We start from the raw sequence: 57,671 nt of genomic DNA, 5'->3' as shown, positions 1-57,671 counted from the left end.
GACGTGATCCGCCAGGAATCGAACGACATGTCGGCGCAGCACGGCGGCGGCCTGTCCGGCGACGAGCAGCGCGTGCTGAACCAGGAACTCGACACGGCCGCGCGCGCGATCGGCGAGTAAGGCCGGCGCTCGCCGGCGACGAAAAAAGCGGCGGCGCCCTGCCGCCGCTTGTCGCGAAGCGACATTCTTTTGCCCAAATTGACAAGGCCGGGCCGCTCGCGTACAGTCGCCCGCACGCGTCGGGAGAGCGTGTGACCGCGTTGTTGAACGCCGGTCGCGCCGCCGAAGGGGCACACCCGCAAACTCTCAGGCAAAAGGACCGACCGCGTCGGGGAACGCCGTCCGCGCATTGCGCGGGCCGCACTCCCCGCACTCTGGAGAGCGGCAGTAGCCCGCTGCGCCGATGCGGCGCGGGCAGGCTGCCCACCGAAGGGGCGCGCGTTCGCCGGGCTTTGCCCGCAGCGCAATCTCTCAGGTATCGAGGACAGAGGGGCATGTACAGGATCGCTCGCCGGCTCGCGGCCGCGGCGGTCGGCACATGGCCGTTCTGATCCGCGCGCAAGCGCCTTGCCTGAGGCCTCGATGACTGCACTGAAACATACCCCGCTCAACGCCGCGCACCGCGCGCTCAATGCCCGCATGGTCGACTTCGGCGGCTGGGACATGCCCGTCAACTACGGCTCGCAGATCGAAGAACACGAAGCCGTGCGCACCGACGCCGGCATGTTCGACGTGTCGCACATGTGCGTCGTCGATTTCACCGGCAGCCGCGTGCGCGCCTTCTTCGAGCACGCGATCGCGAACAACGTCGGCAAGCTCAAGACGCCCGGCAAGGCGCTCTACTCGTGCCTGCTCAATCCGCAGGGCGGCGTCATCGACGACCTGATCGTCTATTACTTCACCGAAGACTTCTTCCGCGTCGTCGTCAATGCCGGCACCGCCGACAAGGACATCGCGTGGTTCAACCAGCTCAACGAACAGGGCGGCTACGGCGTGACGATCGCGCCGCGCCGCGATTTCGCGATCGTCGCCGTGCAGGGCCCGAACGCCCGTGAAAAGACCTGGACGACGATTCCGGCCGCGCGCGCCGCGACGAGCGAGCTGAAGCCGTTCAACGCCGCGCAGGTCGCCGGCACGCCGTTCGGCGACCTCACCGTCGCGCGCACCGGCTACACGGGCGAGGACGGCTTCGAGATCATCGTCCCGGCCGTACACGTCGAGGCGCTGTGGAACGCGCTGCAGCAAAACGGCGTGCGCCCGTGCGGGCTCGGCGCGCGCGACACGCTGCGCCTCGAGGCCGGCATGAACCTGTACGGCCAGGACATGGACGACACCGTCTCGCCGCTCGACGCGGGCCTCGCGTGGACGGTCGACCTGTCGGCGCCGCGCGACTTCGTCGGCCGCGCCGCGCTCGAGCGCGACGGCTCGCGCGCCGCGTTCGTCGGCCTGATCCTGCAGAAGGAAAACGGCAAGGCGGGCGGCGTGCTGCGCGCGCACCAGAAGGTCGTCACGCCGCACGGCGAAGGCGAGATCACGAGCGGCACGTTCTCGCCGTCGATGCAGGAATCGATCGCGTTTGCGCGCGTGCCGGCGGCCGTCCAGGTCGGCGACACGGTCCATGTGCAGATTCGTGACAAGCAACTTCCCGCGCGCGTGGTAAAACTGCCGTTCGTGCGCAACGGCAAGGTCCTCGCTGCGTAACGACCGGGAGGCCGCCTCCCGGCAAGCCGGGAGATGGCGCCCGGCGAACCTTACATCCGGCGCGTCCGCGCGGCGCGCCAGCAGAACGAATCACACACTTTTATCCAGGAGCATCCGATGAGCAACGTCCCGGCCGATCTGAAGTACACCGACGAACACGAGTGGATCCGCACCGAAGCAGACGGCACGCTGACGGTCGGCATCACCGATCACGCGCAGAGCACGCTCGGCGACATCGTCTTCCTCGAACTGCCGGAAGTCGGCAAGCAGGTGACGGCGGGCGACGCGGTCGGCGTCGTCGAGTCGGTGAAGGCGGCATCCGACATCTACTCGCCGGTGTCCGGCGAAGTCGTCGCGATCAACGAAGCCATCGTCGACACGCCCGACGCAGTCAACAGCGACGCCTACGCGAGCTGGCTGTTCAAGATCAAGCTCGCGGACGGCGCATCGACCGACAAGCTGATCGACGCCGCAGCCTACGGCAAGCTGATCGACTGACTTTATTCCCCGAACTGCGCGGAGCCGGCCGTCCGGTCCCGCGCGCGACCGGCGCTGGCGCCAGCGCCGGTCGACCGCACAGCATGGGGCCCGAACGCGCCGACGCGCGCCCTCGGGTCGACATAGGAACGCCATGAAGCTCGAACACCCGGACCGCCTGATGAACCGCACGCCCCTCTCGCTCGCCGCGCTCGAAACGCACGACGCGTTCGCCGAACGCCACATCGGCCCCGACGCCGCCAGCCAGCAGGCCATGCTCGACACGCTCGGCTTCGCGTCGCGCGCCGCGCTGATCGACGCCGTGATCCCGGCCTCGATCCGCCGCGCCGAAACGCTGCCGCTCGGCCCGTTCGCGCAGCCGAAGAGCGAGGCCGAAGCGCTCGCCGCACTGCGCGCGCTCGCGGACAAGAACCAGGTGTTCCGCTCCTATATCGGCCAGGGCTATTACGACACGCATACGCCGGCCGTGATCCTGCGCAACGTGCTCGAAAACCCGGCGTGGTACACGGCCTATACGCCGTACCAGCCCGAAATTTCCCAGGGTCGCCTCGAGGCGCTCCTGAACTTCCAGCAAATGGTGACCGACCTCACGGGCCTCGCGATCTCGAACGCGTCGCTGCTCGACGAGGCGACCGCCGCGGCCGAGGCGATGACGCTGCTGCAGCGCGCCGGCAAGCCGAAGTCGAACGTGTTCTACGTCGCCGACGACGTGCTGCCGCAAACGCTCGAAGTGATCCGCACGCGCGCGCTGCCGGTCGGCATCGAGGTCAAGACCGGCCCGGCCGCCGATGCCGCGCAGTCGAACGCGTTCGGCGTGCTGCTGCAATACCCGGGCGTGAACGGCGACGTGCGCGACTACCGCGCACTGACCGAAGCGATCCACGCGGCCGGCGGCCATGTCGTCGTCGCGGCCGACCTGCTCGCGCTGACCCTGCTGACGCCGCCCGGCGAATGGGGCGCGGACGTCGCGGTCGGCAACACGCAGCGCTTCGGCGTGCCGATGGGCTTCGGCGGCCCGCACGCCGCCTACATGGCCGTGCGCGACGAGTTCAAGCGCCAGATGCCGGGCCGCCTCGTCGGCGTGACCGTCGACGCGCAGGGCAAGCCCGCGCTGCGCCTCGCGCTGCAGACGCGCGAGCAGCACATCCGCCGCGAGAAGGCGACGTCGAACGTCTGCACCGCGCAGGCGCTGCTCGCGATCATGGCAAGCATGTACGCGGTCTACCACGGCCCGCACGGCCTGAAGACGATCGCGCTGCGCGTGAACCGCGTCGCGGCGCTGGTCGCCGCCGGCGTGAAGCAGCTCGGCTTCCCGATCGTCAACGACACCTTCTTCGACACGCTGACGATCGACACCGGCGCGCGCACCGCGCAGGTCCATCAGTTCGCCGCCGCGCAGCGCATCAACCTGCGCCGCGTCAGCGACACGCAGGTCGGCGTGTCGGTCGACGAAACGACGACGCGCGACGATCTCGCCGCGCTGCTCGCGGTCTTCGCGCAGGCGGCCGGCGGCACCGCGCCGTCCGTCGACGCGCTGGACGCGGGCCTCGGCGGCGACGCCGCGCTGCCGGCGGGCCTCGTGCGCACGAGCGCGTACCTGACGCACCACGTGTTCAACCGCCACCACTCCGAAACGGAAATGCTGCGCTACCTGCGCAGCCTGTCGGACAAGGATCTCGCGCTCGACCGCTCGATGATCCCGCTCGGCTCGTGCACGATGAAGCTGAATGCGACGTCGGAAATGCTGCCGGTCACGTGGCCCGAGTTCGGCCGCATTCACCCGTTCGCGCCGGCCGACCAGACCGTCGGCTACCGCGAGATGATCGACCAGCTCGAGCAGATGCTCGTCGCGGCCACCGGCTACGCGGCCGTGTCGCTGCAGCCGAACGCGGGCTCGCAGGGCGAGTACGCGGGCCTGCTGATCATCCATGCGTACCATGCGTCGCGCGGCGAAGGCCACCGCGACGTGTGCCTGATCCCGGCGTCCGCGCACGGCACCAACCCGGCGTCCGCGCACATGGCCGGCATGAAGGTCGTGGTCGTCGCGTGCGACGCGCAGGGCAACGTCGACATCGCCGACCTGAAGGCGAAGGCCGAGCAGCATTCGGCGAACCTCGCGGCGATCATGATCACCTATCCGTCGACGCACGGCGTGTTCGAGCAGAACGTGCGCGAGATCTGCGAGATCGTGCACGCGCACGGCGGCCAGGTGTACGTCGACGGCGCGAACATGAACGCGATGGTCGGCCTGACCGCGCCGGGCCAGTTCGGCGGCGACGTGTCGCACCTGAACCTGCACAAGACCTTCTGCATCCCGCACGGCGGCGGCGGCCCGGGCGTCGGCCCGGTCGCGGTCGGCGCGCATCTCGCGAAGTTCCTGCCGAACCAGCGTTCGACGGGCTACACGCGCGAGGAGCACGGCATCGGCGCAGTCTCGGCCGCGCCGTACGGCTCGGCGTCGATCCTGCCGATCTCGTGGATGTACATCGCGATGATGGGCGCGAAGAACCTGACCGCCGCGACCGAAACCGCGATCCTCAACGCGAACTACATCGCGAAGCGGCTCGCGCCGCACTATCCGGTGCTGTATTCGGGCCCGGGCGGGCTGGTTGCGCACGAATGCATTCTCGACCTGCGGCCGATCAAGGAGTCGAGCGGCATCAGCGTCGACGACGTCGCGAAGCGCCTGATGGACTACGGCTTCCACGCGCCGACGATGAGCTTCCCGGTGCCGGGCACGCTGATGGTCGAGCCGACCGAATCGGAATCGCAGGAAGAACTCGACCGCTTCATCGCCGCGATGATCGCGATCCGCGACGAAATCCGTGCGGTCGAGGAAGGCCGCGCCGATCGCGAGGACAATCCGCTGCGTCACGCGCCGCATACGGCCGCCGTCGTCACCGCGAACGAGTGGCCGCACGCGTACACGCGCGAGCAGGCCGCGTACCCGGTCGCGTCGCTCGGCACGAACAAGTACTGGCCGCCGGTCGGCCGCGCGGACAACGCCTATGGCGACCGCAACCTGTTCTGCGCCTGCGTGCCGATGTCGGACTACGCGTAACGCGCGCGGCGCCGTCCGATGGCGCACGACACCGCACGCAACCCCGCGTTGCGTGCGGTTTTTGCATTTGACGCCGATCCCGTTCACGCTCGTCCCCCAATCCGGCTAACATCACACGCGATCCAGCCAATGAAGGAGTTCCGCATGGTGCGTCCGATGTTTCCGGGCCATGTCGACAGGCCAGCGCGGCGGCGCGTGCCCGCACGCCGTTTCGTGCCGACGTTCGTCGCGTCGCTGTCGTTCGCCGCTGCCGGCTTCGGCGCGGCCGGCAGCGCGCACGCGGCGATGAATTTCTGTGCGGCGCCCGCGCTGCAGGCCAGCGAGACGACGCAGGCCGAACCCGGCGTGCAGGCGCTGATCCGCAGCGTCGACGCGCGCCTCGGCGAGCAGCCGAAGGCGATGGCGCGCGTGCATACCGAAGGCACGCTGCCGCACCAGGGCATCTACGACCAGAGCGCCGACGCGCTGAAGGACATGGAGCTGATGCGCGACGCCGCGCTCGCGTGGCGCGTGACCAACGCGCCGCGCTACCTGCAGCTCGTCGACCGCTTCCTGTCGGCGTGGGTCGCGACCTACCAGCCGAGCTTCAATCCGATCGACGAGACGCGCTTCGAAAGCCTGATCCTCGCGTACGACATGACGGCGAGCGCGCTGCCGGTGAAGACGCGCAACGCGGCGTCCGCATTCATCGCGAAACTCGGCGCCGGCTATGTCGCGCAGATCGACGCGCAGAAGCGCCCGCTCACCGGCACCTGGCGCAACAACTGGCAGAGCCACCGGATCAAGCTGATCGCGCTGTCGGCGTTCACGCTCGGCGACCGCAAGATGATGAACGCCGCGCAGCGGCTGTTCGTCGAGCATCTGGCCGACAACATCGGCCCGGACGGCACGACCTGGGACTTCGAGGAACGCGACGCGCTGCACTATGCCGTCTACGATCTGCAGCCGCTCGTGACGGCCGCGCTCGCCGCGCGCCGCTTCAACCGCAACTGGCTGCGCGAGCGCGGTGCGAACGGCGCGACGCTCGCGGCCGCGCTCGACTGGCTGGTGCCGTACGCGCGCGGCGAGAAGACGCACGAGGAATTCGTGCACTCGCCGGTGCCGTTCGACGCCCAGCGCCGCGAGGCCGGGCTGCCGGGCTACACGGGACAGTGGGACCCGAAAAACGCCACCGAACTCTTTCATCTGGCCGCGCGGCTCGACGGGCGCTACGCCCGCGTCGCGCAGCAGCTTTCCCCAACGCCGCCCGCATGGCTCGCCGCGTGCCTGCCATTGCAGGCGCGCTAGCACTACTCTTACAGCAAGGCAGGAATCCAAATGGCAGTCAGCGTGTTTGACCTCTTCAAGATCGGCATCGGCCCGTCCAGCTCGCATACGGTCGGACCGATGCGCGCGGCGCTGATGTTCGTCCAGGGCCTCGAGCGCGACGGGCTGCTCGACGCGACCGCGCAGGTGAAGGTCGAGCTGTACGGCTCGCTCGGCGCGACCGGCAAGGGTCACGGCACCGACCGCGGCGTGATGCTCGGCCTGCTCGGCGACGCGCCCGACACCGTCGATCCGGACACCATCGATGCGCGACTCGAAGCCGTGCGTACCTCGAAGCAGCTCGCGCTGCTCGGCACGCACCCGGTGCCGTTCGTGCTGAAGGACAACATCGCGTTCTACCGGCAGGCGCTGCCCGAGCATCCGAACGGCATGAAGCTGCGCGCGAGCGACGCGAACGGCGCGGTGCTGGTCGAACGCACGTACCTGTCGGTCGGCGGCGGCTTCGTCGTGACGGCCGGCGCGCCGAACACGAAGGTGCTGAGCGCGGCCGAGCAGATGACGCACCCGTTCCGCACCGGTGCGGAGCTGCTTGCGCTGACCGAGTCGACCGGCAAGTCGATCGCGCAGCTGATGTGGGAGAACGAGCGCGCGTGGCACACCGAGCAGGAGACGCGCGACGGGCTGCTGAAGATCTGGGCGGTGATGCAGTCGTGCGTGTCGCGCGGCTGCGGGATCGGCAACCCGGACGCCGACGGCAACCTGCCCGGCCCGTTCCAGGTCAAGCGCCGCGCGCCGCAGCTGTATCGCGCGCTGACCGGCAATCCGGAGCGCGCGCTGCAGGATCCGCTGTCGATGGTCGACTGGATCAACCTGTATGCGATCGCGGTCAACGAGGAGAACGCGGCCGGCGGGCGCGTGGTCACCGCGCCGACCAACGGCGCGGCCGGCATCATCCCGGCCGTGCTGCACTACTACACGCGCTTCACGCCCGGCGCGAACGAACAGGGCGTGATCGACTTCCTGCTGACGGCCGCGGCGATCGGCATCCTGTACAAGCTCAACGCGTCCATTTCGGGCGCGGAAGTCGGCTGCCAGGGCGAAGTGGGCGTCGCCTGCTCGATGGCGGCCGGCGCGCTCGCGGCGGTGCTCGGCGGCACGCCGCGCCAGGTCGAGAACGCGGCCGAGATCGGCATGGAGCACAACCTCGGCCTCACCTGCGACCCGGTCGGCGGGATGGTGCAGATCCCGTGCATCGAGCGCAACGCGATGGCGTCGGTGAAGGCCGTCAACGCGGCGCGCATGGCGCTGCGCGGCGACGGCTCGCACTACGTGTCGCTCGATTCGGTGATCAAGACGATGCGCGAGACGGGCGCCGACATGAAGACGAAGTACAAGGAAACGTCGCGCGGCGGGCTGGCGGTGAATATCGTCGAGTGCTGAGCGTCGGCGGTCACCGCCGCTCGACCCGGCCGCGCGATACGCGCCCGCTTTCCATCGGCGGGCCGTCCGCCCTCGCGGCCCTTCGAACCGGCTGGCCGCGGTGTTCGCGTGCTAGCCGATCAGCCAGTTCTCGAGCCTCAAGCCCGGATAACTCGCGAAATCACGCTCGTTGTTGGTCACCAGCACGACGTCGAGCGATACCGCGTGCGCGCCGATCAGCTTGTCGAGATGATCCTTCTTGCGTTCCCGCGTCGCCTCGCGAATGGGGCCATATGCCTGCGCAGCCGCTCCGTCGAACGGCGCAACCGGGATATCCTCGATCAGCGCGGCGAGATTGCGGCGTTCGCGGGCCGGATTGGCACATACCGTCACGCCGTACTCGAGTTCCGCATAGGTGATCGCCGACATGACGACGTCCCCCGTGTAGCACTGCGCGAAACGCCGCGCGACCTGCTCCGGCTGGTTCTTCATCAGATAGACGCACATGTTGGTGTCGAGCATGTAGCGCGGCATCACCAGCCCTCGCGCTCGGCCTGTTCCTGATCGCCGCGCCCCTCGGCCATGAAATCCGGCCCGAATTTCGCGAACTTGCCGAGCACGCCGGTCAGCGGCCGCCGCGCAGGACGGATGCGAATTTCGTCACCGACACGCTCGATTTCGAGTTCGATATCGCTGCGCTCATAAGCCAGATCCGCAGGAATCCGCACCGCCTGCGAGTTGCCATTCCGGAAGACCCGGGTGGTATGCATGTCATGTCTCCCCTTACGGATGTACGATGGATGTACATTAGGTCATTTTTCGCCCAATGTAAATCCATGTGTGTACACAACCCGGCTCGCGCCCTCCCCGCGTTCCGACACTTTTCATCGGCCGGCGTACCGGAGGCCGGCCAACGGGCGTAAGCTGTACGTCCCGCTACCCAGGGAGACGGCAGCCCATGTCGCATTCCAAGGATCTCGAGCAGCCCGCCACCACCGGCGCGCGACTGCTCGTCGATGCGTTGCTCGCCAATCACGTCGAACGCGTGTTCTGCGTGCCGGGCGAGAGCTTTCTCGCCGTACTCGACGCGCTGGCGGACGACACCGCGCGCATCCAGACGGTCGTCTGCCGCCACGAGGCGGCCGCCGCGAACATGGCAGAGGCGGTCGGCAAGCTGACCGGCCGCCCCGGCATCGCGTTCGTCACGCGCGGGCCCGGCGCGACGCACGCGTCGATCGGCGTGCACACCGCGTTCCAGGACTCGACGCCGATGATCCTGTTCGTCGGCCAGTGCGCGCGCGAGCACCTCGACCGCGAAGCGTTCCAGGAAATCGACTACCGCCGGATGTTCGGCCAGATGGCGAAATGGGTCGCGCAGATCGACGATCCGCGCCGCATCCCCGAATACCTGAGCCATGCGTTCCACGTCGCGACCGCCGGCCGCCCGGGGCCCGTCGTGCTCGCGCTGCCCGAGGACGTGCTGTCCGAAGCGTGCGCGCCGCAGCCCGTCGCGCCCGCCGCCAAGCGGATCGCCGCGGCGCCGTCGGCCGCGCAGATCGACGAGCTGCGCGAGCGGCTCGTGCGCGCGGAACGGCCGTTCGCGATCGTCGGCGGCAGCGGCTGGACGCCCGACGCCTGCGCGAACCTGCGCACCTTCGTCGAGCGCTGGCAACTGCCGGTCGCGTGCGCGTTCCGCTACCAGGACACGATCGACAACGCGCATCCGAACTACGCGGGCGACGTCGGGCTCGGCATCAATCCCGCGCTCGCGAAGCGCATCCGCGACGCCGACCTGCTGCTCGTGATCGGGCCGCGCCTCGGCGAGGCGACCACCGGCGGCTATACGCTGCTCGACATCCCGAAGACGCGCCAGACGCTGATCCACGTGCATCAGGGTGCGGACGAGCTCGGCCGCGTGTATGCGGCCGACCTGCCGATCGTGTCGGGGATGCCCGAGATCGCGGCGCCGCTCGCCGCGCTCGAACCGCCGGCGCGCCCCGCGGGGGCCGGCACGGCCGCCGACGCGCATCGCGCATACCGCGAATGGCACGCGCCGCTGCCGATGCCCGGCGACGTCCAGCTCGGCGAGGTGATGGTGCAACTGCGCGAGCGGCTGCCGCACGACGCGATCCTGACCAACGGCGCAGGCAACTACGCGATCTGGCTGCATCGCCACTTCGCGTACCGGCATTTCCGCTCGCAGCTCGCGCCGACCAGCGGCGCGATGGGCTACGGCGTGCCGGCCGCGCTCGCCGCGAAGTCGTTGTACCCCTCGCGGGCCGTCGTCGCGCTCGCGGGCGACGGCTGCTTCATGATGGCCGGCAACGAGCTCGCGACCGCGATGCAGTACGGGCTGAACATCGTCGTGATCGTCGTCAACAACGGTCATTTCGGCACGATCCGCATGCATCAGGAGCGCAACTATCCGGGGCGCGTGCACGGCACCGGGCTCACGAATCCCGATTTCGCCGCGTATGCGCGCGCCTTCGGCGCACATGGCGAGACCGTCGAGCGCACCGCCGACTTCGCGCCGGCGCTCGAACGCGCGCTGACCTGCGGGCTGCCCGCGCTGATCGAGATCCGCATCCCGCAGGACGCCAGCACGCCGGCCGCGACGCTCGAACAGATCCGCGAACAAGGCCGCCGCGCGCGCGGCGAATGACGGTGGCCGCGCACCCGATGCCGCCCGGCGTCGCGCTGTCGCACGACGACGCGCTCGCGCTGCCCGGCACGCTGCTCGCGCCCGACGGCACGCTCGTCGCGCCGTACGATCTCGAGCACGGCAGCGCGCGCGCCATCGGCCACGTGCCGGCCGCGCCTGCGCTCGGCCTGCTGCATGGCGCGCACCGGCCGTTCCGGCTCGACTACGGCCGTGAAACGCAGGTGCACGTGATCAACGGAATGGGCGTCACGCTCGGCGACTCGGTGATCGGACTGACGGCGCTCGCGGCGCTGCGCGACGCGCATCCGCACCTGCGCTTCACGCTGTACCGGCCGGCCCGCGCGCCGCGCTATGTCGAAGCGCTGTATGGGCTGGCCGCCGGCGTCGTCGCGCCGACCCGCACGCTGCCGTATCGTGCCGATGCGCTGCCGCCGCAGGCGCCGTGCATCGACGTCGGCAATCATCTGTACTGGCCCGCATTCGCGCGGCAGCCGATGATCGACTTCTTCCTCGACGCGCTCGGTGTGGACCCGGCCGCCGTGCCCGCATCGGCGAAGCGCAACCGCTGGCTCGCGCGGCTGGCGCTGCCTGCGCTGCCGTCCGCATGGCGCCGGCCCTACGTCCTGTTCTGCCCGCACGCGAGCACCGCGGTGCGCAGCGTGCCGCCCGCGCTGCACGCGCCGCTCGTGGCGCGGCTCGCGCAGCGCTACAGCCTGCCGGTGGTCGGCTTCGGGCCGGTCGCGCATCCCGCGTATGTCGACGTGAGCGCCGACGCGGTGGGCGACACGGCGCGGTTCATCGCGTGGATCAAGGGCGCCAGCATGCTGTTCGCGCCCGACACGGCCGCGCTGCATCTCGCCGACGGCTTCGACGTGCCGACGCTCGCATGCTTCACGACGATCGAGCCCGCGCTGCGCGTGCGCGACTATCCGCATTGCGTGCCGGTCGCGCTCGACGTGCCGGCCGGACTGCACGGTCTCCATCGCAGCGAACGGCCGGACGATCTCGCGGCCGTCGAGGCCGCGTATCGCGCGATCGACTGGGATGCGCTGGCGTGGCCGGCGGCGCGCGCAACTGCTGCGGCCGCCACGACCGAATAGGAAAGCGGCCGCCGACCGCGAAGCGGCGAGCGCCTTGCCCCGCCCTCCTTCGGCGCCGCCGCGTTCGCGCCTACCCCGCCACCGCCTCGCGCTCGCGCAGCGTATCCGACGGCCGCTTGCCGAACAGGCGCCGGTAGTCGGTCGCGAACTGGCTCAGGTGCCAGAAGCCCCACGCCTCCGCGACATCCTGCACCGAGCCCGCCGCCCGGCCGCACAGGTCGCGCCGCGCGCCGTTCAGCCGCAGCGTGCGCAGATAGGTCGCGGGCGCCATCCCGAGCACGTCCTGGAAGCAGTACTGCAGCGTGCGGCGGCTCACGTGCAGCTGCTCGCACAGTTCGGGCACGCCGACCGGGCGCGTGCGATGCGCGAGCACGTAGTCGCGCGCCTGCTCGACGATCCACCGCCGCGTCGAAGGCGCGGCGCCGCCGCCGTCGTCGCCCGGCTGCGCGCATACGTCGAACAATGCGGCCAGCACCTCGGCCTGCAGGTCGTCGCGCTGCGCGTCGGGCAGCGGGCCGTCGCCGGCCGCCGCGCCGTCGAGCCGGCGGCCGAGCAGCGCGCACAGGCGCGCGAGCCGCGCATCGCCGACCTGCATCACGCGCTGCCGCGCGAAGCGCTGCTCGTCGAGCGCGCGGCGCTCGACCTGCTCCGCATAGCGGCGCAACACGTCGCCGCGCACGACGACGCCGTAGATCGAGAACTGCGCGGGCGTCAGCAGTTCGAATTCGACGTTGCCGGGCCGGAACGCGAGCGCGCCGGGCCCGATGCGGTACGCGTCGACCCGCGCCGTGCCGTCGTTCGCGACCGGGATGCCGAACCAGTACGCATCGCCGCGCACCTCGCACGCCTGGCGCAGCATGTGGCTCGTCGATTCGCGGAACAGCTTCATCGTGTCGAGCGGCAGCTCGGTCAGCGTGCCGACGAAGCGGCCCGCCGCGAGCTGGTCGTAGGTCTGGCGCCAGCCGATCAGGTTGCGCGCCTGCTCGTCGGCGTCGTGCGCGACGCTGACGACGGCCTGCCCGGCCGGCGCGTCGTCGCCGAGCGCGCTGCGCCGCGTGTCCTCCGCCGTCGGTTCGTCGTCGCGATCCACTCGTTGATCCATCTTGCCCTCCTTCTGCTGCCCGCCACCGCGCCGGTCATGCAAGTCCCGTGCCGAACCGCGCGCGATCCGGCGACAAGCCCGTCATTCAACGCGTTGCGGCCGGCGCGCGCCATGCGGGCGTGCCCGGACGCCGCGCCGTGCGCACGCCGGCGGTGCGCCCGCCGAACCGTCATGGACCGCCGCGCGCCATCGAGCGGCACATCGCCGAAGCCGCCGCCTAGCGGTCGTTCGCGGGCCGCAGCCGCACGACCCGCGTGCCGCAGTTGCCGTATGCCTGCGCGACCGCCAGCTCGACGATCGGGCTGCCGGCCGGCCAGGGTGCCGCGTCCGCGTCGGACAGATCCGTGCGCAGCGTCGCGCGGCCGTTGATCCGGTAGCGCACGCCACGCATGAAATCGACGAACAGCAGTCCGACGCCGCTGCCGTCGCACCGCGCCGCCTCGATCCGGTCGCCGTGCGCCGGCAACGCGAAGCGCAGCGTCTTCGTGTCGATCACGCGGACCACGGGCAGCAGCTCGCCGCCCGCATCGCGCCGGCTCTGCACGATGTCGCAGGTCACGGACGCCGGCCCGCCGCCGGCCATGCCGACGAACATGAACGGCTGGGTCTCGATGAATTGCCGCACGCCGATCGACAGCCGCGTCGTCACGACCTCGCTCATCCGTTCGGCCTCGTCGGCGACGCCGAAGCGGCGATGCGCATCGAGCTCGCCTGCGTGGAATACGGGATGTCGGGAATGGGATCGGGACGGTTCGGTCATGTCGATGACGCCAGGAATGATGCGCGGCCACGAACGGGCCGCGCAGTGGAAACCGTTGCCGGCGAATGCAGCGGCAATGCGTCGACGTCGCATGCCCGGCGAACGGCCGAACCGCGCCGCGTCGAACGCCGCGCCGCTGTGCGAACCCGACACCCGCCAGGCGACGCGAACGTCACCCGGCCGGCGCCGGCCCGCAGCCGGAAATCCATCGTCGAAACGCGGCGGCCGAACCGGCCTGCACATGCCCATCCGTGCCGACCGGCCGGCGCCTCGCCCCCGCACCGGCGATCAGAAGAACCCGAGCGCCTCGGCCTGGTAGCTGACCAGCAGGCACTTCGTCTGCTGGTAGTTCGACAGCGCCATCTTGTGCGTCTCGCGTCCGATCCCCGACTGCTTGTAGCCGCCGAACGCCGCATGCGCGGGGTACAGGTGGTAGCAGTTGGTCCACACGCGGCCCGCCTCGATCTCGCGGCCCATCCGGTACGCGCGCGTGCCGTTGCGCGTCCACACGCCGGCGCCGAGGCCGTAAAACGTGTCGTTCGCGAGTTCGATCGCTTCCTGCTCGTCCTTGAACGTCATCACCGACGCGACCGGCCCGAAGATCTCTTCCTGGAACACGCGCATCTTGTTGTTGCCGAGCAGCATCGTCGGCTTCACGTAGTAGCCCGTGTTCAGCTCGGCGGCCGGCGCCGTGCGCTCGCCGCCCGTCAGGCATTGCGCGCCTTCGCCGCGGCCGATGTCGATGTACGACAGGATCTTGTCGAGCTGCTGCTGCGACGCCTGCGCGCCGATCATCGTCTGCAGGTCGAGCGGGTGGCCGGCCTTGATGCGCTCGACGCGCGCGACGGCCTTCTCGATGAAGCGGTCGTAGATCGATTCCTGGATCAGGATGCGCGACGGGCACGTGCACACCTCGCCCTGGTTCAGCGCGAACATCGCGAGGCCTTCGAGCGCCTTGTCGAGGAACGCGTCGTCCTGGTCGAGCACGTCGGCGAAGAACACGTTCGGGCTCTTGCCGCCCAGTTCGACCGTCGACGGGATCAGGTTGTCGGCCGCCGCGTGCAGGATGTGCTTGCCGACCGGCGTCGAGCCCGTGAACGCGATCTTCGCGATCCGCTTGCTGGTCGCGAGCGCTTCGCCCGCTTCCTTGCCGAAGCCGTTCACGATATTGATCACGCCCGGCGGGAACAGGTCGCCGATCAGTTCCATCAGCACGAGCACCGACGCGGGCGTCTGCTCGGCCGGCTTCATCACGACGCAGCAGCCGGCCGCGAGCGCCGGCGCGAGCTTCCACGCGGCCATCAGCAGCGGGAAGTTCCACGGAATGATCTGGCCGACGACGCCGGCCGGCTCGTGGAAGTGATACGCGACGGTGTTGTCGTCGATCTCGGAAATGCCGCCTTCCTGCGCGCGGATGCAGCCCGCGAAATAGCGGAAGTGATCGACCGCGAGCGGCAGGTCGGCCGCCATCGTCTCGCGCAGCGGCTTGCCGTTGTCGATCGTCTCGGCGACCGCCAGCAGCTTCAGGTTCTTTTCCATCCGGTCGGCGGCCGCGAGCAGCAGGTTCGCGCGCTCGGCCACCGAGGTCTTGCCCCATTTGCGGCGCGCGGCATGCGCGGCGTCCAGCGCGACGTCGATGTCGTCGGCGCTCGAGCGCGGCACGCGGCAGAACGGCTGGCCGTTGATCGGCGAGACGTTCTCGAAATACTCGCCCTTCACCGGCGGAACCCACTTGCCGCCGATGTAGTTGTCGTACTGCTGACGATACGGGTATTCGACGTCGAGGCCCAGTTGCTTCAGGTCAAACGGGTTCATACATGTCTCCTGTTCATCGTGCTTGTGAATACAGCGCCGGTTGGATCGCGCTGCCTCCTTTACGCAAACTGCGTGCCAAACGGCTGCGAGGCACGACGAGAGCGGCCGGCCCGCCGCGCGCGGGGTGACGCGCCGGCCTGCGGCGCACGACTGTGTCGATTCTGAACAGCGCGATTGCGCAGCGGCGCGGCCGGTGTTCGGATTTTTCACAGCGGCAGCGCGCAACGCGCGCGGCATGTGCGGCGCGGCGCGTGGCATGTCGCTTGCGTACGCAGAGCGCATCCCCACGCCGCGGCCTTCGCGCCGCCCGACACCATGAGTCCAGCCGGCCCCCTCACCGACGACGCGATCGCATTCATTCGCGAACAGGCGTTCCTGATCGTCGCGACCGCCGACGCGGACGGCAACGGCGACTGCTCGTACCGCGGCCGGCAGCCGCGCGCCGACGGCTCGTTCGAACCGCTCGTCGAAATCGCCGACGCCCGCACGCTGGTGCTGCCCGACTTCGCGGGCAACAACCTGTTCAACACGATCGGCAACCTGCTGGTGAACCCGGCGATCGCGCTGCTGTTCGTCGATTTCGTGCGCCAGACGACGTGGCTCGTGCAGGGTCGCGCGACGATCGACGAGGATGCCGGACGATGGGCGCATCGGTGGCCCGACGCGCGACGCCATGTCGTCGTCGCGGTCGAGCGCGCGCAGTCGCGCGCCGATGCGGCGCTGCCGCCGCTCGTGCTGGCCTGAGCGCCCTGCGCCGAAACAGGCCGACGCGCGTCAGCGCCCGCCCGCCTCGGCGCAGGCCGCGGCACGCCGGCCGCGTGCGGCAGCGGCGTCGACTTCTGCCTCGCTCGCGGTGCCCGCGGAAGCATCGGCGGCGACCTCCTCTGTGCTGCCACCGTCCTCCGGCTGCCGTCCGCCGAGGAACACGAACACGACTACCGCGCACAGCAGCGTGACGACGGCCAGCCCGATCAGCAGCCGGTCGAACGCGTGCGCATAGCTCGCGAGCAGCACCGCCTGGCCGACGCCCGGCAGCGCGGCGGCCGCACCGGCGAGATCGCCGGTCGCGAGCCGTGCAGCGGCGCGTATCGTGGCGTCGGCCGCGTCCGTCGTGCCGGCTGCGCCGAGCGCCTGCCGCAGCCCCGCGTGCGCGAGCGCCGCGAGCACCGCGCCGACGATCGCCAGCGCGATCCCCTCGCCCGCGACGCGGGTCGTGCTGAAGATCCCCGTCGCCATCCCCGCACGCGACTTCGGCACGACGCTCACCGACAATCCGTCCATCAGCCCCCACGGCAAGCCGGCGCCGACGCCGATCGCGAGCATCGGCGCGATCGCCGCCGGCCCCGCGCCGCCGCGCAGCGCGACGTCGAGCCAGACGAGCCCGGCCGCCGCGACGACCAGCCCGAGCCCCGAGATCAGCCCGGCCGACAGCCGGCGCGTCAGCGTCGCCGCCACGAACGGCACGACCAGCATCGGCGCGGAGATCGCGAGCATCAGCCAGCCCGCGTCGATCTCGCTGAAGCCGTCGATGCCGATGAAGCGCAGCGGCAGCACGACCAGCAGCACGATGTAGCAGCAGCAGGTCGACACCGGCAGCACCTGCACGCCGACGAAGCGCGCAATGCGGAACAGCGACAGGTCGAGCATCGGCCGCGCGACGCGCGTCTCGATCGCGACGAATGCGAGCGCGCCGAGCGCCGCGCCGGCGAGCAGAACGATCACGAGCGGATCCGTCCAGCCGCGCGCGGGCGCGTCGATCACGCCGAACGTGAACAGCGTCAGCGTGGCCGTGAAGGCGACCGTGCCGGGCCAGTCGAGCCCGGTCGCATGCGGGTCGCGCGATTCGCGCATGCGCGGCAGCCCGAACGCGAGCGACAGCGCGCCCGCGACCGCGCCGGTGATGAAAATCGCGCGCCAGCCGCCGTGCTCGATCAGGCAGCCGGCAATCACGGGCCCGAACGCGAGCCCGACGCCGAACGTCGTGCCGAGCAGGCTGAACGCGCGCGTGCGCGCCGCACCGTCGAACTCCTGCGCGAGCGCGGCCGTGCCGCCGGCGAGCGCCGCGGCCGCCGCGAGCCCCTGCGCGGCGCGCAGCAGGTCGAGCACGAACATCGACGGCGCGAACGCGAGCGCGACCGACATCAGCGTGAAGCCGCCGACACCGACCGCGAACACGCGCTTGCGGCCGAACTGGTCGGCCAGCGCGCCGGCCGCCATCAGGAAACTGCCGAACGCGAGCATGAACGCATTGGTGATCCAGTTCATCGCGACGGGGCCGCCATGCAGCGCGCGGCCGATCGCGGGCGTCGCGACCGCGCCGCCGGAAAAGGACAGCGGCAGCGCGACGGCAGCCAGGCAGACGGCGGCCAGCACGAACCGGCGCCGGCGCGCCGCAACGGCGGAAAACGGGTGATCCATCATCGCTCCTTGTCAGGCCGGCGCCTCGGCGCCATACGAGCGACACAAGATAAATCCGATTCAATCGCGGAAAAACCGGCTCGAAATCCGGATATAGCGGATTAAAATTCCGCAATTGAACTCGGCCTATCCCTGTCGATGGACAACCTGAACGGCATCGTCGCATTCGTCCGCACCGCCGAAGCGCTCAGCTTCGTCGCGGCCGGCCGCGCACTCGGCATCTCGGCGTCGGCGGTCGGCAAGACGATCGCGCGGCTCGAGCAGTCGCTCGGCGTGCGCCTGTTCAACCGCACGACGCGACGCGTGACGCTGACCGACGAAGGCCGGCACTTCTACGAACGCTGCCAGCGGATCCTCGAGGATTTGCGCGATGCGGAGGCGACCGTGAGCGCGTCCGCGCAGCGCCCGCGCGGCAAGCTGCGCGTGAGCCTGCCGGTGATCGGCTATCGATTCCTGCTGCCGGTGCTGCCCGAATTCAGGGCGCGCTACCCGGATGTCGAGCTCGATCTCGATTTCAACGACCGGATGGTCGACGTCGTCGAAGGCGGCTTCGACGCGGTGATCCGCAGCGGACCGCTGTCGGATTCGAGCCTGATGTCGCGGCGGCTCGGCCCGTTCGGATTCGTGCTGTGCGCGACGCCCGCGTATCTCGCGCGGGCCGGCACGCCGCGCACGCCGCGCGAGCTCGCCGCGCACGATTGCGTGCGCTACTGCTTCCCGACCACCGGCAAGCTGCAGGACTGGGCGCTCGCCGCCGACGACGGCACGCCGCTGAAGCTGCGCACCGCGATGACCTGCAACAACATGGAGGCGCTGCGCGGCGCGGTGCTCGCGGGGCTCGGCATCGGCTACATGCCGGACTTCCTCGCGCGCGACGCGCTCGAGCAGCATGCGCTCGTCACCGTGCTCGACGATTACCGGATCGCGCCCGGACAGTTCTCGATCGTATGGCCGTCGAGCCGGCAACTGTCGCCGAAGCTGCGCGTGTTCGTCGATTTTCTGTGCGAGCGGCTGTTCCGGTAGCGGCCGGGCACGGCGTAAGCGAGCGCGACAGACGGTAGGGCCGGCCGCGCCGCCCGTTCTCGCCGCCGCCGCGGCATGCCGCCGGGCTGCCGCGGTCCGGCCGACCGCCGCGGCGCACGCCCCGGGCCGCTACCCCGCCGCGATCCGCTCCGCCGGCTCGCCCGGCAGCAGCGCGTCGCTGTCGTCCTTGAGCCCGACGCCCGTGAGCCCGAGCCGGCGCGCATGCGTGAGCAGGTAGTGCAGCTTGTGCGCGGCCGCGTCGTGCGGCAGCCCTTCGGCCCGCACGTTCGAGATGCAGTTGCGCAGCGCGTCGTGGCAGCCGACCTTCGGCGCCCACGTCAGGTACACGCCGAGGCTGTCCGGCGAGCTGAGCCCCGGCCGCTCGCCGATCAGCATCGCGACGGCCTTCGCGCGCAGCAGCTCGCCGATCTCGTCGCCGAGCGCGACGCGCGCCTGCTTCGCGACCACCACCGGGCCGATCCGCCAGCCGTCCGCGTCGAGCCGCGGCCGCACCGCCTGCAGCAGCGGCAGTGCCTGCTTCGCGGCCGCGAACGCCGACAGGCCGTCGCCGACCACGAACACCAGGTCGGGCGCGTCGTCGAGCGCCGCGCCGTAGCCGGCCAGCAGCCCGCGGCTGTCGTCCGACAGCTTGCGGCCGAGATCGGGCCGGCGCAGATAGTGGTCGCGATCCGGCGCGGCGCTTTGCACGCCGAGCGTCGGCAGCAGGCCGGCCGCCTCGATCTCGCGGCGCAGCGTGTCCGCGTCGAGCGGCTGGTGCACCGCGTCGCGCGCCTGCGCGTGCGACAGGTTGAACGCGAGCAGCGGCGCGGTCGGCAGGCTGTTGCCCGCGCGGCCGAGCGCGATCCGCGCATTCGTGAACGCCTTCAGCTCGCCCCACGGGTTTCGTTCGACGGCATCGCTCATGCTGACAGCCCCATCCAGTCGTTCGCCCCCGCGAGCAGCGGCACGCGGGACGTCGCAGCGCGCAGCGCGCCGTGCGCGTCGGCGATCTCCATCGCCTCCAGCCATTCCTCGAACTCGGGCGCGCGGCGCAGCCCGAGCACCTCGCGCACATAGAGCTGATCGTGGAACGACGTGCTCTGGTAGTTCAGCATCACGTCGTCGGCGCCCGGAATCCCCATGATGAAGTTGATGCCGGCCGCGCCGAGCAGCGTCAGCAGCGTATCCATGTCGTCCTGGTCGGCTTCCGCGTGGTTCGTGTAGCAGATGTCGCAGCCCATCGGCACGCCGAGCAGCTTGCCGCAGAAGTGATCCTCGAGCCCCGCGCGAATGATCTGCTTGCCGTCGTACAGATATTCGGGCCCGATGAAGCCGACCACCGTGTTCACGAGGAACGGCTCGAACTTGCGCGCGACCGCGTATGCACGCACCTCGCAGGTCTGCTGGTCGACGCCGTGATGCGCGTTCGCGGACAGCGCGCTGCCCTGCCCGGTCTCGAAATACATCAGGTTGTCGCCGACCGTGCCGCGCCTGAGCGACAACGCGGCTTCGCGCGCCTCGCCAAGCAGCGCGAGCGAGATCCCGAAGCTCGCGTTCGCCTTTTCGGTACCGGCGATCGACTGGAACACGAGGTCGACCGGCGCGCCCTTGTCGATCGCCGCGATCGTGTTGGTCACGTGCGTGAGCACGCAGGACTGCGTCGGCACGCGATAGCGTTCGCGGAACGCGTCGATCATCGCGAGCAGCTTGACGATCGCCGCGAGGCTGTCGGTGGCCGGGTTGATGCCGATCATCGCGTCGCCGCAGCCGTACATCAGCCCGTCGAGCATCGACGCGGCGATCCCCTTCACGTCGTCGGTCGGATGGTTCGGCTGCAGCCGCACCGACATCCGGCCCGGCAGCCCGACCGTGTTGCGAAAGCGCGTGACGACGCGGCGCTTGCGCGCGGCCGCGATCAGGTCCTGGTTGCGCATCAGCTTCGATACCGCCGCGACCATCTCGGGCGTGAGGCCCGGCGCGATGCGCTCGAGCGCCGCGCCGTCGGCCGCGGGCGACAGCAGCCAGTTGCGGAAATCGCCGACGGTCAGGTGCGAGATTTCCGCGAACGCGGCCGCGTCGTGATCGTCGACGATCAGCCGCGTCACCTCGTCGTCCTCGTACGGAATCAGCGCTTCGTTCAGGAACGCGCGCAGCGGCACGGCCGCCAGCGCGATCTTCGCGGCGACGCGCTCCTCCTCGCTCGCCGCCGCGACGCCGGCGAGCTGGTCGCCGGAGCGCAGCGGGCTCGCCTTCGCGAGCAGCGTCTTCAGGTCCGCGAAACGGTACGTGCGCGGGCCGATCGTCTCCGTGTAGGACATCGTGCGTGTCTCCTTGCCAAAAACCGGCGGCGCGCCCGCTGCGACCGGGCGCGCCGATGCCGTCAGGAACGGCCGTTCAGTTTCGTCATGCTCAATCCTCCAGCAGCGCGTCGGCCGGCGCGTTCGCCGCGCGCTGCGCACGCGTGGCGAGAAAGTACGCATAGCCGAGCGCGAGGAACACGACGAACACCAGCGCGACGAGGCCGTTGAAGTACACCATCGTACCGAGGCAGACGAGCGCCGCGACGATCGCGAAGGCCGGAAAGAGCGGGTACAGCGGTGCGCGGAACGGGCGCGCCAGGTTCGGCTGCGAGCGGCGCAGCTTGAACAGCGCGGCCATGCTGACGATATACATCACGATCGCGCCGAACACCGACATCGTCACGATGTTCGCGGTCAGCGTCTGGCCGCCGAACTGGATCAGCTCGTCGCTGTAGATCGCCGCGATGCCGACCACGCCGCCCGCGAGGATCGCGCGATACGGCGTCCTGAAGCGCGGATGCACCTTCGCGAGCCATTCGGGCAGGTAGCCTTCGCGGGCCAGCGCGAAGATCTGGCGCGAATAGCCGAGGATGATCCCGTGGAACGACGCGACCAGCCCGAACAGCCCGAGCCAGACCAGCATGTGCATCCAGCCGCTGTTTGCGCCGACGATGTACTTCATCGCCTGCGGCAGCGGATCGTTGATGTTCGCGAGCTTGGTCCAGTCGCCCGCGCCGCCGGCGAACACCATCACGCCGATCGCCAGCGCGACGAGTGTCAGGATCCCCGCCACATACGCGATCGGGATCGAGCGCTTCGGATTCTTCGCTTCCTCGGCGGCCATCGCGACGCCTTCGATCGCGAGGAAGAACCAGATCGCGAACGGGATCGCCGCGAACATCCCGTGGAACGCGCCGACGCTGAAATGATCGGCGCCGGCCCAGCCGCCCTTCGTGAAATTGCTCCACGCGAAACCCGGCGACACGACGCCCATGAACACCAGCAGCTCGAAGATCGCGAGCAGCGTGACGACGAGTTCGAAGGTCGCCGCGATCTGCACGCCGACGATGTTCAGCGCCATGAACACGAGATACGCGCCCATCGCCGCGTGCTTCGGTTCGAGGCCCGGGAACTGCACGTGCAGGTATGCGCCGATCGCGAGCGCGATCGCCGGCGGCGCGAACACGAATTCGACGAGCGTCGCGGCGCCCGCGAGATAGCCGCCGGCCGGGCCGAACGCGCGGCGCGCATACGCGAACGGGCCGCCCGCGTGCGGGATCGACGTCGTCAGCTCGGTGAAACTGAAGATGAAGGTCGTATACATCGCCGCGACGAACAGCGCGGTGATCACGAACCCGAGCGTGCCGGCGCTCGCCCAGCCGTAGCTCCAGCCGAAGTATTCGCCGGAGATCACGAGGCCGACCGCGATGCCCCACAATTGCCAGGTCCCGAGCGTCTGCTGCAGCGCGGGCTGGCCTTTCGACTCTGCTTTCATCGGACTCTCCTCAAGAGCGCCAGACCTGCGGCCTGCGCGACTGAGAATCGATGCTAGAGAGTCATTATTCGACGTGTTATCGAAATTCGGCAAAGACGGCGGCTGACGTTTCGCTGACGGAAACGATCGCCGCGCCAGCGACGGCAAGCGCGGCGGCCCGAGCCGCCGCCTGCCGTGCGCGTGCGCGGCGCCTGCCGGTTACTGGCCGCCGCCGCGCTGGTTGAACCAGCGATCGAGCAGCTTGCCCGCGGCCTCGCGGCCGCCGAGGCCGAACGACAGCGCGACGGCCACCGCGATCGCGCCGAGCACGAGCCCGAACGCGAGCTGCACGATCTCGTTGGCGATGCCCATCGCGCGCAGCCCCATCGCGAACACGAGGCCGAGGATCGCGAATTGCGCGATGCGCGCGAACAGCACGCTGTGCTCGCGATCGGCCTGCTCGATCACGCGGCGCGCGAGGCCCGCGAGCCACACGCCGATCACGAGGATCACGCCGCCCATCAGAACGTGGCCGCCGAATTCGATGAACAGCGTGACGACGTCGCGTACCTGCGTGAAGCCGAGCCGGTTCGCGGCCTCGACCGTGGCGAACAGCATCGCGAAGAACACGATCAGCCGCGCGACCAGCACCGACGGCTGCAGCATCCCCGAGAACACGCGCTCGACGCCGAGCACGGCCGGCAGCCCGTCGACGCCGGCGGTTTCGAGCAGCCTCTGCGCGAGCGACGCGACGAAGCGGGCGAAGTAGAACGTGACCAGCACGATCACGATCGCCGCGACGATGTCGGGCACCGCGCCGAGGAACTGGTTCAGCATGTTGGTGGCCGGCACCGAGATCGCGTCGATCTTCAGCGCGTCGAGCGCCGAGATCAGCGTCGGCACGAACACGAACACGTAGACGATGGTGCCGACGAGGCTCGACACGCGCACCGGCGTCGGGCTGTCGAGACGCTGCGTGAGGCGGTCGGCGCCGGCCGCGACCAGCAGGTTCGTCACGAGGCCGCGCAGCACGCGCGCGACGATCCAGCCGACGACGCCGATCACCGCGGCCGCGAACAGGTTCGGCACGATCGCGAGCAGCTTGTCGACCATCCCCTGCACGGGCGACAGCAGGCCCGACAGCGCGAACGACGACAGGATCGCCGGCAGGAACATCAGGATCACGAGCCAGAACAGCACGTCGCCGAGATAGCCGCTCATCGGCCGCATGCCCGCGCCTTCCGACAACTTGTCGTCGATCCGGCTCGCCTTCAGCGCGCGGTTCGCGAGGCTGCGCAGCAGCGACGCGATCAGCCACGCGATCAGCGTCAGCGCCGCGCCGCCGATCAGGTTCGGCAGGTAGTTGACGATATGCGTGACGAGCAGCGAGAACGGATTGGACACCGCATACAGGTTGAGCACGTTGAAGATGCCCACCGCGGTGACCAGCAGGATCAGCCAGAACAGGCCGCCGGCGATGATGCGCTCGACGCATGCGCCCTGGCCGGTGCTTTCGTTGATGCGCTGGTCGACCTTCAGCGCACCGAGCAGGCGCAACGCGCCGGCCCGCACCGCAACGGCGATCAGCCAGCCGATCACCAGGATGCCGATCGCGCCGGCGATCTTGGGCAGATATCCGCCCAGCGTGGTCTGCAGCGACGTGATGAAGCTGGAAGCATCCATTTCTTCTTCTCCCGAAAACGTGGTGTTGCGATTGAACATCGACGAACTACCTGCGTACTTCGAAAAAGCCTGCTGCTCCGTCCGAGCAACTTACCCGAGAAAAATGACGCGATCACCCGATTTCACCGTCTTTTAACTTTAGTCATCAATCCCGAGGTACGAGACCCATTTTCTGGAAAATAAAAGGGGACGGTTCGAATGGACCGCTACGCATTTCAGCAAGATTTGTCCGATTGCCCCGTGCTAACGTGGCAGCCCCTCTTGCCGGGACGCGACGATGGATGCCGAAACGACGACGGGGTCGAAAGCCGAAACGCCGTGCTGGATGCGCTATGCGGCGCGCCTCGCGCGCGTGCACGACTACATCGGCACCCATCTCGACGACACGCTCGACCTGAACCGGCTCGCCGACATCGCGTGCCTGTCGCCGTATCACTGGCATCGCGTCTATCGCGCGCTGTACGGCGAGTCGATCCTGATGACGGTGCGGCGGATGCGGATCGTGCGGGCGTCCGAGGATCTGGTCTGCACCGCGCGCCCGATCGACGAGATCGCCCGGCGCGCCGGCTACGGCTCGACGCATGCGTTCGCACGCGCGTTTCGCGACGCGTACGGCGTGCCGCGCGCGCAGCATCGGCGCACGGGCGTCCACCGCCCCGTTTATCCGCTACAGAGAGGAGAGGCAGACATGTTCAAGCATGAAGTCGAGATCCGGCGCCTGCCGGAGCTGCATGGCTACGCGGTATCCCACACCGGGTCGTACATGAAGGTCAGCAACGCGTTCATGCGGATCGGCGCATGGGTCGGCCAGCACGGGCTGATCGGCCCCGGCGCGAAGATGATCGGGATCTTCCACGACGATCCGGACACGACGCCCGAAGCGCAGTTGCGCGCGCAAGCGTGCTTCGTGCCGGCCGACGGCGCGCCGGACGTCGAGCCCGAGCCGCCCGTCGAACGCGTGACGGTGGCCGGCGGCGAATACGCGGTGCTGCTGCATACGGGGCCGTACGCGGACCTGAAGACCGCCTATCAGTGGCTGTATGGCGACTGGCTGCGTCATTCGGGCCGCGAAGCCGCCGACGCGCCGCCGTTCGAGCTGTACCTGAACACGCCGATGGAGGCGGCGCCGGCCGACCTGCGCACGGAGATTCATTTGCCGCTGCGGTGAGCGAAGGGCCGGGGAGCGGGTGCGGGCGTTATTGCCGGCCCGCTCGGGTTCGGCGGCAGTTCGCGCCGATGCGGGGCCCGGTGAAGCGGCCTAACCGGCCTGCATGCCGCACGACGGGCAGAACCGTGCATCGGCGGCCAGCGCCGAATGGCAGCGGCCGCACGCCTTGCCGCGCTGCGCGGCGCCGCATTGCGCGCAGAAGCGTGCGTCGGCCGCATTGAGCGCGCCGCAGCCGGCGCACGCGAGCTGGCGCAGCGGCGCATTGGCCTCGACGTCGCCGCCCGGCACCTGCCAGCCCCAGCCTTGACGGTCGCGGCCGCGTTCGTCGTGGCCGCGCCGGCTGCCGTGGTGACCGTCATCGTGTCCGGCGCCGTGACCGCCGCTTCGATGGCCGCCGCCGTGGCCGCCCAGGATCCGCTTCAGGAAACCCATCGTCCGCTCCTTCGCGCGTCTCGGCGCTGCGCCCGCGCGTCGCCGAACGCGCGCGACGACGACAGCAGCCGCAAGCCGTTGCCGACGACGATCAGGCTCGCGCCCGCATCGGCGAACACGGCCATCCACATCGTGCCGAGCCCGGCGACGGTCAGCCCGAGGAACACGAGCTTCACGCCGAGCGCGAAACCGATGTTCTGCACCAGCACGCGATGCGTCGCGCGCGACAGCCGCACGAAGGCGGGAATCTTGCGCAGGTCGTCGTCCATCAGCGCGACGTCGGCCGTCTCGATCGCCGTGTCGGTGCCCATCGCGCCCATCGCGAAGCCGATGTCGGCGCGCGCGAGCGCCGGCGCGTCGTTGATCCCGTCGCCGACCATCCCGACCGCGCCCGCGCCGCCGGCGGCCAGTTCGTCGACGGCCGCGAGCTTGTCCTCGGGCAGCTGATTGCCGCGCGCGTCGTCGATGCCGGCCTGCTGCGCGATCGCCTGCGCGGTATGCGGGTTGTCGCCGGTCAGCATCGCGGTGCGGATGCCGAGCGCGTGCAGCTCGGCAATCGCCGCGCGGCTCGTGTCCTTGATCGTGTCGGCCACCGCGAAGATGCCGAGCACGCGCGCGTCGTCGATCAGCATCACGACGCTCTTGCCCTGCCGCTCGAGCACGTCGAGCTTCGCTTCGAGCGCCGGCGAGCAGCGCCCGAGCTCCTCGACGAGCCGGTGATTGCCGAGCCAGTAGCGCGCGCCGTCGATCGTGCCGCGCACGCCGCGCCCGAGCAACGCTTCGAAGTCCTGCACATCGGCGAAGGCTGCCGTTTGCGCGGCGCGCGCCGCGGCTGCGATCGCCTGCGAGACCGGGTGATCCGAGCGCGCGGCAAGGCTCGCCGCCAGCTGCCGCACGCGCGCGGGATCGAGCTCGGCCGCCTGCGCGTCGAAATCGGTCTGCACCGGCTTGCCGTGCGTGATCGTGCCGGTCTTGTCGAGCGCGAGCCACGCGAGCTTGCGCCCTTCTTCGAGATAGACGCCGCCCTTCACGAGAATCCCGCGCCGCGCCGCGGCCGCGAGGCCGGACACGATCGTCACGGGCGTGGAGATCACCAGCGCGCACGGGCACGCGATCACGAGCAGCACCAGTGCTCGGTAGATCCAGTCGTGCCACGCGCCGCCCGCGACGAGCGGCGGCGCCACCGCGACCAGCAGCGCGACCGCGAACACGATCGGCGTGTAGACGCGCGCGAACTGGTCGACGAAGCGCTGCGTCGGCGCCTTCGCGCCCTGCGCCTCCTCGACCGCGTGGATGATGCGCGCCAGCGTCGAGTTGGCCGCGACGGCCGTCACGCGGTACTCGAACGAGCCCGCTTCGTTGATCGTGCCGGCGTACACCGCGTCGCCGGCGGTCTTTTCGACCGGCAGGCTTTCGCCGGTGATCGGCGCCTGGTTGACCGTCGAGCGGCCGTCGACGACCTCGCCGTCCAGCCCGATCCGCTCGCCCGGCTTCACGCGCACGATCGCACCGAGCGCGACCCGCGCGGCCTCGATCGTGCGCCATGAGCCGTCGGCATCGCGCACGGTCGCGGTATCGGGCGCTAGCCGCATCAGCCCCTGGATCGCGTTGCGCGCGCGGTCGAGCGACTTCGCCTCGATCAGCTCGGCGATCGTGAACAGCACCATCACCATCGCGGCTTCCGGCCACTGGCCGATCGCCATCGCGCCCGTCACCGCGATGCTCATCAGCGCATTGATGTTCAGGTTGCCGTTGCGAATCGCGATCCAGCCCTTGCGGTAGGTGGTGAGCCCGCAGGCGAGCACCGCCGCGAGCGCGAGCGCCGCCGACAGCCATACCGGCAGCCCGGCCCAGCTCGCGGCTTCGGACGCGATCGCCATCGCACCGGCCAGCGCGAGCGGCCACCACGGCTTCGCGGGTGCGGCGGGGGCCGGCGACGCCGGCGCATCGGCCGCCGCGGCCTCCGGCGTCATCCCGAGCGAGCGGATCGCGGTTTCGATCGCGGCCTGCGCGCCGGGTACGTGCTCGACGCTCAGCATCCGCTGCATCAGGTTGAATTCGAGCGCCGACACCTCGCGCATCGCGCCGAGCTTCTTGCGGATCAGCGTTTCCTCGGTCGGGCAGTCCATCTGCATGATCCGGAACGCCGAGCGCACGCGGCCCGAGGCGGTCGCCTGCGCGGCCGGCAGCGGGGCCAGCGTCAGCGGCGCGGGCGCGCAGCAGGCGCCGGCCGCGTGGTCGTGGTCGTGGTCGTGGTCGTGGTCGTGGTCGTGGTCGTGGTCGTGGTCGTGGTCGTGACCAGGATCGTCGAGTGCGGCTTGCGAGCAGCCGTCGCCGCACGCTCGATCGTGCCCCTTGCCGTGGACGTGATCGCGCCCCGGTGCGCCCGAATGGCCGCACGCGCCGCCGTCGTGTGCATGCCCGCCTGCGGCCGGCGTCGCGTCGGCGGCAGCAGTCGCCGCCTGCGCGTCGCACGCGGCGACGCAGCACGTATCGGTGCCGTCGGCATCGCGGGGGTGCGGATCGCGGGAACGCAGCGCGTCGGTCATCACGAATCTCCTTCAATGGCTTGACGGTGTAGAGTTAACACCTTGAAGCCACTACAAGGTCAACCCTTACACGGGAGAAAGGTCATGAAGATCGGCGAACTGGCCAAGGCGGCCCGCTGCACGCCGGAAACGATCCGCTTCTACGAGAAGGAGGGTCTGATGCCCGATGCGCAGCGCACCGATGCGAACTACCGCAACTACACGGACGTGCATCTGGAACGGCTGCGCTTCATCCGCAACTGCCGCGCGCTCGACATGGCGCACGACGAGATCCGCGCGCTGCTGCGGCTGACCGATGCGCCGGCCGACCGCTGCGATTCGATCAACGCATTGCTCGACGAACACATCGGCCACGTCGACGCGCGCCTCGCGGAACTCACGCATCTGCGCGAACAGCTCACCGAGTTGCGCCGCCAGTGCGTCGGCGAGCATTCGGTCGAGGATTGCGGAATCGTGCACGGCCTCGCGACGATGGAAACCGTCGCGCCGGCCGCGAAGCGCTCGCACCTTGGCTGAAACCCTTGTAAAACAAGATAGTCTGATCGATACTAGTCATATCATAACTAGATATAGATAGACTATTCATGCCTGCAAGCCGCCCGTCTCCGCTTGCGCTCGCGGTCCTCGCGACGCTCACCGAAACGCCGATGCATCCGTACGGAATGCTGCAGCAACTGAAGGCGCGCGGGTACGACGAAGTCGTCAACGTCCGGCAGCGCACGAGCCTCTATCAGACGATCGAGCGGCTGCTGCGCGACGGCCTGATCGCCGTTCACGATACCGAGCGCGACGGCGCATTTCCGGAGCGCACGCTCTACACGCTCACCGAAGCCGGGCATACGGCCGGGCAGGCGTGGCTGCACGCGCTGCTGGCCGAACCCGCGCGCGAATTCCCGGCGTTCGGCGCCGGGCTCGCGTTCCTGCCGCTGCTCGACGCCGAAGACGCACGTCACCAGCTCGAACGCCGCATCGTCGCACTGGAGGCCGAGCGCGCGCGTCTCGAAGCGCTGCGCAACCGCGCGCAGGCCGACCAGGTGCCGCGCCTGTTCCTGCTGCAGAACGAGCATGCGCTGGTGCTGCTCAATGCGGAGCTCGACTGGGCGCGCAGCGTCGTCGAGCATCTGAAGATCGGCGCGCTGCGCTGGGTCGACGGCTGAGCGCGCGATTTCGCGCGCGCGTCGCCGCTTACTGCGCGGAGATGTCGATATTGCCGAAGTACTTCTGGCCGAGCGACTTCACGGTGCCGTCGGCCTTCAGCTTGTCGATTGCCGCGTCGAGCTTCGACTTCAGCGCGTCGTCGCCCTTGCGCAGGCCGAACGCGATGCCGCTGCCGAGGATCCTGTCGTCGCGCACGGGCTGACCGACGAACGAGAAGCCTTTGCCGTCCGGACGCGACAGGAAGCCGCGCTGGCCGGCCGGCGCGAGCACGAGCGTCGCGTCGAGGCGGCCCGACACGAGATCCGCATACGCCTGGTTCTGGTCCTGGTACGCGACGACCGACACGCCGGCCGGCTCCCAGTGCGCTTTCGCGTAGGTTTCCTGGATCGACGCCTGCAGCACGCCGACGCGCTTGCCCTTCAGCGATTCGGGCGTCGGCAGCAGGCCGCTGTCGGTGCGGGCGATCAGCTGCGTCGGCACACGGTAGATGATCGTCGTGAAGTCGATCGCCTGGCGGCGCTGCTCGGTCGCGTTCATCGCCGAGTTGATCGCATCGAACTTGCGTCCCTTCAGTGCGGGAATCAGCCCGTCGAACGACGTCTCGACCCATTTGCAGCTGAGTTTCGCGGTCCGGCACACGGCGTTGCCGACATCGATGTCGAAGCCCTGCAGATCGCCGTTCGGCGCCTTCGATTCGAACGGCGGATATTGCGCCTCGAGGCCGAAGCGCAGCGTCTGCGCGTCGGCGACAGCGGCGCCGGAGCCGATCGCGCAGGCCAGCGCAAACGCCAGTTTCAAGGTTTTCGTATGCATCGTGATCTCCATTGTCGTTTGGTACGAGTCGGCGCCTGAACGCCCCGTCGCAACCCGTTCATCTACACCGTCCGCAAGCGCCGCGCACCTTCGACCAGCGTCGCATCGTCCTTCGAGAAACTGAGCCGGATCACGCCCGCGTCGGTGCCGTCGGTATAGAACGCCGACAGCGGAATCGTCGCGACGCGCGCATCGCGGATCAGGCGCAGCACGAAATCGCTGTCGCGCTCGTCCGAGAAGTGCCGGAAGCGCGCGAGCATGAAGAACGAGCCTTCGCTCGGCAGCAGCTCGAAGCGCGAATCGGCCAGCTCGCGCGTGAGCAAATCGCGCTTGGCCTGGTAGAACGCCGACAGCCCGAGATAGCTGTCCGGCCGCGCGAGGATTTCCGCGAACGCGACCTGCATCGGCGTGTCGGCCGCAAACACCATGAACTGGTGCACCTTGCGGATCTCGTCCATCAGCTCGGCCGGCGCGACGCAGTAGCCGACCCGCCAGCCCGTCACGTGGAACGACTTGCCGAACGACGACACGATCACGCTGCGCTCCGCCAGCTCGCGATGCCGCGCCATGCTCTGGTGCCGCGCGCCGTCGAACACGACGTGCTCGTAGACCTCGTCGGACAGGACCACGATGCCGGTATCGCGCGTGAGCTGCGCGAGCCGGGCGAGATCGTCGGCCGAGAACACGGTCGCGGTCGGGTTGTGCGGCGTGTTCACGATGATCATCCGCGTGCGCGGCGTGATCGCCGCGGCGACTTCGTCCCAGTTCACGCGGAAGTGCGCTGGCGACAGCTTGATCGCGACCGGCGTCGCGCCCTGCATCCGCACGATCGGCGCATAACTGTCGAACGACGGCTCGAAATAGATCACCTCGTCGCCCGGATGCACGAGCGCGCTGATCGCCGCGTACAGCCCTTCGCTCGCGCTCGCGATCACCGTGACCTCGGTCGCCGGATCGTAGCGCGCGCCGTACAGCGCCTCGGTCTTTTCCGCGAGCCGCTCGCGCAGCGATGCGAGCCCGGCCATCGGCGCGTACTGGTTGTGCCCGTCGCGCATCGCGCGCGCGACGCCTTCGACGAGCGCCGGATCGGGCGCGAAATTCGGCGCGCCCTGCGACAGGTTCAATGCATCGTGCTGCGCGGCGAGCTGGCCGATGACCGTGAAGATCGTCGTCCCGACGTCGGGCAATTTCGAACGGGGCGCGGTGGCGCTTCGCATGAGTCTCCTCCAGATGTCCTCCAGGCCGCCCCCGCGCGATCTCGCGGGACGCTGCCTGCCGCATGATTTAGCCCCAGCCAATATCGGCCGACAAACGAAACTTCGTCATGCCAGCCATGCATTTTTCTCATGGCACTAGCGACAAAGCATCCGACGAAAAGGCCTGACTGCCGGCCAGGCATGCGAATCAGGCATTTCCGCCGGCCGGGCGCGCCGCGCACCGGCGCGCGCCGCTGCGCCGTCAGGCGCCGTCAGGCATCGGCCGCCGCCAGATACGCGCGCATCACCGCCTGCAGCTCGCCGCGCAGCGCGGCGAAGTCGAGTGCGGGCCCGAGCGTCAGCAGCGCCTGCGAGATCCCGCCGTAGCAGACCGTCTGCGCCATCCGCGCAAGCCCGTCGAGCCGGGCGGCCAGCGGCGGGTCGGCCGCATGCGCGAGCGCGTCGCGCCACAGCGCGACATAGGCGTCGTAGTGCCGGCGATACGCGGCAAGCGGCGACACCTGCCGCTCCAGCGCGAACAGCGCGCTCCACAGCGGCGCATCGGCGCCGATCACGTCGATCTGCAGGTCGACGAGCGCCGCGGCCAGTTCGGCGCGCGGCGCGCCGTGCAGCGCCTGCGCGGCCGCACGCAGCCGCTCGGCCATCGCCAGCACGTGGCGGTGGATGCACAGCGCCGCGAGGCTCTGCTTGTCGCCGAAGTATTCGTAGAAGGTGCCGACGCTCACGCCGGCGACGGCCGCGATCTCGCGGATCGTCGCCTTCGCGTAGCCGCGCTCGCGCAAAAGCTGAACGAACGCCTGCTGGAGCGCGTCGGAACTCGCCTGCGCACGCGACTGGCGCGGCCGGCGGCGCAAGGCGGGCGAGGGTTGCGCCGCCGGCTGGCCGGGCGGCGCCGGAACCTGAACATGTCGCGGCGGCATATTTGCTACTCTGGAATTCAACAGGGAACGCGTTTTACGCGGCGCCGGCGCAAGCGCCGCGACGCCTGCGGCGCGGCCGGCGGGCGGCCGCTCGCGCCGCACGAGACCGGAGACAGCTCGATGACCGAACCGACCCACGCCGTCACGAACCAGTTCGACGAACTGGTCGACTATAACCTCTTCACGACGGATCTCGCGCTGCGCGACGCGCTCGCGCGCGCCGGCGCCGACTGGGCCGCGCCGCAGCTCGACGCGTACGGCGCCCGGCTCGGCAGCGCCGAGACGGCCCGGCTCGCGGACGAAGCGAACCGGCACCCGCCGGAACCGAACATCTTCGACCGGCGCGGCCGGCGCATCGACCGCGTCGAGTTCCATCCCGCCTGGCATGCACTGCTCGGCCTGTATCGCAACCAGGGCTTCGTGTCGCTCGCGTTTCGCGACGCGCGTCCCGGCCGCTGGGCCGCGACCGCGGCCGGCTTCTATCTGCACGGCCAGATCGAGGCCGGCACGCTGTGCCCGGCGACCATGACGCAGGCCGCGATCCCCGTGCTGCAGAAGGAACCCGCGCTGTGGGCGCTGCTGCGCGACAGGCTCTACAGCGACGACTACGATCCGCGCGACGTGCCGATCGCCGACAAGCGCTCGATCTGGTTCGGCATGGGCATGACCGAGAAACAGGGCGGCTCCGACGTGCGCGCGAACACGACGCTCGCGACGCCGGTCGGCGCGGGCGGGCGCGGCGGCGAATACCGGCTGCGCGGGCACAAGTGGTTCTTCTCCGCGCCGATGTGCGATGCGCACCTCGTCGTCGCGCGCACCGAGGCCGGCAGCCCGTCGTGCTTCTACGTGCCGCGCTGGCGGCCGGACGGCACGAAGAACGCGGTCGAGATCCAGCGCCTGAAGAACAAGGTCGGCAACCGCAGCAACTCGAGCAGCGAAATCGAGCTGAACGACGCGTGGGGCATCATGCTCGGCGACGAAGGCCGCGGCATTCCGACCATCATCGAGATGGCGACCTACACGCGGCTGAACTGCGTGCTCGGCAGCGCGGCGATGCTGCGCCAGGGCGTCGTACAGGCGATCGCGTATACGCGGCAGCGCCACGCGTTCGGCCGCGCGCTTGCCGAGCAGCCGCTGATGCGCACCGTGCTCGCCGATCTCGCGCTCGAAAGCGAGGCCGCGCTCGTGCTCGCGATGCGCCTGGCCGACGCGTTCGAGCGCGACGACTCGCCGCGCGAACGCGCGTGGAAGCGGATCGTCACGCCCGCCGCGAAATTCTGGGTCTGCAAGCGCGCGGTCGAGCTGACCGGCGAAGTGATGGAAGTGTTCGGCGGCAACGGCTACGTCGACGACGGCCCGATCGCGCGGCTGTTCCGCGAGGCGCCGGTCAATTCGATCTGGGAAGGCTCGGGCAACGTGATGTGCCTCGACGTGCTGCGCGCCGTGTCGCGCGAGCCCGACGCGGCCGCCGCGCTGCTCGCGGAGCTGTCCGACCTCGGCGCCGGCGAACCGCGGATCCGCGCGGCGCTCGACGCGCTGCGCGCGATGCTGGCCGCGCCGGCCGACACGCTCGAGGCGTCGGGCCGCGTATTCGCGCAGCGGCTCGCGCTGGTCGCACAGGCGTGCCTGCTGCGCCGCGACGCGCCTGCAGCCGTCGCCGACGCGTTCATCGCGACGCGGCTCGCCGCGCCGGACTGGGGCCGCGTCGCGGGCGGCTTCGAGCCGCGCGCGCTCGACGTCGCCGCGCTGCTGCAGCGCGCGTATCCGGCCTGACGCCGCACCCCGCCCCTTCGCTCAGGAGCCCCGATGAACCTCGTCGCCGCCCTCGACCGCGCCGCCCGCGCGACGCCCGGCAAGCCGTTCCTCGTCAGCGAATCCGAGACGATCACCTATGCCGCCGCGCGCGAGCGCTCGCATCGCGCGGCCGCGGTACTCAGCGCGCTCGGCGTCGCGGCCGGCGACCGCGTCGCCGCGATGTGCTTCAACACGCCGGCCTTCGTCGACCTGATGTTCGGCGCGTGGCGGCTCGGCGCGGCGTTCGTGCCGATCAATCACAAGCTGCAGGCGCCGGAAGTCGACTACGTGCTCGAACACAGCCGCAGCAAGGTGCTGCTGTTCGACGTGGCGCTCGCGCCGGTGGTCGAACGCATCGTGCACCCGGCGCGGCAGCTCGTGACCGAGGGCGAACTCGACGGCGTGCCGGGCTTCGACGCGATGTGCGCGGCGATGGACGGGCTCGCGGGCATCGAGCCCGCCGACGGCGACGTCGCGCAGATCCTCTACACGTCCGGCACCACGGGCCGCCCGAAGGGCTGCGTGCACAGCCATCGCACGGTGACGTTCGCGGCGATGTCGGCGGCGCTCGCGATCGGCATCGGCCGCAACGAGCGCACGCTGATGGCGATGCCGATCTGGCATTCGTCGCCGCTGAACAACTGGTTCGGCGGCACGCTGGTCGCGGGCGGCACCGTCGTGCTGCTGCGCGAATACCATCCGCTGCGTTTCCTGCAGGCAGTCGAGCGCGAGCGCATCACGCTGTATTTCGGCGCGCCGGTGTCGTACACGCTGCCGCTCGACACGATCGACGGCTTCGCCGCGTTCGACCTGTCGAGCGTGCGCGCATGGCTGTACGGCGGCGGCCCGATCGGCGCGGCGCAGGCCGAACGGCTCGCGCGCGCATACCGCAGCGACGCGTTCTTCCAGGTGTACGGCATGACGGAGACGGGCCCGGCCGGCACGACGCTGTATCCGGACGAGCAGATCGCGAAGGCCGGCTCGATCGGCCGGCACGGCGGCCCGGGCGTCGACCTGCGCGTGGTGCGGCTCGACGGCGTCGACGCGCAGCCCGGCGAAAGCGGCGAGATCTGGCTGAAGACCGACAGCATGATGCTCGGCTATCTCGACGACGCGGCCGCGACGCGCGCCGCATTCGAGCCGGGCGGTTGGTACCGCACCGGCGACATCGCGCGGATCGATCAGGATGGCTATCTGTTCATCGTCGACCGGCTGAAGGACATGATCGTGACCGGCGGCGAAAACGTCTATTCGAAGGAAGTGGAAGACGTGCTCGGCGCGCACCCGGACATCGCCGAGGCGGCCGTGGTCGGCGTCCCGCATCCCGAGTGGGGCGAAACGGTCGTCGCGCATGTCGTGATGCGCGCGAACGCGGCGGCCGACGCGGACGCGCTGCGTGCGTTCTGCGGCGAACGGCTCGCCGCGTACAAGATCCCGCGCGAGTTCAGGTTCGCGCAGGCGCTGCCGCGCACGCCGACCGGCAAGCTGCAGAAGTTCCTGCTGCGCAAGCAGCCGGACTAGCATCCCGGTAAAAAAGCCACCGGACCGAACGGCCCGATGGCTTTTACCGGCATGCCGGACGACGGCACATCGCCGCCGCCCGCAACACGCGCAATGCTTATTTGCCGCCGATGCTCTTCAGCGGCTTCCACTCGCCCTTCTCGACCTTGTACATCGTGATGCCGCCGTTCTTCAGGTCGCCCTTCGCGTCGTACGCGACGTGCGTCGACGTGACGCCCGCCATGTCGGTCTTCGCGAGCACCGGCAGGTACTTCGCCGGATCGGTCGAATCGGCCTTCTTCATCGCGTTGAGCATCGCCATCGCGCCGTCGTACGCGTACGGCGAGTAGGTCTGCACGTCCTCGCCGAAGCGCTTCTTGTACTTGTCCGCGTAAGCCTTGCCGCCCGGCATTTCTTCCAGCGGCAGGCCGGCCAGCGATGCGATCGTGCCTTCGGCCGCGTTGCCCGCGATCTTCAGGAAGGTCGGCGTCTTCACCATTTCGCCGCTCATCAGCGGCGCGGTGATGCCGAGCGCCTTCATCTGCTTGACCATCGGCGCCGCCTGCGAATCCGCGCCGCCGTAGTAGACGAGGTCCGGCTTCGCGGCCTTCAGCTTGGTCAGGATCGCCTTGAAGTCGACCGCCTTGTCGTTCGTGAATTCGCGGTCGACGATCGTCGCGCCGCCGGCCTTCGCGGCCTTCTCGAACTGGTCGGCGAGACCCTGGCCGTAGGCCGTGCGGTCGTCGACGATCGCGATCTTCTTCATGCCGAGATCCTTCGACGCGAAGGTGCCCGCCACCGAGCCCTGCTGCGTGTCGGACGTCATCATGCGGAAGGTCGTCTTGTAGCCTTGCTGCGTGTACTCGGGCGCGGTCGCCATCGCGATTTCCGGGATGCCCGCGTTCGCGTAGATGCGCGAGGCCGGGATCGTCGTGCCCGAGTTGAAGTGGCCGAGCATGCCCTTGATGCCGTCGTCGACGAGCTTCTGCGCGACCGTCGTGCCGGTGCGCGGGTCGGCCTGGTCGTCCTGCGTGTCGAGCACGAACTTCACCGGCTTGCCGCCGATCTTCGGGTTGGTCGCGTTGAAATCGTCGAGCGCGAGCACGATCCCGTTCTGCATATCCTTGCCGTAGTGCGCCTGCGCGCCCGTCATCGGCCCTGCGTAACCGATCTTCACGTCATCCGCATGAGCCGTCCCCGCCAGCGACATGACCGCGACGAACGTCGCGCCTGCCAGCTTTTTCATCGTGTGTTGCATAGCATCTCCTTGGTACCAGGGTAAGTGGAGCGGCTTCGGGATCGCCTTGCCGCTTCCTTTGTTTGATCCGAGCGGCAAGGATGGTCAGCCGATCGTCATCAAATTCGCATTGCCGCCCGCCGCGGCCGTGTTCACGCTCACCGAACGCTCGGTCAGCAGCCGCTCGAGCGCGTAGTCCTCCGCGTCGCCGTTCTCGAACGCGCCCACCGACACGCCCTGCACCGACACGATCGGGCCCGGCCGCTGCGCGACGTCCTTCACCAGCGTCTGCAGCTCGTCGCTGTCGCCTTCGAACAGCACCGCGTCGAACGCCGCATCGGCCTGCTTGCGCACCGCCGCGTGCGCCTTCAGCGCGGCCGGCAGCGCGGCCGCCAGCGCCTCGCCCGCCGCGCCGGCGAACAGCGCGCGGTTGCCGGTCGCCAGCACCGCCGCGAACTGCGCGCGCGCGCCGGACGGCGTCGCCGCGACACACAGCACCGTGCCGCGCGGGCCGAGTGTATACGTGTTTCGCTCGCCCGTCGGCCCGGTCAGCACCGCGGTCGCGCCGGCCGGCACCTGCGCGAGATAGCCGTCGCAGCGCGCGGCCAGCGCCGGCTCGCGCTGCTCGATCAGCCAGTCGCGCAGCGCGGTCAGCGCCGCCGCCGGATGCTGGCGCTGGTCGCCCTCGACCGTGCCGTCCGCGATCAGCGTCTGCGCGAGCGAGCGCGGCAGGCCCGACGGACGCGTCGCGAGCAGGCGCTGCAGGTACAGCGCGCCGCCGGCCTTCGGGCCCGTGCCCGACAGCCCTTCGCCGCCGAACGGCTGCACGCCGACCACCGCGCCGATCACGTTGCGGTTCACGTAGATGTTGCCGACGTGCGCGCGCGAAATCACGTGCGCGATCGTCTCGTCGATCCGCGTGTGGATGCCGAGCGTCAGCCCGTAGCCGGTCGCGCGGATCTGTTCGAGCAGCTTGTCGAGCTGGCTGCGGCGATAGCGCACCACGTGCAGCACGGGGCCGAACACTTCGCGCTTCAGCTCGTCGATGCTGCCGATCTCGATCAGCGTCGGCGGCACGAAGGTGCCGTGCGCGCACGCCTCGGGCGCCGGCAGCTGCGTGACCGCATGGCCCTTGTCCTTCATCGCCGCGACGTGCGCGTCGATCGTGCGCTTCGCGTCGGCGTCGATCACCGGGCCGACGTCCGTCGACAGGCGATCGGGGTTGCCGAGCGTGAGCTCCTGCATCGCGCCCTTCAGCATCGTCAGCGTGCGGTCCGCGACATCGTCCTGCAGACACAGAACGCGCAGCGCCGAACATCGTTGACCGGCCGAGTCGAACGACGACTGCATCACGTCCGCGACGACCTGCTCCGCGAGCGCCGACGAATCGACGATCATCGCGTTCTGGCCGCCCGTTTCGGCGATCAGCGGAATCGGCTTGCCGTCCGGGTCGAGGCGCGCGGACAGCGTCTTGTTGATCAGGCGCGCGACCTCGGTCGAGCCCGTGAACATCACCGCACGCGTGCGCGGATCGGCGACCAGCGCCGCGCCGACGGTCTCGCCGTCGCCCGGCAGCAGCTGCACCGCGCCGGCCGGCACGCCGGCCTCGCGCAGCAGGCGCACGGCCTGCGCGGCGATCAGCGGGGTCTGCTCGGCCGGCTTCGCGAGCACCGTGTTGCCGGCCGCCAGCGCGGCGGCGACCTGGCCCATGAAGATCGCGAGCGGGAAGTTCCACGGGCTGATGCAGACCACCGGCCCGAGCGGACGATGCGTGTCGTTCGAGAATTCGCCGCGGATCTGCGCCGCGTAATAGCGCAGGAAGTCGACCGCTTCGCGGATCTCGGCGATCGCGTTCGGCAGCGACTTGCCCGCTTCGCGCACGATCAGGCCCATCAGCGTGTGCATCTGCGCTTCGAGCAGATCGGCCGCGCGCACCAGGCAGTCGGCGCGCGCATCGACCGGCGTCGCCTGCCAGATCGGCGCGGCGGCCACCGCGTGCGCGAGCGCCGCGCTGACGTGCTCGGCCGTCGCCTCGCTGACGGTGCCGACCACGTCGCGCTGGTCCGCCGGATTGCGCACGTCGCGGGCCGGCGCGTCGGCGAGCGTGTCGTCGGCCAGCATCGGCGCCGCGCGCCAGGGGTGATGCGCGCTCGCGAGCAACGCGGACGACAGCGACGCGAGACGATGCTCGTTCGACAGGTCGAGGCCCATCGAATTGGGACGCTCGTCGCCGTACAGGTTGCGCGGCAGCGGGATCTTCGCGTGCGGCGCGCCGAGCGGCACGACCTTCGACGCCTCGTCGACCGGATCGGCGATCAGTTCCTTCACCGACACCGACTTGTCGGCGATGCGGTTCACGAACGACGTGTTCGCGCCGTTTTCGAGCAGGCGGCGCACCAGATACGCGAGCAGCGTTTCGTGCGTGCCGACCGGCGCGTACACGCGGCACGGACGATTCAGCTTGTCGCGGCCCGTCACTTCCTCGTACAGCGGCTCGCCCATGCCGTGCAGGCACTGGAATTCGTACTGGCCCGGGTAGTAGTTCTGGCCGGCCAGGTGATAGATCGCGGCGAGCGTGTACGCGTTGTGCGTCGCGAACTGCGGGTAGACCGCGTCGGGCGCCGCGAGCAGCTTCTTCGCGCACGCGAGGTACGACACGTCGGTGTAGATCTTGCGCGTGTAGACCGGATAGCCTTCGAGGCCGTCGACCTGCGCCCGCTTGATCTCGGTATCCCAGTACGCGCCCTTCACGAGGCGGATCATCAGGCGATGGCGGCTGCGGCGCGCGAGATCGATCAGGTAGTCGATCACGAACGGGCAGCGCTTCTGGTAGCCCTGCACGACGAAGCCGATGCCGTTCCAGCCCGCAAGCTCGGGATCGAAGCATAGCGCTTCGAGCAGGTCGAGCGACAGCTCGAGCCGGTCGGCTTCTTCCGCGTCGATGTTCAGGCCGATGTCGTAGCGGCGCGCGAGCAGCGCCAGCGCGCGCACGCGCGGCAGCAGCTCGCTCATCGTGCGGTCCTGCTGCGAGCGCGAGTAGCGCGCGTGCAGCGCCGACAGCTTGATCGAGATGCCGGGGCCCTCATAGATGCCGCGGCCGCCGGCCGCCTTGCCGATCGCGTGGATCGCCTGCTCGTACGACGCGTAATAGCGCTGCGCGTCCTCTTCGGTCGTCGCCGCTTCGCCGAGCATGTCGTACGAATAGCGGAAGCCGCGCGCCTCGTACTTGCGGCTGTTCGCGAGCGCTTCGGAAATCGTCTCGCCCGTGACGAACTGCTCGCCCATCAGGCGCATCGCCATGTCGACGCCCTTGCGGATCAGCGGCTCGCCGCCGCGGCCAATCAGGCGCGTCAGTGCCGACGACAGGCCCGCTTCGCTGTTGGTCGTGACGAGCTTGCCGGTGATCATCAGGCCCCAGGTCGCCGCGTTCACGAACAGCGACGGCGCATGGCCGACGTGCGAGCGCCAGTCGCCCTTGCTGATCTTGTCGCGGATCAGCGCGTCGCGCGTCGCGCGATCGGGGATGCGCAGCAGCGCTTCGGCGAGGCACATCAGCGCGACGCCTTCCTGGCTCGACAGCGAGAACTCGTGGATCAGCCCTTCGACGCCGCCGCCCGAGCTTTTCTCGCGCAGCGCCTCGACCAGCCGGGTCGCGAGGGCCTGCACGTCCGCCTGCAGGTTGGCGGGCAGCCGCGCCTGGCCGAGCAGGAACGGCACGCATTCCGGTTCGGGACGGCGATACGCGGCCGTGATCGCCGCGCGCAACACCGACTGCGGCTGCACGTTCTGCGCGAATTCGAGGAACGGGTGCGGGGAGTTGTCGTCGTCGCCGTCCGCGGCCTGACCGTCGGCGAGATCCGCGACGCCGCTGTGACCGGACAGTTCGGGCGGCAGCTGGCCGTGCTCGATCCGTTCGAGATACGCGAAGATCGCCTGCTTGATCAGCCAGTGGGGCGTGCGTTCGAGACGCGTGGCCGCGTCTTTCAGGCGCGAGCGGAGAAGGTCGTCGACTTTGACGCCGAGGGTCGTGCTTGCCATGGTGGGTTCGTGTGCCGGCGCGAGTCCGGCGAAATGACGTGAGAGGATGCGCGAAATCCTACGGCACGCAATAAAAAGGTGCAACCGAATTTCAAGACGGGTTGCACCGGGAGGTTGATCAATATAATCAAAGGCTTACAGGGTTGCAACCTAGGGGTTGCCCGCGGTGCGGGGATCGGTGTTTTCCCTGATCGGACGAATCCGGCGGGGGTGTGCAACCGTCGGGACGGACGCCGGTCGATGAAAACGGTTGCACTGCGCGCGTCGGCGCGGGCTGCGAGAGAGAGGGAAAACCGGCAATAACGGATGGCAGCGGGGCAGGACGCGTGACGGCGGCGAACCCCGCCGTCGCAACACGCAGCGCGCCGCGCGCTCGCGTCGTCCGGATCGGATCAGATATCGCGGATCAGATATCGAGCGGGTCGACCTCGACGCTCCAGCGCAGCACGCCCTTCAGCGCGCGCAGCTCGGGCTGCCATGCGCGCAGCGCATGCTGCAGCGCGGCGCGCGACGCGCTTTCGAGCAGCAGCTGCGCGCGGTGCACGTTGGCGACCTTGACGATCGTCATCGGCACCGCGTCGTAGACCGTCACGCGATCGGCGCCCGGCAGCCCCGGCAGCGCAGCCGCGGCCTGCTGCAGGAACGCGAGCGCCGCGTCGAGCGTGCGCGCTTCGGCGCGCAGCAGGGCCTGGTAGACGAACGGCGGCAGGTGCGCGTCGCGGCGCTCGCCGAGCGTCGAATTCGCGAAGCCGACGTAATCGTGCCGCGCGAGCGCGTGGTACAGCGCATGACGCGGATAGCGCGTCTGCACCAGCACCTCGCCCGGCAGCCCGGCGCGCCCCGCGCGGCCGCTGACCTGCATCAGCTGCGCGAACAGCCGCTCGCTCGCGCGGAAGTCGTGCGAGAACAGCGCCGTATCGGCGTTGAGCACGCCGACCAGCGACACGCGCTGGAAGTCGTGCCCCTTCGCGATCATCTGCGTGCCGACCAGGATGTCGACCTCGCCCGCGTGCACGTCGGAGAACAGCGCCTGCGCGCTGCCCTTGCGGCGCGTGCTGTCCGCGTCGATGCGCAGCACGCGCGCGCCCGGCACCGCCTCGGCGAGCGATTCCTCGATGCGCTGCGTGCCGCGTCCGAGCGGCGCGATGTCGACGTTCCCGCATTCGGGACACGAGCGCGGGATGCGCGCCTCCCAGCCGCAGTGATGACAGCGCAGCGCGTGCTCGGGCTTGTGCAGCACCACGTACGCGCTGCAGCGCGGGCAGCCCGCGACCCAGCCGCACGCGTCGCACGCGAGCTGCGGCGCATAGCCGCGCCGGTTCAGGAACACGAGACTTTGCTCGCCGCGCTCGAGCCGCGCCTTCAGCGCCGCGACGAGCGGCCCCGACAGCCCGCCCATCGACGCGCGCCCGCGCCGCCGCTCCTCCTCGAGATCGATCAGCCGCACGGCCGGCAGCGTCGCGTCGGCCACCGCGCGGCGCGACAGCGTGAGCCGCGTGTAGCGCCCCTGCTCGGCCTGCCACCAGCTTTCAAGCGACGGCGTCGCGGAGCCGAGCACGACCGGGATGTCGAGCTGCTTGGCGCGCCACACGGCAAGATCGCGCGCCGAATAGCGCAGCCCTTCCTGCTGCTTGTACGCCGGCTCGTGCTCCTCGTCGACGACGATCAGCGCCAGCGTCGGCAGCGACGCGAGCACCGCGAGACGCGTGCCGAGCACGATCCGCGCGCGGCCCGTATGCGCGGCGAGCCAGTTGCGCGCACGCTCGCCTTCGGCGAGTCCGCTGTGCAGCGTGACGATCGCATCGTCGGCGAGCGCGCCCGCGAAACGCGCGCGGAATGCCGCCTCGAACTGCGGCGTCAGGTTGATTTCGGGGACCAGCACCAGCGCCTGCGCGTCGGGCCGCGCGTCGAGCAGCGATGCGAGCGCCTGCAGATAGACCTCGGTCTTGCCGCTGCCCGTCACGCCGTGCAGCAGGAACGGCGCGAAGCCCTGCGCCGCGCGGATCGCGTCGAACGCCTCGGCCTGCTGGTCGGTGAGGGCCGGCGGCACAGCCTGTCCACCGGTTGTCGACAGCTTGTCCACAGACTTGGGCACAGCCGCGTCGGCCCAGCCGATTTCGGCGATGTCGACCCAGCCGCGCGCCGCCCAGTCGTCGAGCGTCGCGGCCGCTTTCGGATGCAGCGCGCGCACATCGGGCAGCGTCAGCGCATCGGCGTCGGCCAGTGCCTGCGCGAGCCGGCGCAGCGCGGCTCCGCGCGCCGGCAGCGCATCGGGCAGCGCCCCGCGGCCGGCTTCGGTCAGCCGGTAGCGCACCTCGGGCGCCAGCAGCCGGCCCCAGCGGCCGGCATCGCGCAGCGCCTGCGGCAGCGCCGGCAGCGCCACTTCGCCGCGCCCGCGCTGGTAGTAGTCGGCGGCGAACGACACGAGCGCGAGCCAGTCCGCCGACAGCGGCGGCAGGTCCGCGCAGACTGCGTCGATCGCGCGCAGCCGGGACGGCGGCACATCGGTGTGAGCCGTCACTTCGCAGACGAGGCCAACCGCCTGCCGCCTGCCGAACGGCACCTGCACGAGCGTGCCCGGCACGGGCGCCGGCTGCACGTCGCAGCGATAGTCGAACAGCGTCGCGAGCGGATGGTCGAGTGCAACCCGCAGATAGGTGCCGTCCATCACCGCGCTCCGGTCGGGACGGGTGTCGCGCAGACGGCCTGCGCGCGCGTCCGCATCGCGGCGGCGAACTTAAAGTAAAACTTCAGATTCGGCGCTAAGTTTTGGATTCGCATTAGGAATCGCCGCAATACGCTGCCCAGCCTGTGGATAACTTTGTTGAGAACTCGCCGTCCGCGGCGCGCGGAGCGCGCGGGGCCGTGCTTTGCGGCGTTTTTGCCCGTCTGCGACGGGCCCCCGCGGAGCCTTATTCCATAAGGCTGCTATTCAAATTCCCGAATCATAGCGAGGCGAATTGACCGACACGAGGCTCTACCGCGCTGCAACGTGGAAAATGTGCATAAGTCAAGTCTTGACAAGCATCGAATCGGCAGCCGGTGCGGGGTTGCGCCCTGTTTAGCGCCGCCCGCGAAACGCGCTCATTTCGCAACGCAACATGAGCGCGCTTGCATTCAGCCGGCCGCCCCGCTACGGATCGCGCGGCTGTGGCGATGCACCTCGTCGACGAGTTCCGCGACGTGTTCGGGCGGCGTGAACTGCGAAATGCCGTGCCCGAGGTTGAACACGTGGCCCGGGTGGTTGCCGTAGCTGTCGAGCACCGCACGCGCCTGTTCGCGCACCACGGCCGGCGGCGCAAACAGGATCGTCGGGTCCAGGTTGCCCTGCAGCGCGACGCGCCCCGCGACGCGCTCGCGCGCGGCGCCGACATTGACCGTCCAGTCGAGCCCGACCGCATCGACGCCGGTCGATGCGATTTCCTCGAGCCACAGCCCGCCGCCCTTGGTGAACGTGATCACCGGCACGCGCTCACCGTCGTGCTCGCGCTTGAGCTGCGCGACCACGCGGCGGATGTAGTCGAGCGAATAGCGCTGGTACGCACCGTCGGCCAGCGCGCCGCCCCACGTGTCGAAGATCATCACGGCCTGCGCGCCCGCTTCGATCTGCGCGTTCAGGTACGCGGCCACCGCCTGCGCGTTCACCTCGAGGATCCGGTGCATCAGGTCGGGGCGCGCATACGCCATCGACTTGACCGTGCGGAAGTCGTCCGAGCCGCCGCCTTCGACCATGTAGCACGCGAGCGTCCACGGACTGCCGGAGAAGCCGATCAGCGGCACGCGCTGGCGGCCCTGGCCGTCGGTCAGCGCGCGGCGGATCTCGCGCACGGCGCCGGTCACGTAGCCGAGCGTCGCTTCGATGTCCGGCACCGCGAGTTTCGCGACGTCGGCCTCGGTGCGCACCGGATGCGCGAACTTCGGCCCTTCGCCGACCTGGAAGTCGAGGCCGAGGCCCATCGCGTCGGGAATCGTCAGGATGTCCGAGAACAGGATCGCGGCGTCGAGCGGGAAGCGCTCGAGCGGCTGCAGCGTCACTTCGGTCGCGTAGTCGGGGTTCTTCGCGAGGCCGAGGAAGCTGCCGGCGCGCGCGCGCGTCGCGTTGTATTCGGGCAGATAGCGGCCGGCCTGGCGCATCAGCCAGATCGGCGTGTAGTCGGTCGGCTCGCGCAGAAGCGCACGCAGGAAGGTGTCGTTGAGCAGGTTATGGGCCACGGTGAGAGCGACGATGCGAGGGCAAAGCGGCATTTTACCGGAGCGGCGCGCTCGGGCTGCGCATGCCGGTGCGATGGCGGCCATATGACGCGCGCGATGGCTCCGTTATGATCGGACGCTGTTATCGAACCGAACAACGGAGGAGACCGATGAAGACACTCGCGACGATCGCCGCGGCCGCGGCCGCACTGCTTTGCTGCGGCGCCGCGCACGCGCAGGCCGCGACGCCCAGCCCCGCCGCCGCCTCGCGGCTCGACGAAGTGCTGGCGCGCGGCACGCTGCGCGTCTGCACGACGGGCGACTACAAGCCGTATTCGTACTACCGCGCGGACGGCCGCTTCGAAGGCATCGACATCGACATGGCCGAATCGCTCGCGAAATCGCTCGGCGTGAAGGCCGACTACGTGAAGACGAGCTGGCCGAACCTGACCGCCGACTTCGTTGCGAAGTGCGACATCGCGGTCGGCGGCGTATCGACCACGCTCGAGCGGCAGAAGCGCGCGTTCTTCACGCAGCCTTACGTGGTCGACGGCAAGACGGCGATCGTGCGCTGCGCGGACGCCGACAAGTACCAGACCGTCGCGCAGATCGACCGGCCCGACACGCGCGTGATCGTGAACCCGGGCGGCACCAACCAACGTTTTGCAAAGCAGCATTTCACGCACGCGAACCTGAGCGTCTATCCCGACAACGTGACGATCTTCAAGCAGATCCTCGCGGGCAAGGCCGACGTGATGGTGACGGACGCGTCCGAGACGCTGCTGCAGCAAAAGTTGAATCCGGGGCTGTGCTCGCTGCATCCGGACAAGCCGTTCCAGTTCGGCGAGAAGGCGTACATGGTGCCGCGCGGCGACGTCGTGTTCCAGCAGTACGTCGACCAGTGGCTGCACCTTGCGCTGTCGACCGGCGAGTATCAGGCGATCTCGGACAAGTGGCTGAAGTAGCGGCGCACGCCGCACGCGCGGCGACGGCCGATAACGGGCGCGACCCCGTTCCGGTCGCCGCCGCACGCCCGTCGATATCGCGCCGGAACGAAAAAATCGGCTTCGTTTGGCCGTTTGGCCGACTACCGCGCATGTCGCGCACGTTTCAAAATCTTTCCGACGATTGAATCGACGCATGCCGATGCGCACTCCCGACGCATTTTCTCGCCTCGAAATGAACGCTTGATCGAGCCGGATACGCATGAAAAACGCATCGTAAGCATGCGATGAAAACTCTGCTGAATATATGGGTAAAAATGACCTTTTTCAGGATCCCGAAAACTGCAAAAAATCCCGGAAAGCCTTATCTGGCGGGCGTTACAACCTGAAACACTTTGTTACCGCGACAGGTCATTAATTCGCCCACAATGGCCTCAACGGTTTCAACACGGATGCGGTCTCGTGTGCCAAGTGTGAGCGGACGCGAAGCGCTGCGAGCCAGTCGGTCACGTACCGAAGCCCTTCCGAGGGGCATCCCTGTTGGAGTCGTTTCCGGCCCCACGCCGGACACGGTTTCAACTTTGGTCTCCTCGCGCTAACCCCGTAGCGTGTGGTTTTTAGCGGGCTAATAAGCCCGCTTTTTTTCGTCCATAGAAAACGCAACGGCCCTTCGTCGGGCCGCCGCGTCCTTCGTAGGCCGAACCATCAGGCCGTCTTCTGCACGTCGAGCTTGAGCTCCTCGATCATCCGCTCGCGCATCACGAATTTCTGCACCTTGCCCGTCACCGTCATCGGCAGTTCGTCGACGAAGCGGATATAGCGCGGAATCTTGTAGTGGGCAATCTGCCCCTGGCAGAACGCACGCACGTCGTCCTCGGTCATCTGCTCGTCCGCGCGCAGCACGATCCACGCGCACAGCTCCTCGCCGTATTTCGGATCGGGCACGCCGAACACCTGCGCGCTCTGGATCTTCGGATGCCGAAACAGGAATTCCTCGATCTCGCGCGGATAGACGTTCTCGCCGCCGCGAATCACCATGTCCTTCAGCCGGCCGACGATATTGCAGTAGCCGTCCGCGTCGAGCGTCGCGAGATCGCCCGTATGCATCCAGCCGTCGATCAACACTTCGCGCGTCTTCGCCTCGTCGTCCCAGTAGCCGAGCATCACCGAATAGCCCTTCGTGCACAGCTCGCCGGTCGCGCCGACCGGCACGATCTCGCCGCTCGGGTCGACGATCTTCACTTCGAGATGCGGCTGGATGCGCCCGACCGTCGTCGTGCGCTTCTCCAGCGGATCGTCCGTCGAGCTCTGGAACGACACCGGGCTCGTCTCGGTCATCCCGTACGCGATCGTGATCTCCGACAGGTGCATCTGCGACACGACGCGCTTCATCGTCTCGATCGGGCACGGCGAGCCGGCCATGATCCCGGTGCGCAGCGTCGACAGGTCGAACTTCGCGAACTGCGGATGATCGAGTTCCGCGATGAACATCGTCGGCACGCCGTGCAGCGCGGTGCAGCGTTCTTCGGCCACCGCCGCGAGCGTCGCGACCGGGTCGAACGCCTCGCCCGGGAACACCATCGCCGCGCCGGTCGACACGCACGCGAGCACCGCCAGCACCATGCCGAAGCAGTGATAGAGCGGCACCGGAATGCACAGCGCGTCCTGCTCGCTGAAACGCATCGCCATCGCGATCGAGCGCGCGTTGTTGACGACGTTGCGATGCGTGAGCGTCGCGCCCTTCGGGCTGCCGGTCGTGCCGCTCGTGAACTGGATGTTGATCGGATCGGTCGCCGCGAGCGTCGCGCCGAGCGCATCGAGCGCGGCGGCATCGACCGTGTCGCGGCCGCGCGCCATCACGTCCGCGAAGCGGAACATGCCGGCCGGCGCGACGTCGCCCATCGACACGATCGTGCGCAGGCTCGGCACGCGCGCCGCGTGCAGGTCGCCCGGCGTCGCGGTCGCGAGTTCCGGCGCAATGGTCTGCAGCATTTCGACATACGCGGACGTCTTGAAGCGCTCGGCGGCGATCATCGCCTTGCAGCCGACCTTGTTCAGCGCGTATTCGAGTTCCGCGAGCCGGTAGGCGGGATTGATGTTGACGAGGATCGCGCCGATCCGTGCGGTCGCGAACTGCGTGAGCAGCCATTCGCTGCGGTTCGGCGACCAGATGCCGACCCGGTCGCCCTTCGCGATGCCGAGCGCGGCGAGGCCCGCTGCGAGCACGTCGACCTCGTGCGCGAACTCGCGCCAGGTCCAGCGCACCTGCTGCTCGCGAAACACGACGGCCGGCCGCTCGGGAAAGCGCCCGGCCGTATCGCGCAGGAACCGGCCGATCGTCGCCTCCGACAGCGGCACGCCGGTCGCGCCGCGCACGTACGACAGTCCGTTCTCGGGCGCGATCAGCGCCCCCACGCCAAGGTCTGCTGCCATGAGTGTCTCCGTCCGTTTTTGTCTGATCAGGCCGCGCCTGCGCCGTCGCCCGGCACGACCTCATCGCGGATGATGCCGCGCTCCGCTGACGATACTTTGACAGCAAATCTCCGCGCGCGGATGAAATAGCACGACCGGACGAAACGACGCGTCGCACGGCGGCAAAACGCAGACGAAAAAAAAGCAGCCCGAAGGCTGCTTTCTTTCGCGGGATGCGCGACGCGGCTCAGTGCCGGCTGCGAATCTTCGCCAGACGCTGGATCGCCTCGAGCTGCGCCATCGCGGTCGCGAGCTCGGATTGCGCCTTCGCGAGGTCGATGTCCGACTTCGCGTTCTGCAGCGTCTCCTCGGCGCGCTTGCGCGCTTCCTCGGCCTTCGCCGAGTCGAGGTCCTTGCCGCGGATCGCGGTGTCGGCGAGCACCGTCACGGCGCCCGGCTGCACTTCGAGAATGCCGCCCGCGACGAACACGAATTCGTCGTTGCCGCCCTCGACTTCGATGCGCACCGCACCCGGACGAATCCGCGTGATCAGCGGCGTGTGACCCGGCAGAATACCCAGCTCACCCGTTTCGCCCGGCAGCGCGACGAATTTCGCCTCGCCCGAGAAGATCTGCTCTTCCGCGCTGACGACGTCTACTTTGATGGTTGCCATATCGACTCCTGTCGATCGGAGCATGCGCTTTGGCGCGGACTCCGATCCCATGCACGGCGGGTTGAGCGTGTTGCTGCGGCGCGAGCGGCCGGGGAATAAGTCACGGGTGACTTATGCGTCCGACCGGCACGCGCCGGCGTGCTACTCACTCGAACCCTTACTGGATCTTCTTGGCCTTCTCGAAGGCTTCGTCGATCGTGCCGACCATGTAGAACGCCTGTTCCGGCAGGTGGTCGCACTCGCCGTCGACGATCATCTTGAAGCCACGGATCGTTTCCTTCAGCGGCACGTACTTGCCCGGCGAGCCCGTGAACACTTCAGCGACGTGGAACGGCTGCGACAGGAAACGCTGGATCTTGCGCGCACGGGCGACCGACAGCTTGTCTTCCGGTGACAGTTCGTCCATGCCCAGAATCGCGATGATGTCGCGCAGTTCCTTGTAGCGCTGCAGCGTCTGCTGAACGCGGCGGGTGATCGAGTAGTGCTCTTCACCGATCACGTTCGGGTCGATCTGGCGCGACGTCGAGTCGAGCGGGTCGACCGCCGGGTAGATACCCAGCGAAGCGATGTCACGCGACAGCACGACGGTTGCGTCGAGGTGGCCGAAGGTGGTTGCCGGCGACGGGTCGGTCAAGTCATCCGCAGGGACGTACACGGCCTGAACCGACGTAATCGAGCCCTTCTTGGTCGACGTGATGCGTTCCTGCAGCTTGCCCATTTCTTCAGCCAGCGTCGGCTGATAGCCCACTGCCGACGGCATACGGCCGAGCAGTGCCGACACTTCGGTACCGGCCAGCGTGAAACGGTAGATGTTGTCGACGAAGAACAGCACGTCGAGGCCTTCGTCACGGAAGAACTCGGCCATCGTCAGGCCGGTCAGCGCGACGCGCAGACGGTTGCCCGGCGGCTCGTTCATCTGGCCGTACACCAGCGCGACCTTGTCGAGAACGTTCGAGTCCTTCATTTCGTGGTAGAAGTCGTTCCCTTCACGGGTACGCTCGCCCACGCCCGCGAACACGGAGTAACCGCCGTGCTCCTTCGCGATGTTGTTGATGAGCTCCATCATGTTGACGGTCTTGCCCACGCCTGCACCGCCGAACAGACCGACCTTGCCGCCCTTTGCGAACGGGCAGATCAGGTCGATGACCTTGATGCCCGTTTCGAGCAGTTCGGTCGACGGCGACAGTTCGTCGAACGCCGGCGCCTTCTGGTGGATCGAACGCTTCGTTTCGCTTTCGATCGGGCCCGCTTCGTCGATCGGACGGCCGAGCACGTCCATGATCCGGCCGAGGGTCGGCTTGCCGACCGGCACCGAGATCGGGTTGCCCGTGTTCTTCACGGTCAGGCCGCGGCGCAGGCCGTCGGATGCACCCAGACAGATGGTACGGACCACGCCGTCGCCCAGCTGCTGCTGGACTTCGAGCGTCAGTTCCGAGCCATCGAGAATGAGCGCGTCGTAGATCTTCGGCATGCTTTCGCGCGGGAATTCCACGTCGATAACGGCGCCGATGCACTGTACGATCTTGCCTTCTACCAAAGCAGCAGTACTCATCGCTTTTCCTTTAAATACCTGATTCTTTACTCGCGCAAAGGCGCAGTTGTCGTCCCGGACGCGCGCTTAAACAGCGGCTGCGCCGCCGACGATCTCCGACAGTTCCTTCGTGATCGCGGCCTGACGGCTCTTGTTGTACACGAGCTGCAGTTCGCTGATCACCGTCTTCGCGTTGTCGGACGCGGCCTTCATCGCGACCATGCGCGCCGATTGCTCGGACGCCATGTTCTCCGCGACGGCCTGGTACACCAGCGCCTCGACGTAACGCACGAGCAGCTCGTCGACGACTGCCTGCGCGTCCGGCTCGTAGATGTAGTCCCACGACGTGGCCGGCGTACCGTCGTCGGCCTCGAAGTGCTCCGACGACAGCGGCAGCAGCTGCTCGATCACCGCTTCCTGCTTCATCGTGTTGATGAAGCGCGTGTACGCGAGATAGACCGCCGACAGCTTGCCTTCCGAGTACAGATCGAGCTGCGTCTTCACGGCGCCGATCAGCTTGTCGAGATGCGGGGTGTCGCCGAGGTGCACGACCTGCGACATCACCTTCGCGCCGAAGCGGTTCAGGAACCCGAGGCCCTTGCCGCCGATCGCGGTGGCTTCGACCTTCTGGCCCTTCTCTTCCAGCTCCTTGAACTTCTGCACCGTCGCACGCAGCACGTTGGTGTTCAGACCACCGCACAGACCCTTGTCCGTCGTGACGAGGATGATGCCGGCCGTCTTCGCGCCTTCGTTCGCCACCATGAACGGGTGGCGGTACTCCGGGTTCGCACGGCTCATGTGCGCGGCGATGGCACGGACCTTGTCCGCGTACGGACGAGCGGCGCGCATGCGTTCCTGCGCGCGGCGCATCTTCGATGCGGCCACCATCTCCATCGCCTTCGTGATCTTGCGCGTGTTCTGCACGCTCTTGATCTTGCCGCGAATTTCCTTCATTCCAGCCATAGCTTGCTCCTTTGCGCCCCGAGTTAGCGCTTCAGCGCTTGCTCGGGGCTCATGCACCGCTCACCGAAGCGGCGCGGGCGCCTCAGCACCCGCGCGGCCTCAGTGTGTCACTCGCGGATCAATAGGCACCCGACTTCTTGAAGGATTCGATCGCCGCGCGCAGCGCGCCTTCGTCGTCCTTCGAGAGATCCTTGGTGTCTTCGATGCGCTTGATGAGGTCAGCGTGGCTCGTCTTCAGGTTTTCGCGCAGGCCCTTCTCGAACGGCAGCACCTGCTTCACGTCGAGATCGTCGAGGTAGCCGTTGTTGGCGGCGTACAGCGACACGGCCAGCTCCCACACCTGCAGCGGCTGGTACTGCGGCTGCTTCAGCAGTTCCGTCACGCGGCGGCCGCGCTCGAGCTGCTTGCGGGTCGCTTCGTCGAGGTCCGATGCGAACTGCGCGAATGCGGCGAGTTCACGGTACTGTGCGAGGTCGGTACGGATACCGCCCGACAGCTTCTTCACGACCTTCGTCTGCGCGGCGCCACCGACACGCGACACCGACACGCCGGCGTTGATTGCCGGGCGGATGCCTGCGTTGAACAGGTCGGTTTCCAGGAAGATCTGGCCGTCGGTAATCGAGATCACGTTCGTCGGAACGAACGCGGTCACGTCGCCAGCCTGCGTTTCGATGACCGGCAGTGCCGTCAGCGAGCCGCTCTTGCCCTTCACTTCGCCGTTCGTGAACTTCTCGACATACTCTTCCGACACGCGAGCCGCGCGCTCGAGCAGACGCGAGTGCAGATAGAACACGTCGCCCGGGTACGCTTCACGGCCCGGCGGGCGGCGCAGCAGCAGCGAGATCTGACGGTATGCCCAAGCCTGCTTGGTCAAGTCGTCATAGATGATCAGCGCGTCCTGGCCGCGATCGCGGAAGTACTCGCCCATCGTGCAGCCCGCGTACGGTGCGAGGTACTGCATCGCGGCGGAATCCGATGCCGAAGCGGCGACGACGATGGTGTACGCCATCGCGCCCGTTTCTTCGAGCTTGCGCACCACGTTCATGATCGACGAAGCCTTCTGGCCGATCGCGACGTAGATACAGATCAGGTCCTTGCCCTTCTGGTTGATGATCGCGTCGAGCGCCACCGCGGTCTTGCCGCACTGACGGTCGCCGATGATCAGCTCACGCTGGCCGCGGCCGATCGGCACCATCGCGTCGATCGACTTGATGCCCGTCTGCACCGGCTGCGACACCGACTTGCGCCAGATCACGCCCGGGGCGATCTTTTCGATCGCGTCGGTCAGCTTCGCGTTGACCGGGCCCTTGCCGTCGATCGGGTTGCCGAGCGCGTCGACCACGCGGCCGACGAGTTCCGGGCCGACCGGGACTTCGAGAATGCGGCCCGTCGTCTTGACGATGTCGCCTTCCGAGATGTGTTCGTATTCGCCGAGAATCACCGCGCCGACCGAGTCGCGCTCGAGGTTCAGCGCGAGGCCGAACGTGTTGCCCGGAAACTCGAGCATTTCGCCCTGCATCACGTCGGACAGGCCGTGGATGCGCACGATACCGTCGGTCACGGAGATCACGGTGCCCTGGTTGCGAACGTCTGCGCTCGCTTCAAGGCCCTGGATCCGGCTCTTGATCAGCTCGCTGATCTCAGAGGGATTGAGTTGCATTATTCGCTCCTGATAGTCAATTCTGTTGCGTGCCGGCGTGGCGCTCAGGCGGTCAACGCAGCCTGCATCGATGCGAGGCGCGCGCGAACCGAGGTGTCGAGCACTTCGTCGCCGACCGTCACGCGCACGCCGCCGATCAGCGACGAATCGACTTCGACCGTCGGTTTCAGCTTGCGCTTGAACTTGCGTTCGAGGCTCGCGACAAGCGTGTCGAGATCCGCGCCGTTCAGCGGGAATGCGCTCACGATCTCGGCGTCGGCTGCGCCTTCGCGTTCGTTCTTGAGCGCCTCGAACTGCTCGGCGATTTCCGGCAGCAGCGCGATGCGATGATTGTCGACCAGCATCTGCACGAAGTTCTTCGCTTCGGCGCCGGTTGCGAGCGGCGACTTCACCGCGGCAAGCAGCAGCTCGGCCACTTGCGCGCGCGTCACCTTCGGATTCGACGCGATGGACAGCACTTCCGGCAGACGCGCAACCTGGGCCAGCTCTTGCACGAGCGTGGACCAGGCGGCGATGTCACCCCCCTCGGCCACGCGGAACAGCGCTTCTGCGTAAGGGCGGGCGATGGTTGCAAGTTCGGCCATGATCAGAGCTCGGCTTTCAGTTGATTCAGCAGTTGGGCGTGGGCCGTTTGATCGACTTCGCGCTTCAGGATCTGCTCGGCGCCCTTCACGGCCAGCGCGGCGACTTCGCCACGCAGCGCTTCGCGCGCCTTCACGATTTGCTGTTCTGCTTCCGCCTTCGCCTGCGCGACGATGCGGGCGGCTTCAGCCTGGGCGTTGGCCTTGATTTCCTCGGCGACCGCCTGTGCACGCTTTTCAGCGTCGGCGATGCGCTGCTGGCCGTCGTTGCGGGCCTGCGCGAGTTCCTGGTCCACGCGCTTGTGCGCTGCTTCGAGTTCCGCCTTGCCCTTCTCCGCGGCGGCGAGGCCGTCGGCGATCTTCTTCGAACGTTCGTCGAGGGCGTTGATCAACGGCGGCCACACGAATTTCATCGTGAACCACGCGAGGACCAGGAACACGACCATTTGCGCAAACAGAGTTGCGTTGAGATTCACGGTGTTTCCTTATCTGCTATTCCGGAAAAATGAAACGGTAAGGCGCTCATCGAGTTGCATTCGATCAGCGCCCCAAGTCTCCGTTCCGCCCTGCGCCGGCTCACGCCGGGCGCATATTTCCGAGGAACCTTAGCCTGCGAGCTTCGACAGGAGCGGGTTCGCGAACGCGAACAGCATTGCAACACCCACGCCGATCAGGAATGCCGCGTCGATCAGGCCAGCCAGCAGGAACATCTTCGTTTGCAGCGGGTTGATGAGTTCCGGCTGACGTGCGCAGGCTTCGATGTACTTACCACCCATCAGCGCGATACCGATACAGGCGCCGATTGCACCCAGGCCGATGATGATGCCGATACCGATGGCGGTCAGACCCTGGATGTTGGCGATGTAAGCTTGCATGATCACTCCTTTGAGAAAAGACTTGGAACTGAGATTTAAAAAACTAAAACGAAGACTCTTTTTTGCACGCCGTGCTTAATGCTTGTCGTGCGCCTGGCCGAGATACACCAGCGTCAGCATCATGAAAATGAATGCCTGCAACAGAACAATCAGGATGTGGAAGATTGCCCAGACGCTGCCTGCGATCACATGACCAACGAAGCCGAGGAACGTTGCATCGCCACCGAAGCTCCACATGCTGCCGAGCAGGGCGATCAACAGGAACAACAGCTCACCCGCGTACATGTTGCCGAACAGCCGCATGCCGAGCGAGACGGTTTTCGCGACGTATTCGACGATGTTCAGCGCGAGGTTCGGAATCCAGAGCAGCGGGTGGCCGCCGAACGGCGCCGACAGCAGCTCGTGCGCGAACCCGCCTGCGCCCTTGATCTTGATGCTGTAGTAGATCATCAGGACGAACACGCCAAGCGCGATGCCGAGCGTGCCGTTCAGGTCGGCCGTCGGAACGATGCGATGGTGGGAGATCACGTCCGACAGACCGAGCCAGCCGATGACGCGGCCCGGCAGGTCGACGGGAAGGAAGTCGAGGGAGTTCATCAGCGCGACCCACACGAACACCGTGAGGGCGAGCGGGGCGATGAAGGTGCGATTGCCGTGGACGATGGCCTTCGACTGGTCTTCGACCATTTCGACGAGCATCTCGATCGCGCACTGGAAACGGCCCGGCACGCCCGGCGTTGCCTTGCGGGCAGCCAGGCGCAGCAGGACGATCGTCACGATGCCGCAGACGATCGACCAGAACAGCGTGTCGAGATTCCAGACGTGGATGTCGAAAATCGACGTCTGATGCGAGGTGGAGAAATTCTGCAAGTGGTGCGCAATGTACTCGGACGGATCCGGACCGCGCGTGCCTTCGCTAGCTGCCATATCGTTAATGCCACCCAAATTGTCGAAAATCGTTTTGCCTGTTCCGCAACACGCTATTGCGGGAACGGGCCGGTGCGATTCGTTGTCGAAACCGCACGCTGCTGTTTTTTACCGCCAGGCCAGCGCGATCCAGTACGTCTTCAGCACGACGAGGTACGTGACGAGGAGCGGCACCCAGTGCACGCCGGCCCAGCCGAACGCCACTGCTGCGAACATCCCGATCGTCAGACCGAGCTTCAGGGCTTCGCCCATCACCCAGCTCATCACGGTGGCCGAGCCACCTGCCTTCAGTCGTGCCACGAACAACGCGCTGGGCACCCAGCCGATCGCTCCGCCCAGAAACGCGGACTGCGCAGCGGCGCCCGGCGACTTCGAAAACAGCCACCACGCCAGCGTTGCAACCAGGGACAGGGCCACCTGCACGATCACCACCCTGGAGGGGGTGACGCGCGACGGCTTGCTCACGTTCGGGCCGAACAGCCTCTCGGCCTCCGCCCGTGTGAGCGGAACGATGTTGTTATCCTGCTGCTCGGCATCCCAGTCGTCGGCATCGGATTCGCGCCGCTCGCCGGCCGCTGAAGCGGTGCGTTGCGCGCGGTGATCATCGTGCCCGTTGTTCGGCGCCTGACCCGCCATCGCAGTAATCCGCAAAATCCTGAAACCGCCCCCAAGCTTTCCGAAAGCTTTCAGGGGTGCCTAGCTAACAAATCCGGGCGATTGTAAGCGATAGTTGCAACTGATTCAAGGCTTTAGACGCGACAAAAACCTGCGTAAAACGACCACTCATCATGTGAAAAACGCGCGAATCGACGACGTACGATGACAGTTGTAAGGTCAACTTTCCGCACCGGTATTTCTTGCGCGAAAAGTCGGTCGAGATCGGATAGCAGCGGAAACGACGCCCGATCGGAACTGTCGCGGCGCGACGGGATCGGGACAGGAAAGTCGCCGCGAAGCGGTGACTCGAAACGGCGCCCGGGCGGACGCCGGAAGCAAGCGAAACGCTGTGAGCAGGTGCACGCGATCGACGCGCACAGCACGACGACTGTGTATCAAATAATCCGCGCGATAGTTGCAATGCCGCCACAGGCGATCGACTGTGGATCACCCCACCACCGCGTCGCATCCGATCACGGCGAATGCTGTGGCCGCCCTCGCCGCACCGCCTCTCGAAACTGTGCGCGCGCCGCTCAGCCGTGAACCAGCAGCCACGCGCCCAGCGCCGCACCGACCAGCGCGAACGGGATCGATACGAGATGAAACGGCAGCCACATGCGCGGCTCCTTGGCGAGCCGCACCGCGATCAGGTTCGCGAGCGAGCCGATCGCGAAACCGAAGCCGCCGACCGACACACCGAACGCCAGTGCGCGCCAGTCATGCGTGAACTCCGACAACAGGATCGCGGCCGGCACGTTGCTGATTCCCTGCGACAGCACGGCACCGGCCGCGAAGACGCGCAGCGGCGAATCGAGCTGCGCCCGCGCGATCGCGTCATGCACGACCGGCAGCGCGGCCGCGCTGCGCAACACGACGAACATCAGCACGAAAATCAGCAGCAGCAGCCAGTCGATCTTCAGGACTGCCTGGCGTTGCGCGACGAGCAGCACGAGCGTGACGGCGATCAGTGCGGGCAGCGGATGGTGCGCGTCGGCGAGCAGCACGAACGCGGCGAACATCACCGCGGCGACCAGCGCGTGCATGCGCTGCACCGGCCCCGTCGCGACGTCGCCCGACAGGTCGAGCGGCTTCGCGCGAAACGCGCACGCGGTCAGCACGAGCAGCAGCAGCATCAGCGCGACGGCCAGC

46 protein-coding genes and 2 riboswitches (2 of these 48 only partly in view) are annotated in these 57,671 nt (G+C 68.5%); of the genes, 16 read left to right on the top strand and 30 right to left on the bottom strand.

The window, feature by feature from the left end; translation table 11 throughout:
• From WS57_RS13730 to WS57_RS13705, 6 genes are all read left to right on the top strand, one after another.
• On the top strand, window positions 1–120 hold the 3' portion of the coding sequence (locus WS57_RS13730; protein ID WP_040126412.1) for a hypothetical protein. 240 nt of this gene lie to the left of the window's left edge; 120 of the gene's 360 nt are visible here — the last part of the coding sequence; its start codon lies beyond the left edge, outside the window; its stop codon occupies window positions 118–120.
• Between the two features lie 110 nt (window positions 121–230).
• A riboswitch (glycine riboswitch) is annotated at window positions 231–333 on the top strand.
• A 31-nt stretch (window positions 334–364) separates the two neighbouring features.
• A riboswitch (glycine riboswitch) is annotated at window positions 365–498 on the top strand.
• An 84-nt stretch (window positions 499–582) separates the two neighbouring features.
• Complete coding sequence (gene gcvT / locus WS57_RS13725) at window positions 583–1,701, top strand: glycine cleavage system aminomethyltransferase GcvT (protein WP_009694338.1); 1,119 nt, start codon at window positions 583–585, stop codon at window positions 1,699–1,701.
• Window positions 1,702–1,818: 117 nt separating this feature from the next.
• Window positions 1,819–2,199 carry a glycine cleavage system protein GcvH gene (gene gcvH, locus WS57_RS13720; RefSeq protein ID WP_009694337.1) on the top strand — a complete coding sequence of 127 codons (381 nt, stop codon included), beginning with the start codon at window positions 1,819–1,821 and terminating at the stop codon, window positions 2,197–2,199.
• A 133-nt stretch (window positions 2,200–2,332) separates the two neighbouring features.
• Window positions 2,333–5,260 (top strand): aminomethyl-transferring glycine dehydrogenase, encoded by a 2,928-nt coding sequence (gene gcvP / locus WS57_RS13715; RefSeq protein ID WP_059603669.1) that lies wholly within the window; start codon window positions 2,333–2,335, stop codon window positions 5,258–5,260.
• A gap of 144 nt (window positions 5,261–5,404) precedes the next feature.
• Window positions 5,405–6,547 carry an alginate lyase family protein gene (locus WS57_RS13710; protein WP_040128681.1) on the top strand — a complete coding sequence of 381 codons (1,143 nt, stop codon included), beginning with the start codon at window positions 5,405–5,407 and terminating at the stop codon, window positions 6,545–6,547.
• Between the two features lie 30 nt (window positions 6,548–6,577).
• Window positions 6,578–7,966, top strand: a complete 1,389-nt coding sequence (locus WS57_RS13705) for an L-serine ammonia-lyase (protein WP_040126410.1) — start codon at window positions 6,578–6,580, stop codon at window positions 7,964–7,966.
• Window positions 7,967–8,077: 111 nt separating this feature from the next.
• Here the strand turns inward: WS57_RS13705 and WS57_RS13700 are convergent, their stop codons facing one another.
• Both WS57_RS13700 and vapB read right to left on the bottom strand, forming a co-directional pair.
• A complete protein-coding gene (locus tag WS57_RS13700) occupies window positions 8,078–8,479 on the bottom strand; it encodes a type II toxin-antitoxin system VapC family toxin (protein WP_059514751.1) in 402 nt (133 codons plus the stop codon).
• Window positions 8,479–8,715: a type II toxin-antitoxin system VapB family antitoxin gene (gene vapB / locus WS57_RS13695; RefSeq protein WP_006408845.1), complete on the bottom strand. Its 237-nt coding sequence runs from the start codon at window positions 8,713–8,715 to the stop codon at window positions 8,479–8,481. The genes WS57_RS13700 and vapB overlap by 1 nt, the downstream gene beginning before the upstream one ends.
• 188 nt (window positions 8,716–8,903) lie before the next feature.
• Between vapB and WS57_RS13690 the strand changes: the two genes are divergently transcribed.
• Window positions 8,904–10,607, top strand: a complete 1,704-nt coding sequence (locus tag WS57_RS13690; protein ID WP_069244414.1) for a thiamine pyrophosphate-binding protein — start codon at window positions 8,904–8,906, stop codon at window positions 10,605–10,607.
• A complete protein-coding gene (locus tag WS57_RS13685; RefSeq protein ID WP_059514749.1) occupies window positions 10,604–11,707 on the top strand; it encodes a hypothetical protein in 1,104 nt (367 codons plus the stop codon). Before WS57_RS13690 ends, WS57_RS13685 begins: the two co-directional genes overlap by 4 nt.
• A 70-nt stretch (window positions 11,708–11,777) precedes the next feature.
• On the opposite strand, the gene WS57_RS13680 is transcribed toward WS57_RS13685, so the two are convergent.
• The 3 genes from WS57_RS13680 to WS57_RS13670 all read right to left on the bottom strand — a co-directional run bounded on the left by WS57_RS13680 (window position 11,778) and on the right by WS57_RS13670 (window position 15,384).
• Window positions 11,778–12,809 carry a helix-turn-helix domain-containing protein gene (locus WS57_RS13680; RefSeq protein WP_059514747.1) on the bottom strand — a complete coding sequence of 344 codons (1,032 nt, stop codon included), beginning with the start codon at window positions 12,807–12,809 and terminating at the stop codon, window positions 11,778–11,780.
• Window positions 12,810–13,026: 217 nt separating this feature from the next.
• Complete coding sequence (locus tag WS57_RS13675) at window positions 13,027–13,569, bottom strand: hypothetical protein (RefSeq protein ID WP_009695322.1); 543 nt, start codon at window positions 13,567–13,569, stop codon at window positions 13,027–13,029.
• Window positions 13,570–13,857: 288 nt separating this feature from the next.
• A complete protein-coding gene (locus tag WS57_RS13670; protein WP_040126407.1) occupies window positions 13,858–15,384 on the bottom strand; it encodes an aldehyde dehydrogenase family protein in 1,527 nt (508 codons plus the stop codon).
• A gap of 315 nt (window positions 15,385–15,699) precedes the next feature.
• On the opposite strand from WS57_RS13670, the gene WS57_RS13665 reads away from it, so the two are divergent.
• A complete protein-coding gene (locus WS57_RS13665; protein WP_040126406.1) occupies window positions 15,700–16,128 on the top strand; it encodes a pyridoxamine 5'-phosphate oxidase family protein in 429 nt (142 codons plus the stop codon).
• A gap of 30 nt (window positions 16,129–16,158) precedes the next feature.
• Here the strand turns inward: WS57_RS13665 and WS57_RS13660 are convergent, their stop codons facing one another.
• Window positions 16,159–17,802: an MFS transporter gene (locus WS57_RS13660; protein ID WP_059603675.1), complete on the bottom strand. Its 1,644-nt coding sequence runs from the start codon at window positions 17,800–17,802 to the stop codon at window positions 16,159–16,161.
• 138 nt (window positions 17,803–17,940) lie between these two features.
• Here WS57_RS13660 and WS57_RS13655 point away from each other — a divergent pair, with 138 nt between their 5' ends.
• On the top strand, window positions 17,941–18,825 hold the full coding sequence (locus WS57_RS13655) for a LysR family transcriptional regulator (RefSeq protein WP_009689201.1): 885 nt from the start codon (window positions 17,941–17,943) through the stop codon (window positions 18,823–18,825).
• Window positions 18,826–18,954: 129 nt separating this feature from the next.
• Here the strand turns inward: WS57_RS13655 and eutC are convergent, their stop codons facing one another.
• The 4 genes from eutC to WS57_RS13635 all read right to left on the bottom strand — a co-directional run bounded on the left by eutC (window position 18,955) and on the right by WS57_RS13635 (window position 24,282).
• On the bottom strand, window positions 18,955–19,749 hold the full coding sequence (gene eutC, locus WS57_RS13650) for an ethanolamine ammonia-lyase subunit EutC (protein WP_059514742.1): 795 nt from the start codon (window positions 19,747–19,749) through the stop codon (window positions 18,955–18,957).
• Complete coding sequence (locus tag WS57_RS13645; protein WP_009694162.1) at window positions 19,746–21,143, bottom strand: ethanolamine ammonia-lyase subunit EutB; 1,398 nt, start codon at window positions 21,141–21,143, stop codon at window positions 19,746–19,748. The genes eutC and WS57_RS13645 overlap by 4 nt, the downstream gene beginning before the upstream one ends.
• A 91-nt stretch (window positions 21,144–21,234) precedes the next feature.
• Window positions 21,235–22,620: an ethanolamine permease gene (gene eat / locus WS57_RS13640; RefSeq protein WP_040126402.1), complete on the bottom strand. Its 1,386-nt coding sequence runs from the start codon at window positions 22,618–22,620 to the stop codon at window positions 21,235–21,237.
• A gap of 198 nt (window positions 22,621–22,818) precedes the next feature.
• A complete protein-coding gene (locus WS57_RS13635; protein ID WP_040126401.1) occupies window positions 22,819–24,282 on the bottom strand; it encodes a mechanosensitive ion channel in 1,464 nt (487 codons plus the stop codon).
• Between the two features lie 277 nt (window positions 24,283–24,559).
• Between WS57_RS13635 and WS57_RS13630 the strand changes: the two genes are divergently transcribed.
• Complete coding sequence (locus WS57_RS13630; RefSeq protein WP_069244413.1) at window positions 24,560–25,450, top strand: AraC family transcriptional regulator; 891 nt, start codon at window positions 24,560–24,562, stop codon at window positions 25,448–25,450.
• A 90-nt stretch (window positions 25,451–25,540) separates the two neighbouring features.
• On the opposite strand, the gene WS57_RS13625 is transcribed toward WS57_RS13630, so the two are convergent.
• Both WS57_RS13625 and WS57_RS13620 read right to left on the bottom strand, forming a co-directional pair.
• Window positions 25,541–25,882, bottom strand: a complete 342-nt coding sequence (locus WS57_RS13625; protein ID WP_069244412.1) for a zinc ribbon domain-containing protein — start codon at window positions 25,880–25,882, stop codon at window positions 25,541–25,543.
• Window positions 25,870–28,431 carry a heavy metal translocating P-type ATPase gene (locus tag WS57_RS13620; RefSeq protein ID WP_069244411.1) on the bottom strand — a complete coding sequence of 854 codons (2,562 nt, stop codon included), beginning with the start codon at window positions 28,429–28,431 and terminating at the stop codon, window positions 25,870–25,872. Before WS57_RS13620 ends, WS57_RS13625 begins: the two co-directional genes overlap by 13 nt.
• 84 nt (window positions 28,432–28,515) lie before the next feature.
• On the opposite strand from WS57_RS13620, the gene cadR reads away from it, so the two are divergent.
• Both cadR and WS57_RS13610 read left to right on the top strand, forming a co-directional pair.
• Window positions 28,516–28,947, top strand: a complete 432-nt coding sequence (cadR, locus tag WS57_RS13615; RefSeq protein ID WP_009687329.1) for a Cd(II)/Pb(II)-responsive transcriptional regulator — start codon at window positions 28,516–28,518, stop codon at window positions 28,945–28,947.
• 68 nt (window positions 28,948–29,015) lie between these two features.
• On the top strand, window positions 29,016–29,588 hold the full coding sequence (locus WS57_RS13610) for a PadR family transcriptional regulator (RefSeq protein WP_009687330.1): 573 nt from the start codon (window positions 29,016–29,018) through the stop codon (window positions 29,586–29,588).
• Window positions 29,589–29,616: 28 nt separating this feature from the next.
• Here the strand turns inward: WS57_RS13610 and WS57_RS13605 are convergent, their stop codons facing one another.
• The 3 genes from WS57_RS13605 to WS57_RS13595 form a co-directional block, all read right to left on the bottom strand.
• Window positions 29,617–30,402, bottom strand: coding sequence for an ABC transporter substrate-binding protein (locus WS57_RS13605; RefSeq protein WP_040128673.1), 786 nt, complete (start codon window positions 30,400–30,402; stop codon window positions 29,617–29,619).
• Between the two features lie 62 nt (window positions 30,403–30,464).
• The gene (locus WS57_RS13600; RefSeq protein ID WP_059603687.1) at window positions 30,465–31,619 is read right to left on the bottom strand and encodes a pyridoxal phosphate-dependent aminotransferase; all 1,155 of its coding nucleotides are present in this window, start codon (window positions 31,617–31,619) and stop codon (window positions 30,465–30,467) included.
• Between the two features lie 251 nt (window positions 31,620–31,870).
• Window positions 31,871–32,539, bottom strand: a complete 669-nt coding sequence (locus WS57_RS13595) for a TetR/AcrR family transcriptional regulator (RefSeq protein WP_069244410.1) — start codon at window positions 32,537–32,539, stop codon at window positions 31,871–31,873.
• Window positions 32,540–32,659: 120 nt separating this feature from the next.
• Here WS57_RS13595 and WS57_RS13590 point away from each other — a divergent pair, with 120 nt between their 5' ends.
• Both WS57_RS13590 and WS57_RS13585 read left to right on the top strand, forming a co-directional pair.
• A complete protein-coding gene (locus WS57_RS13590; RefSeq protein WP_059478198.1) occupies window positions 32,660–34,312 on the top strand; it encodes an acyl-CoA dehydrogenase family protein in 1,653 nt (550 codons plus the stop codon).
• Between the two features lie 33 nt (window positions 34,313–34,345).
• The gene (locus WS57_RS13585) at window positions 34,346–35,854 is read left to right on the top strand and encodes an AMP-binding protein (protein WP_069244409.1); all 1,509 of its coding nucleotides are present in this window, start codon (window positions 34,346–34,348) and stop codon (window positions 35,852–35,854) included.
• Window positions 35,855–35,951: 97 nt separating this feature from the next.
• Here the strand turns inward: WS57_RS13585 and WS57_RS13580 are convergent, their stop codons facing one another.
• The 4 genes from WS57_RS13580 to hemE form a co-directional block, all read right to left on the bottom strand.
• Window positions 35,952–37,091, bottom strand: a complete 1,140-nt coding sequence (locus tag WS57_RS13580; protein ID WP_009694020.1) for a branched-chain amino acid ABC transporter substrate-binding protein — start codon at window positions 37,089–37,091, stop codon at window positions 35,952–35,954.
• Between the two features lie 84 nt (window positions 37,092–37,175).
• Window positions 37,176–41,108, bottom strand: coding sequence for a trifunctional transcriptional regulator/proline dehydrogenase/L-glutamate gamma-semialdehyde dehydrogenase (putA, locus tag WS57_RS13575; RefSeq protein ID WP_069244408.1), 3,933 nt, complete (start codon window positions 41,106–41,108; stop codon window positions 37,176–37,178).
• 406 nt (window positions 41,109–41,514) lie between these two features.
• On the bottom strand, window positions 41,515–43,776 hold the full coding sequence (locus tag WS57_RS13570) for a primosomal protein N' (RefSeq protein WP_059514726.1): 2,262 nt from the start codon (window positions 43,774–43,776) through the stop codon (window positions 41,515–41,517).
• Window positions 43,777–44,225: 449 nt separating this feature from the next.
• A complete protein-coding gene (gene hemE / locus WS57_RS13565) occupies window positions 44,226–45,320 on the bottom strand; it encodes a uroporphyrinogen decarboxylase (protein ID WP_009690719.1) in 1,095 nt (364 codons plus the stop codon).
• Between the two features lie 149 nt (window positions 45,321–45,469).
• Here hemE and WS57_RS13560 point away from each other — a divergent pair, with 149 nt between their 5' ends.
• Complete coding sequence (locus WS57_RS13560; RefSeq protein WP_069244407.1) at window positions 45,470–46,264, top strand: transporter substrate-binding domain-containing protein; 795 nt, start codon at window positions 45,470–45,472, stop codon at window positions 46,262–46,264.
• A 684-nt stretch (window positions 46,265–46,948) separates the two neighbouring features.
• Here WS57_RS13560 and WS57_RS13555 read toward each other — a convergent pair.
• From WS57_RS13555 to WS57_RS13505, 11 genes are all read right to left on the bottom strand, one after another.
• A complete protein-coding gene (locus tag WS57_RS13555) occupies window positions 46,949–48,676 on the bottom strand; it encodes an AMP-binding protein (RefSeq protein WP_060333890.1) in 1,728 nt (575 codons plus the stop codon).
• A gap of 226 nt (window positions 48,677–48,902) precedes the next feature.
• Window positions 48,903–49,328 (bottom strand): F0F1 ATP synthase subunit epsilon, encoded by a 426-nt coding sequence (locus tag WS57_RS13550; protein ID WP_040128667.1) that lies wholly within the window; start codon window positions 49,326–49,328, stop codon window positions 48,903–48,905.
• Between the two features lie 157 nt (window positions 49,329–49,485).
• Window positions 49,486–50,880, bottom strand: coding sequence for a F0F1 ATP synthase subunit beta (atpD, locus tag WS57_RS13545; RefSeq protein WP_006762966.1), 1,395 nt, complete (start codon window positions 50,878–50,880; stop codon window positions 49,486–49,488).
• A 66-nt stretch (window positions 50,881–50,946) separates the two neighbouring features.
• The gene (gene atpG, locus WS57_RS13540; protein ID WP_009690279.1) at window positions 50,947–51,822 is read right to left on the bottom strand and encodes a F0F1 ATP synthase subunit gamma; all 876 of its coding nucleotides are present in this window, start codon (window positions 51,820–51,822) and stop codon (window positions 50,947–50,949) included.
• Window positions 51,823–51,940: 118 nt separating this feature from the next.
• Entirely contained in the window at window positions 51,941–53,482 is a 1,542-nt protein-coding gene (gene atpA, locus WS57_RS13535) for a F0F1 ATP synthase subunit alpha (protein WP_009690280.1), read from the bottom strand.
• A 44-nt stretch (window positions 53,483–53,526) separates the two neighbouring features.
• Entirely contained in the window at window positions 53,527–54,066 is a 540-nt protein-coding gene (locus WS57_RS13530) for a F0F1 ATP synthase subunit delta (protein WP_009690281.1), read from the bottom strand.
• A 2-nt stretch (window positions 54,067–54,068) separates the two neighbouring features.
• Window positions 54,069–54,539 (bottom strand): F0F1 ATP synthase subunit B, encoded by a 471-nt coding sequence (locus WS57_RS13525; protein WP_006401466.1) that lies wholly within the window; start codon window positions 54,537–54,539, stop codon window positions 54,069–54,071.
• A gap of 129 nt (window positions 54,540–54,668) precedes the next feature.
• Window positions 54,669–54,938: a F0F1 ATP synthase subunit C gene (atpE, locus tag WS57_RS13520; protein ID WP_006482730.1), complete on the bottom strand. Its 270-nt coding sequence runs from the start codon at window positions 54,936–54,938 to the stop codon at window positions 54,669–54,671.
• A 75-nt stretch (window positions 54,939–55,013) separates the two neighbouring features.
• Window positions 55,014–55,865: a F0F1 ATP synthase subunit A gene (gene atpB / locus WS57_RS13515; protein ID WP_009690282.1), complete on the bottom strand. Its 852-nt coding sequence runs from the start codon at window positions 55,863–55,865 to the stop codon at window positions 55,014–55,016.
• Between the two features lie 108 nt (window positions 55,866–55,973).
• Window positions 55,974–56,501: an ATP synthase subunit I gene (locus WS57_RS13510; RefSeq protein WP_009690283.1), complete on the bottom strand. Its 528-nt coding sequence runs from the start codon at window positions 56,499–56,501 to the stop codon at window positions 55,974–55,976.
• 554 nt (window positions 56,502–57,055) lie between these two features.
• Window positions 57,056–57,671 carry the 3' portion of an SLC13 family permease gene (locus WS57_RS13505; RefSeq protein ID WP_060251107.1) on the bottom strand. It continues 515 nt past the right edge of the window, so the window shows 616 of its 1,131 coding nt (coding positions 516–1,131); its start codon lies beyond the right edge, outside the window; it ends in the stop codon at window positions 57,056–57,058.

Origin of the sequence: Burkholderia pseudomultivorans (assembly GCF_001718415.1) — a bacterium.
Classification (GTDB): Bacteria; Pseudomonadota; Gammaproteobacteria; order Burkholderiales; family Burkholderiaceae; genus Burkholderia; species Burkholderia pseudomultivorans_A.
Note: the sequence above shows the minus strand (reverse complement) of the source record. Positions and strands in the feature narration are given on the sequence as shown.

What these genes read in the sequence shown, in the direction of transcription:
- gcvT (WP_009694338.1), top strand. Translation starts at nt 583, where the DNA reads ATGACTGCACTGAAACATACCCCGCTCAACGCCGCGCACCGCGCGCTC.
- gcvH (WP_009694337.1), top strand. Translation starts at nt 1,819, where the DNA reads ATGAGCAACGTCCCGGCCGATCTGAAGTACACCGACGAACACGAGTGG.
- gcvP (WP_059603669.1), top strand. Translation starts at nt 2,333, where the DNA reads ATGAAGCTCGAACACCCGGACCGCCTGATGAACCGCACGCCCCTCTCG.
- WS57_RS13710 (WP_040128681.1), top strand. Translation starts at nt 5,405, where the DNA reads ATGGTGCGTCCGATGTTTCCGGGCCATGTCGACAGGCCAGCGCGGCGG.
- WS57_RS13705 (WP_040126410.1), top strand. Translation starts at nt 6,578, where the DNA reads ATGGCAGTCAGCGTGTTTGACCTCTTCAAGATCGGCATCGGCCCGTCC.
- WS57_RS13700 (WP_059514751.1), bottom strand. Translation starts at nt 8,479, where the DNA reads ATGCCGCGCTACATGCTCGACACCAACATGTGCGTCTATCTGATGAAG.
- vapB (WP_006408845.1), bottom strand. Translation starts at nt 8,715, where the DNA reads ATGCATACCACCCGGGTCTTCCGGAATGGCAACTCGCAGGCGGTGCGG.
- WS57_RS13690 (WP_069244414.1), top strand. Translation starts at nt 8,904, where the DNA reads ATGTCGCATTCCAAGGATCTCGAGCAGCCCGCCACCACCGGCGCGCGA.
- WS57_RS13685 (WP_059514749.1), top strand. Translation starts at nt 10,604, where the DNA reads ATGACGGTGGCCGCGCACCCGATGCCGCCCGGCGTCGCGCTGTCGCAC.
- WS57_RS13680 (WP_059514747.1), bottom strand. Translation starts at nt 12,809, where the DNA reads ATGGATCAACGAGTGGATCGCGACGACGAACCGACGGCGGAGGACACG.
- WS57_RS13675 (WP_009695322.1), bottom strand. Translation starts at nt 13,569, where the DNA reads ATGACCGAACCGTCCCGATCCCATTCCCGACATCCCGTATTCCACGCA.
- WS57_RS13670 (WP_040126407.1), bottom strand. Translation starts at nt 15,384, where the DNA reads ATGAACCCGTTTGACCTGAAGCAACTGGGCCTCGACGTCGAATACCCG.
- WS57_RS13665 (WP_040126406.1), top strand. Translation starts at nt 15,700, where the DNA reads ATGAGTCCAGCCGGCCCCCTCACCGACGACGCGATCGCATTCATTCGC.
- WS57_RS13660 (WP_059603675.1), bottom strand. Translation starts at nt 17,802, where the DNA reads ATGGATCACCCGTTTTCCGCCGTTGCGGCGCGCCGGCGCCGGTTCGTG.
- WS57_RS13655 (WP_009689201.1), top strand. Translation starts at nt 17,941, where the DNA reads ATGGACAACCTGAACGGCATCGTCGCATTCGTCCGCACCGCCGAAGCG.
- eutC (WP_059514742.1), bottom strand. Translation starts at nt 19,749, where the DNA reads ATGAGCGATGCCGTCGAACGAAACCCGTGGGGCGAGCTGAAGGCGTTC.
- WS57_RS13645 (WP_009694162.1), bottom strand. Translation starts at nt 21,143, where the DNA reads ATGTCCTACACGGAGACGATCGGCCCGCGCACGTACCGTTTCGCGGAC.
- eat (WP_040126402.1), bottom strand. Translation starts at nt 22,620, where the DNA reads ATGAAAGCAGAGTCGAAAGGCCAGCCCGCGCTGCAGCAGACGCTCGGG.
- WS57_RS13635 (WP_040126401.1), bottom strand. Translation starts at nt 24,282, where the DNA reads ATGGATGCTTCCAGCTTCATCACGTCGCTGCAGACCACGCTGGGCGGA.
- WS57_RS13630 (WP_069244413.1), top strand. Translation starts at nt 24,560, where the DNA reads ATGGATGCCGAAACGACGACGGGGTCGAAAGCCGAAACGCCGTGCTGG.
- WS57_RS13625 (WP_069244412.1), bottom strand. Translation starts at nt 25,882, where the DNA reads ATGGGTTTCCTGAAGCGGATCCTGGGCGGCCACGGCGGCGGCCATCGA.
- WS57_RS13620 (WP_069244411.1), bottom strand. Translation starts at nt 28,431, where the DNA reads ATGACCGACGCGCTGCGTTCCCGCGATCCGCACCCCCGCGATGCCGAC.
- cadR (WP_009687329.1), top strand. Translation starts at nt 28,516, where the DNA reads ATGAAGATCGGCGAACTGGCCAAGGCGGCCCGCTGCACGCCGGAAACG.
- WS57_RS13610 (WP_009687330.1), top strand. Translation starts at nt 29,016, where the DNA reads ATGCCTGCAAGCCGCCCGTCTCCGCTTGCGCTCGCGGTCCTCGCGACG.
- WS57_RS13605 (WP_040128673.1), bottom strand. Translation starts at nt 30,402, where the DNA reads ATGCATACGAAAACCTTGAAACTGGCGTTTGCGCTGGCCTGCGCGATC.
- WS57_RS13600 (WP_059603687.1), bottom strand. Translation starts at nt 31,619, where the DNA reads ATGCGAAGCGCCACCGCGCCCCGTTCGAAATTGCCCGACGTCGGGACG.
- WS57_RS13595 (WP_069244410.1), bottom strand. Translation starts at nt 32,539, where the DNA reads ATGCCGCCGCGACATGTTCAGGTTCCGGCGCCGCCCGGCCAGCCGGCG.
- WS57_RS13590 (WP_059478198.1), top strand. Translation starts at nt 32,660, where the DNA reads ATGACCGAACCGACCCACGCCGTCACGAACCAGTTCGACGAACTGGTC.
- WS57_RS13585 (WP_069244409.1), top strand. Translation starts at nt 34,346, where the DNA reads ATGAACCTCGTCGCCGCCCTCGACCGCGCCGCCCGCGCGACGCCCGGC.
- WS57_RS13580 (WP_009694020.1), bottom strand. Translation starts at nt 37,091, where the DNA reads ATGCAACACACGATGAAAAAGCTGGCAGGCGCGACGTTCGTCGCGGTC.
- putA (WP_069244408.1), bottom strand. Translation starts at nt 41,108, where the DNA reads ATGGCAAGCACGACCCTCGGCGTCAAAGTCGACGACCTTCTCCGCTCG.
- WS57_RS13570 (WP_059514726.1), bottom strand. Translation starts at nt 43,776, where the DNA reads ATGGACGGCACCTATCTGCGGGTTGCACTCGACCATCCGCTCGCGACG.
- WS57_RS13560 (WP_069244407.1), top strand. Translation starts at nt 45,470, where the DNA reads ATGAAGACACTCGCGACGATCGCCGCGGCCGCGGCCGCACTGCTTTGC.
- WS57_RS13555 (WP_060333890.1), bottom strand. Translation starts at nt 48,676, where the DNA reads ATGGCAGCAGACCTTGGCGTGGGGGCGCTGATCGCGCCCGAGAACGGA.
- WS57_RS13550 (WP_040128667.1), bottom strand. Translation starts at nt 49,328, where the DNA reads ATGGCAACCATCAAAGTAGACGTCGTCAGCGCGGAAGAGCAGATCTTC.
- atpD (WP_006762966.1), bottom strand. Translation starts at nt 50,880, where the DNA reads ATGAGTACTGCTGCTTTGGTAGAAGGCAAGATCGTACAGTGCATCGGC.
- atpG (WP_009690279.1), bottom strand. Translation starts at nt 51,822, where the DNA reads ATGGCTGGAATGAAGGAAATTCGCGGCAAGATCAAGAGCGTGCAGAAC.
- atpA (WP_009690280.1), bottom strand. Translation starts at nt 53,482, where the DNA reads ATGCAACTCAATCCCTCTGAGATCAGCGAGCTGATCAAGAGCCGGATC.
- WS57_RS13530 (WP_009690281.1), bottom strand. Translation starts at nt 54,066, where the DNA reads ATGGCCGAACTTGCAACCATCGCCCGCCCTTACGCAGAAGCGCTGTTC.
- atpE (WP_006482730.1), bottom strand. Translation starts at nt 54,938, where the DNA reads ATGCAAGCTTACATCGCCAACATCCAGGGTCTGACCGCCATCGGTATC.
- atpB (WP_009690282.1), bottom strand. Translation starts at nt 55,865, where the DNA reads ATGGCAGCTAGCGAAGGCACGCGCGGTCCGGATCCGTCCGAGTACATT.
- WS57_RS13510 (WP_009690283.1), bottom strand. Translation starts at nt 56,501, where the DNA reads ATGGCGGGTCAGGCGCCGAACAACGGGCACGATGATCACCGCGCGCAA.